Below are 46,755 nucleotides of genomic sequence, written 5' to 3'. Positions count from 1 at the left end.
CCCGCTTTTGACTTTGTGCAGCAACGTCAAGAGCTCTACCCCCTCCCGACCTCCCCCTGCCAGCAGGGGGAGGAGCAGAGCGTGCGGCTTGCGGCCCTCCATCCAACTTCCACCCCAGCTCCCCCACCACCAGCAACAACTGCCGATGCAGCTCGCGCCATTCGCGCATGCGCATGAAGCTGAGGAAATGCCGCGAGCACCAGTCGCGCAGTTTCGACTGGGTCAGTTCCTCGTGCGCGTCGTGATAGGCCCGCCACAGGTTAAGCACGCCGGCGAAGTCGGACTTCGGATCGGCAAACACGGCATGCGCCGTATCGGCCTGCTGTCGTGCATCGCCGGGTCGCTCGCGCGGATCCTGGATGCTGAGGAAGCTGACGATGACGAGCAGCTCGCGCAGGGCGTGCAGTTGCTCGCCCTCGACCAGCATGCGCGCCAGTTGCACGTCGATCGGCAGGCGCGCCAGGGTGCGGCCGATCGCGGTGAGCTTGCGCGCCTCGTCGATCGCGGAAATCTCGGTGAGCCGGCGGAAGCCGTCGGCGATCACGCGCGGGTCGGGTGCTTCCAGGAACGGGAAGTCGTCGACCTCGCCCAGTTTCAGCGCCAGCATGCGCAGGATCACGTTGGCCAGCGACGAGCGCAGCAGTTCGGGATCGGTGAATGCGGCGCGGCTGGCGAAGTCCGCCTCGTCGTACAGGCGGTAGCAGACGCCCGGCCCCACGCGGCCGCAGCGGCCCTTGCGCTGGTCGGCCGCCGCCTGCGAGACCGGCTCCACATGCAGCCGTTCGAGCTGGCTGCGCTGGCTGTAGCGCTTCACCCGCGCGGTGCCGGTGTCGATCACGTAGCGGATGCGCGGCACGGTGAGCGAGGTCTCGGCCACGTTGGTGGCCAGCACCACGCGGCGCTTCACGCCGGGCTTGAACACGCGGTCCTGATCGCCGGCGGAGAGCCGTGCGTACAGCGGCAGGATTTCGGTTTCACGATATTGCCGGCGCGACAGCAGCTGGTGCGCGTCGCGGATCTCGCGCTCGCCGGGCAGGAACACCAGCACGTCGCCGCGCGGATCGTCGTGAGTGATCTCGTCGAGCACCGCGGCGATGTGTTCGGCGCTGCCCTGTTGCATGTCCTGGCGGGAGGCTCGTTGTGGGAGCGGCTTCAGCCGCGATGCTTCGCCGATCGCGGCTGAAGCCGCTCCCACAGGAGCCTCGTCCACCGGCCGCCAGCGCAACTCGACCGGATACGCGCGGCCTTCCACTTCGACCACCGGCGCGCTGCCGAAATGTTCGGCGAACCGTGCGGTGTCGATCGTCGCCGACGTGACGATGATCTTCAGCTCCGGCCGCTTGACCGCCAGCCGCTTCAGGTAGCCCAGCAGGAAGTCGATGTTGAGGCTGCGCTCGTGCGCTTCATCGATGATCAGGGTGTCGTACGCACTGAGCCACGGATCGCCCTGGGTTTCGGCGAGCAGGATGCCGTCGGTCATGAATTTCACCAGGGTGCGCTCGGACACCTGGTCGTTGAAGCGCACCTGGAAACCCACCACCTCGCCCAGCGGCGTGCCCAGTTCCTCGGCCACCCGACGCGCCACCGAGCGCGCGGCCAGCCGGCGTGGCTGGGTGCAGCCGATCATGCCGGCCTCGCCGCGGCCGGCGGCCAGGCATAGTTTCGGCAGCTGGGTGGTCTTGCCCGAACCGGTCTCGCCAGCGATCACCACCACCTGGTGGTCGCGGATCAGCTTGACGATGTCCTCGCCGCGGGCGCTGATCGGCAGCGCATCGTCCAGCCGGATCTCGGGCTTGGCCGCGGCGCGGGCGCGGCGTTTGGCCGCGGAACGCTGGATATCGGCGCGCAGCGCCTCCAGCTTGCCTTCGTCGGGCCGGCGCGACAGCGTGCGCCAACGCCCCAGCAGGCGACCGAAGTCGCGGCTGGACACCCCATCCAGTTGGCGGCGCAGGTCGCGCAGGCCGGGGTCGGCGGCGGAATCGGGCGGTGGTGGCGGATGGTCATTCATCGAACCGCGCATGATACCTGTTGGACGCAGGTCAACCCGATAGCCACCAGCTATCGCAGGCATACGAAGGTTTCATTTCACCGGCGGGCTGGCACCCGCTACTGTGGACCCATTGCATTCACCCACCCGTTTTCTTCCACCATCGAGGAGCAGCACATGGCCATTTCCATCGGCATTGCCAAGAAGGACCGCGAAGCGGTCGCCAAGCATCTGTCCAAGCTGCTGGCCGACACCTATTCGCTGTACCTGAAGACGCACAGCTTCCACTGGAACGTCACCGGCCCGCAGTTCAACAGCCTGCACCTGATGTTCGAGACCCAGTACAACGAGCTGTGGCTGGCCGCCGACGAAGTGGCCGAGCGCATCCGCACGCTGGACGTGTTCGCCCCGGGCTCGTACAGCCAGTTCGGCAAGCTCAGCTCGATCAAGGAAGAATCGGGCGTGCCGGAATGGAAGGAGATGGTGAACCAGCTGGTCGAAGGCCACGAGATCGCCGCCGCCACCGCCCGCGATACGCTCAAGGCCGCCAACGCCGCCGGCGATGACGGCACCGCCGACATGGTCACTGGCCGCCTGCAGGCGCACGAAAAAACCGCGTGGATGCTGCGCTCGCTGCTGCGTTGATCGCCAGCGTCCTGGATATAGACAGAAACCCGGCCTTGCGCCGGGTTTCTTCCATTACAGCTGGCGCGTGGCACAGCACTTGTCCGGCTCCATCGGCTTCAGCACCGTCGCCGCCGGAGCGGGCGCGGGCTGGAGGGATTTCGGCGGCAAGCCGTAACGCTGGTTGAAGTAAGCCCAGCTGGGCCACAACGCATGGGCCAGCGCCAACCTCGACAGCACCGGATCGACCGCCACCGGTGTCAGCTGGTGGTCGGCCACCTCATAGTGGAACTGCGCCGCGGGCTGGCCCGGCTGCAGCACCAGCAACTGGTCACCTTTCAGATAACCGTAGTTGTCGCCGTACTGCATGATGGCGCGGCCCGGGTAATGCACGGTGAGATCGGCACCGAGCATCGGCTGGACGCTGCTGATGCCGATCAGCGACAGCAGGGTGGGCGCCAGGTCGATCTGGCTGACGAGGTGTTCGTCACGCTGGGCTGGCACGCCCGCACCGAGGATCAGCGCGGGAATGTGGAAGTGTCGCACCGGCACCAGGCTGGCGCCGAACACTCGCGAATCGTGGTCGGCCACGACCAGGAACACGGTGTTCTTCCAGTACGGCGACAGCTTCGCCTTCGCAAAGAACCGGCCGATCGCCCAATCGGCGTAGCGCACCGTGTTCTGCACGCTCGCCGCCGGGTCGCTCGCCTCGATCCGTCCGCTCGGGTATTCCCACGGCGTGTGGTTGGAGACGCTGAAGGCCAGCGTGAACTGCGGCTGCCCGCCGCCCTGCATCAGGCGATGGTGCAGCTCGTTGAACATGTCCTCGTCGGACGCGCCCCACGAGCCGACGAAGGCGGGCTTCACCTCGAACTTCGGCTGGTCGATCACTTCGTCGAAGCCGTTGCCCAGGAAGAACGACTTCATGTTGTCGAAGTGCGCCTCGCCGCCGTAGATGAAGCGCGAGTGGTAGCCGAACTCGCCGAGCAGGCCGGCCAGGGTGAAGAAGCCGCGCTGGCTGCGCGGCTGCTTCAGCACGGCTTCCGCCGGCGTGGGCAGGAAACCGGTGGTGATCGCCTCCAGCCCGCGCACCGAGCGCGTGCCGGTGGCGTAGGTCCGCGCCAGCAGCCAGCCGTCCTTCGCCAGCGCGTCGAACTGCGGCGACAGCTGCTCGCCGCCCAGCGCGCCGATGTACTGCGCCCCCAGGCTTTCCTCGACGATGATGACCAGGTTGAGCGGCTCGGCCGGCCGCTTCGAGGCGCGCTGCACATGCCAGCTGGGATGCTGCGGATCGGGCATCGGCCCCTCGAACCCCGACGCCTCGCGCACCAGTTGCTGCATTTCCGCTTCGGGCATCGGCCCGTACAGTGTCGCCGACGAGCGCTCGTTGTGCATGCCGCGGATCGCATTGATCACGCTGTACAGCGAATTCAGCGGCAACGTGTTGACCATCGCGTCATCGCTGAACGCTACCATCGACGCATTCAGCGGGCGATGCTCCAGCGTGCCGCGTCCCGCCAGGAACAGCAGCGGAAACATCACCGCGGTCAGCAACGGCCGCCAGCGCAGGCGAAGGCGCGCATCGACCAGTTGCGTGCGCAACACACGAAAGCCGACCCAGCCGAGCAACAGCAGACCCACCAGGGCGAACAGCAGCACGCCCTTGTAGCCATGCCACAACATCGCCGACACCTCGTGCGGACTATTGAGGTACTCCACGTACAGGCGATTGGGCCGGGTGTCGTATTCCAGGATGAACTGCGGCGTGGACAGCTCCAGCAGCACGAACAGCATCCACCACAGCCGATACCACCACGCGGTGATGCGCGCGGCCCGGGGCCGATGCCCCAGCCACGGCGACAGCAGGGCCGGCAGCGCACAGATCATCGCCAGCAGGCTCAGATCGATGCGCAGCCCGCCAGACATTACCGGCCACAAGCCGCCCGCCGGCCCTACACGCGGCCACAGCCACAACGCAAGGCCGAGCCGGCTCAGCGCCAGAAAAACCAGGGCGAGCAAAAGGAAACGCCAGGTAAGTTGTCGCACGTGATCCCCCGAGACATGCAGCGCCTTGCGCCGCGAACGGACGACCACTGCGAACGCCGCCGAAAAAGCGGCTACAGCGCGGACTCTAACCCAAAACCCATGCCCGGACTTCGCCGTGCCGACTCATTCGCCCCGCAGGCAGGCCGGCGTCAGGTCGGCTCAGGCGCCACGCGCCGCAGCGTCACCATCAAGTTTCCGCACCGCATCGGTGGCCTCGGCCAGGCTGGTTCCGAAATATCGGCGATGGGCAGCCACGGCGCGCCCCTGCTTGCCGGACACGGCCAGCGACCGGATCTCGGCCAGCTTCGCCAGGTCGGCTTCGCTGTCGCCGAGCAGGCGCCTTTCCAGCTTGCGCAGTTGCGAATGCAGTTCGCCCAGCCGCATGCAGACGACATAGAAGCCCACCACGAGGGTGATCATGGCCAGCATTTCAAACGTGTCGGGACTCATGGTTCATTTCCGGAACGCACCTGCCGGCATGAGCCGGCAGGTGCGCCATCATCGGCTGGCGGTGAGCGGCGCATTTGTTCTTCCTTGTCGCATGCACGGGTACCGGATCACACCGGCCATTCAACGGAACGTGGCGGTGGAGAATTTCACCGGATAGCCATTTTTCTTCAGCGCCTTGCCGACTTCGGTCGCGCCGTCATCGCGGCAATACTTCAGGTCCTTCACGCCATACTTTTTCAACGAACGCATCGACGGCACCCAGACCCCGGCGGATGTCGAATACGAGTACTCGCCAGTCACGGCGTCCAGCGTGTAGCTTTCGTCCAGATCGAGGGCGCTGACAGCCTTCTCCGAATCGGCGAGCAAGGCGATATCCACGCCGGCGCGAACATAGAAGTCCGACTCGTCGGCATGAAATGCCTTGAGCCAGGCCGCATACGCAACCACCAGCCCCTCCGGGATGTTCTCGGCGCGCATGGATCGCGCCTCGTCTTCCGGGTTGCCGAGGCCGCCGTGCCACGCGACCACCGAATCGCATTCGATCTTCAGATGCTGTCCGGCGATGGCCAGATAGCTTGCGCACGCGGAAACGCACACCCCTTTCACGTCGACTTCGACATCCGGATGCGCCTGGATGTCCCTGGCAATCTTCAACGCCACGGAGGGGTAACCACCGCTGCTGTTGAGCAGCACTCTGGCAAAGCCACCCCTGGCGACCGCCAGATATTGTTCGTACGAACCTTTTCGATATCCCCCTCGAACCGTATGGTCGAGCCGGAAGACCGGGTCCATCCGGCCCATGCGCACTGACTGAACAGCGCGGTGATGATCAATATCCCAGCCATGAAGCCATGCTTTTTCATGCGTCGTCCCGAGCAGATCCGTTGCCGGAGCCGCACCTCCGTAATGATATCGATGCACCCGCTTGCGAATGCGGCATGTCGCGCCAGACCGCTGCGGTCGCAATCGGGAAACCTTCACTTCCCATGGTGGCGGGACAGGTCGTCCGTTCGATGCCCAACCTGATCACCCTTCCCACCGCGGCGACGTCTGCGGCATGGGCAGGCCATGCCCAGGCCCGTCCTGCGAAGTCAGCAGACTCCCTCCAGGTCGCTCGACACTGACCCACCGCCGAGTAGCGAACCGGTGCGGCATCAGCCGTGGCGAAACCCATAGAACTCTCCCAGAACGACCGCGCGGCGCGGTACTTTGCAGAGCAGCAGAAAGATGATGCACACGTCGCCGCTCGCGGCGGTTCCATTCAATATGGACAACGACGAAAGCATGGGCAGGTATGGGGCGGGCACCATCCAGGCCAGGGAAAATGGCAGCAGCGTCAGCACCAGCATCGGCATGAATGCCACCATCACCGCTTTTGGCCGGCTCAATTCGCCCAGATAGGCCACATAGGGAAGATGCGTTTTCGGATCAAATCCCATGCATGAGCGGTCGCCACGACCGGAACCGGGCAATGCCAGCAGGTGAATGAACTCATGCACGATGACTATGCCGACCAGAGTCCCGATGAAGATGCCGGGAGGTTGGTCAAAGACGCCAAGAGCCCAGCTGTGCGGCCACAGCAGCGACCAGGCGAGGTACAGGCATGGCCCAACCAGGAGCAGTCCGAGCAGTGTGGCCACGACGTGCAGTCGCCCATAATTTTCTATCAGCCGATTCGCATCGGACAGATCGCAGCCAACCTGAGGCGGAAAACCATATTTGAACTTCATGCTTTCGGCCCGCAAGGATTCATGGAAACCGCGACATGAATTGGGTGAATGTGGCGGCAGCGTCGACAAGAACACTGTTGGCCTGCCCGACTTCATTCATGCGCATTTTCAGCATTTTCTGCATGCTTGCTGCCTTCAGGAAGATTGCCTGGCGGATGCCGGCCAGCAGCCCATTCCGCCGAAATGTGATGCGCCTTGCCGCAAGGCGGCTCGACTACCTACACGATCGGGCGAGGGCACTCCATCAGCAGATCAGGCTGCCGAGACATTCCTGGTTTGACCGGCTCGCTCTGGCCTGTTCGATGGAAGGGCGCAGCAACACCTCGCCCGTCCCTGACCAGCGAGCCACGATGAGCCGAACAGGCTGCACCCGGCACGAGAGCCGCGCATTGTTCGGATCATGTCCCTTCGGCGCCATAAGACAGTTTCTTATTGACGAAGCGGTTCCTGCCCGCCGACCGCTGCAGCGCATGCCGGCCCGCCGCCACAACCTTTCCCCGCAACAACGACTTGCAGACAGGCGCCGCCGCGTCACCGGGTCTGCCTCAGGCCTTCAAGAGCCACCGGCACACCCGCATGAACTGTGATCGGCATCAAGACGGGCCACCTGCAGGATGCCGATCGCCCGGGCCCGTGCCGGTCACAATCTCGACCCGATCGCCGCAACCACCGGCCGACAAGCTCCCGCGGAGACGGCCGCGCCCGGCCTCGCGAAGGCCGTCGCTTGCGGACGAAGTTCTCCCCGCCCCGGGATTCATTGGCCGTTGGTCTCAAATTCGCTAAGCTTCTGCGGCTCGGTCGCCAGTCCGGCGAAGCCTCCCTGGGGATCTCTTGAGCATCACCGCAGCAAACCACAACAGCCGATATCCGCTGCTCACTGCGATCCTGCTCGCGCTGGTCGTGGCGGCGATGAACATCGGGCTGTGGTGGTACGGCAACCTGCCGCACGGTCCGGATGACTGGCACGGCAGGATCGGCGGTTTCTCGCTGTCGGTGTTCCAGCGCTACCAGAGCCCGTTCAAGCAGGACTATCCCAGCAGAGACGACATCGCCGCCGACCTGAAGCTGCTGCACAAGTACAGCGACCGGGTGCGCACGTACACCATGCAGCAGAACCCGCAGCTGTACCGGCTGGCGCAGGCCGAAGGCCTGAAGGTGATGGCCGGCGCCGAGATCGACAAGCGGCTGGACAACAACGAACGCGAGATCGAGCTGCTGATCGCCAAGGCGCGCGCCTATCCGGACACGATCACTCGCGTCATCGTGGGCAACGAGGTGCTGTTCCGCAACGACCTCACGCCGGAACAGATGATGGCCTACCTGGACCGGGTGCGCGCGGCCGTGCACCAGCCGGTGTCGATCGCCGAGCCGGACTACATCTGGCTGAAGTATCCCGAGCTGGCCCAGCACGTCGATTTCATCACCATCCATCTGTTCCCGTTCTGGAACGGCATCGCGCGCAAGGATTCGGTGCCGGCCGCGCTGGGTGCCTACGACCAGGTCCGCCAGCACTTTCCGGACAAGCCCGTGGTGGTCGGCGAAATCGGCTGGCCGTCGAACGGTGACCGGCACGAGTACGCCGATCCGTCGGTGTCCAACGAGGCGATCTTCATCCGTGACTGGATGAACGTCGCCAAGCAACAGCACATCGACTACTACCTGCTCGAAGCGTTCGACCAGCCGTGGAAGGAAAACCTGGGCGAAGGCCGCACCGGCGCGTACTGGGGCATGTTCAACGCCGACCGCCAGATGAAATTCCCGCTGACCGGCCCGGTCACCGAGGACACCGGTTGGCCGTGGAAGGCACTGGCCGCCAGCCTGCTGGCGCTGCTGCCGATGATCCTGTTCGCCCGCCGCTTCAGCCGCTTCCGGCTGATGGGCAAGCTGTTCTTCTGCGCGCTGATCCAGCTGGCCTGCGGCCTGCTGACCTGGTCGGCCACGCTGCCGTTCAACTTCTACCTGAGCTGGGTCGACTGGACCATGCTCACCCTGCTGTTCCCCGCGCAGATCGCGATCCTCGCGATCCTGCTGATCAATGGCTTCGAGTTCACCGAAGTGTTGTGGCGACCGCAGTGGATGCGCCACGCCGGCATGCTCACGCCCGATCCGCCGGAAAAGCAGCCGTTCGTGTCGATCCACCTGGCCTGCTACAACGAGCCGCCGGAGATGGTGATCATCACGCTCGACTCGCTGGCCGCGCTGGATTACGCCAACTTCGAAGTGCTGGTGATCGATAACAACACCAAGGACCCGGCGGTATGGCAGCCGGTGAAGGATTACTGCGAGAAACTCGGCAAGCGTTTCCGCTTCTTCCACCTGGAGCCATGGCCCGGCTACAAGGCCGGCGCACTGAATTTCGGCCTGAAGGAAACCGATCCGGCCGCCGACGTGGTGGCGGTGATCGACGCCGATTACGAGGTGCGCGCCGACTGGCTGGCCACCCTCACCGGCTATTTCCACGACCCCAAGGTGGCCGTGGTGCAGTGCCCGCAGGCGCATCGCGAGTTCGAACACAACGCGTTCCGGCGGATGACCGCATGGGAATACGACGGCTTCTTCCGCATCGGCATGCACCATCGCAACGAGCGCAACGCGATCATCCAGCACGGCACCATGACGATGGTCCGGCGCACCGCGCTGGAAGGCACCGGCGGATGGTCGGAGTGGACCATCTGCGAGGACGCGGAACTCGGCCTGCGCCTGATGCACGCGGGCTACGAGCTGGTCTACGTCGACGAGCTGATGGGCAAGGGCCTGACCCCGGCCGACTTCAAGGCGTACAAGAGCCAGCGCTACCGCTGGGCATTCGGCGCGATGCAGATCCTCAAGGGGCGCTGGGACTGGATGACGCAGCGAGGGCCGCTGTCGGCTGGCCAGCGCTTCCACTTCCTCACCGGCTGGTTCAGCTGGTTCGCCGACGCGCTGCACCTGATCTTCACCCTGATGGCGCTGTTCTGGACCGCGGGCATGATTGCGTATCCGCAATACTTCAGCCTGCCGATGCAGCTGTTCCTGATCCCGGTGATCGGCTTCTTCTTCGCCAAGGCGATCTTCGGCATCGTGCTGTATCGCGCCCGCGTCCCGTGCAGCTGGTACGACACACTGATGGCTTCGCTGGCCAGCATGGGCCTGTCCCACGCGATCGCCCGCGGCATCCTGCACGGCCTCACCCGCGAGAAGACCTCGTTCGTGGTGACCGCCAAGAGCCGGCGCCTGGGCGGCAGCAACTTCGCCGCGTTCGCCCCGGTGCGCGAGGAGCTGCTGATGGCGATCGCGCTGGCGCTGTGCGTGATCGGCATGGCGCTGGGCTACGGCACGCGCTACATCGAAGGCACCTTGTGGATGTTCATCCTCGCCGCGCAATCCATTCCGTACGTGTCGGCGGTGACCGGCGCGTGGATCGCGCACAAGGCCGGCGACAAGGCCGGTTGATGCGCCATCAGGCGCGACGCGCTTGTCCTGATGTCGCGCTGATCGGGCCATTCATACGAAGCGAACACCAACTTCGGTAAGCTGCCCGCACCCCGCGAACACGCCATCGAGGACGGAACCCCACGCATGCGCCGATCCCCACGACGCCTGAGCCCGCTGCTGCCGCTGCTGCTGTGGGCTACCGCAGCCCACGCCGGCGTGCAGTTGACGGTGGATGGCGTGGCGGACCCGCTGAAGGCCGCGGCGATTTCCGGTGTCGAGCTGTCGCAATACGCGAAACGCGAGGTGAGCGACGCCCAGGTCCGGCGCCTGGTCGAACGCGCCCCCGACCAGGTCAGGGCGGCGTTGCAACCCTACGGCTATTACGATGCCACCGTCACCGACGAGCTGCAGCAGGTCGGCCAGGACTGGCACGTGATCCTGCACGTGAAGCCGGGCGAACCGGTGAAGGTCACCGACGTCGAGCTGCAACTGGACGAATCCGCGTCGAAGCTCGCCCCGCTGCGCCGGGCCCGGCGCGCGATCGAACGGCTCAAGGGCCAGACCCTCGACCACGGCGCCTACGAACGCGCGCGCGACGCGCTGAGCGCGCAGCTCACCGCCAACGGCTTCCTCGACGCGCGCCTGGTCACCCATCGCGTCGAGGTAACCCGCGCCAACCACAGCGCGGCGATCAAGCTGGCATGGGATGCGGGACCGCGCTTCCGCTACGGCCGGGTGCACTTCGAGGGTTCGCAGTTCAACGACGGTTTCCTCGACCGCTACGTACCGTTCAAGTCCGGCGACTACTTCGCCCAGGACCAGTTGCTGGCCTTGCAGCAGGCGCTGAACGGCGCTGACTACTTCGCGGTGGTCAACGTGCTGCCGGACATCGACGAGGCGAAGGACGGCGTGGTCGACGTCACCGTGCAGCTGGCGCCGGCGAAGCGCTCGATCTACACCGGCGGCCCGTTCATCGGCACCGACACCGGCTTCGGCGTGCGCGGCGGCCTCGAGCGGCGCTGGGTCAACCGGCGCGGCCACAAGTGGAAGAACGAGCTGGTGCTGGCGCAGAAGCTGAAGACGCTGTCCACGCTGTACTCGATCCCGATGCCCGGCGACAACCAGCGCAGCTACAACGTTGGCGCCAACTTCCGCGACGCCAACACCGCCACCTCGCAGTCGCGCACGCTGGAGCTGGTCGGCAACGAGACCCGCCAGTGGCATGGCTGGACCCGCACCCTGGGCGTGCATGCGCTGGCCGGCACCTTCACCGTGGGCAAGCGCGGCAGCGAGCCGGACAACACGCCCGGCATCGAGCACGGCCGCAGCACCCTGGTATTCGGCGAGGCCTCGCTGACCCGCAAGCAGGCCGACAACCCCGATTTCGTGCGACGCGGCTGGCTGCTCGGCATGGCCGTGCGCAGCACCGCCGGCGACCTGCTGTCCGACGCCAGCTTCAGCCAGTTCACCGCCGACGCGAAGTGGATCCGCGCGTTCGGCGCGAAATCGCGCAACCGGCTGATCCTGCGGGGCAGCTTCGGCATCACCCACACCGACGACTTTTCCGCGCTGCCGCCGCAGTTGCGCTTCTTCGCCGGCGGCGACCGTTCGGTGCGCGGTTACGGCTACCAGTCGATCGGCCCGCGCAACAGCGACGACCGCGTCATCGGCGGCACCAGCCTGCTGGTCGCCAGCACCGAGGTCGAGCATTACTTCACCCGCAACTGGGGCATGGCCGCCTTCGTCGACGCCGGCAACGCGTTCCGCGGCACCGACTACCGCCCGAAGATCGGCGCCGGCCTGGGCCTGCGCTGGCGCTCGCCGGTGGGCATGATCCGCGTCGATCTGGGCACGCCGATCCACGACGACCGCGCCCACGGCATCCAGCTGCATCTGGTGATCGGACCGGATTTGTGAGTGGCTGGCACAGGCGGCCGCTCACAGGCGATCCAGGGATGGATCGCACGCGCATCGACCACGCCGTGGTCGATGCGGCGGAGCCGGGTTCGTGCAACGGACCCGGCGAGTTGCAAAAGGGCAGGACTGCCCTTTTGCAACTTTGGGTAGAAGGTGGCATCGCAAGAAGTAAAAAACGCAATAACCGAAGGAAACGGAAGGCATCGTATTCATGAAGTGGTTCAAGCGCATCGCCATCGCCTTCGCCGCGCTGATGCTGGTCGCGGCGGCAGCGCTGTGGTGGCTGCTCGGCACCGGCGCGGGCCTGCGCTTCGCGCTGGCGCGGGCACAAGGCGCCACCGACGGCGCGCTGCAGGTGCGCCAGGCCACGGGTCGGCTGATCGGCCCGCTCGATCTCGCCGGCGTGCGTTATGACGACGGCAAGGGCACCGTGGTTTCGCTGGCGAAGGCGCATCTGGATCTGCGCCTGTGGCCGCTGCTGGCCAAGCGCGTCCACGTGCTGGCGCTGGACGCCGATGGCGTCGAGGTGAGCCTGCCCGCGCCTGCCGCCGACAAGGCCAAGAGCAGCGGCAGCTTTTCGCTGCAGCCGCCGCTGGAGATCATCTTCGATCGCGCGCACGTGGGCAGCGTCAAGGTGAGCCAGGCCGGCAAGCCGGTGTTCGCCTCGGACCGGCTCGATCTTGCTGGCCGCTGGAGCAACCAGGGCATCGAGGTGCGTCAGCTGGCGCTGCAGGCGCCCGATGGGCACGTCGACCTGGATGGCCTGCTGGTGCTGGGAACGCCCTACCACGGCAACGGCAAGGCGGCCTTCGCCTGGAAGGTCGGCACCACCGAATACGCCGGCAGCCTCGACGTGCACAGCGACGGCAAACAGGCCACGCTGGATTTCAGGCTCACCGCGCCCACGCCGCTGCGGTTGCAACTGGCGCTGACCCAGGGTGGCGACTACGCCTGGACGGGCAAGCTCGACGCGCCGCGCTTCGATCCGAAACCCGTGCTGGGCGAAAGCTCGCTGAAGACCGTGGCGCTCGCGCTGCAAGGCCATGGCGATCGCTACAGCGGCACGCTCGATGGCCGGCTGGAGCTCAACGACTACCAGCTCCTGCTGCAGCCGCTGCGGGCGTCGCTCAGCCGCGATTTCCAGGTGCTCACCCTGCAGCAGCTCACGCTGGGCTCGCCGCAGATCAAGGGCAAGCTGGAAGCCAGCGGCAACGTGCAGCTGGCCGCCAAGCCGCTCAGCGCCGAGCTGGACATCCGCTGGAGCGAGCTGCAACTGCCCGCCGACCTGGTCGGCCAGGAGCTGGCCAGCCAGGGCGAACTCAAGGCCAGCGGCAGCCTCGACAGCTACCGCGCCAGCGGCGACGTGCGCGTCGGCCCGCCCGGCAAGCTGGCGGCGCTCACGCTCGACCTCGACGGCACACCACAACGGATCAACCTGCACACGCTGGCGTTGAAGCAGGCCCGGGGCGGCCTGCAGGCGAGCGGCATGCTCACCCTGCAGCCGGTGCTGGCATGGCAGGCCGAAGCCAGCGCCGACCAGCTCGACCCGGGCCAACTGTTTGCCGGCTGGAACGGCGCGCTGGATTTCGACATCGCCAGCCACGGCAGCCTGCCGCCGAACGGCCCGGACGCCACGCTGGAGATCCGCCAACTGGGCGGCAGGCTGCGCGAGCGCAGCGTCAACGGCAGCGGCCAGCTGCACCTGTCCCCGGACGAGGTGGTGGACGGCCAGCTGGAGCTGGCCTCGGGCCGCAGCAACATCCACCTGGTCGGCAAGCCCGGCAACAGCAACGACGTCGCGCTGGATCTGGCAGTCGCCTCGCTGGGCGACTGGCTGCCGGATGCCGGCGGACGTCTGGACGGCCATTTCTCCATTGCCGGCAGGCCACCAGGCTTGAGCATCAACGGCCAGCTGCACGGGCAGGCCTTGTCATGGCAGCAACAGAAGGCCGACAGCTTGCAGCTGATCGTGGGCGTGCCGGACATCAGCCATCCCGCGGGCAAGATCGACCTGCAGACCCGCAACGTCTACCTGCAGGGCCTGCTGTTCCAGCAGGTGCACCTGCTGGCCGAGGGCAGCCAGCCCGATCATCGCCTGCAACTGGACGCCCGCGGCAGCCAGCTGTCGGGCCGGCTCGACCTGCGCGGTTCGCTGAAAGGCCCGCAATGGAAGGGCACCTTGTCCACGCTGGACCTGGAACCGCAGGGCATGCCGCCATGGCGGCTGCTGCAGCCGTCGCAGCTGGCCTACAACGACGGTGCGATGAGCCTGTCCGAACTGTGCCTCAGCGCGGGCGATCCGCAGCTGTGCCTGACCGCGAAGCAGGACAAGCCTGGCAACCTCGACGCCAGCTACCGGCTGCAAGCGCTGCCGCTGGCCCTGCTGCTGAATGCCACCGGCAATGCCGACCTGCCGATGCGCGCCGATGGCGTCCTGGAGGGCAGTGGCAAGCTGCGGCGCAGCGCGGCGGGCGCGCTCAGCGGCAACGCGTCGATCCATTCCGCGCAGGGCACCATCAGCTACACCGACCGCACCGACGAGCCGCTGCTGCATTACAGCCAATTGCGGCTGGACGCGGAGCTCGCGCCGGGCGGACAACGGATCGAGGCACACGCGGGACTCGATGACGGTGGCCGTCTGGACGGCCAGCTCACCATCAGTGGCACGCAGCAGGTGCTGGGTGGCCAGCTCGACCTGCGTCTGAACAACCTCGCCTTCATCGAGTTGTTCAGCAGCGAGGTGGCCGGGGTCAAGGGCGGCGCCAGCGGGAACTTCCGCTTCGGCGGCACGCTGAAGCAGCCGGCCGTCATTGGCCAGGCCAGCGTGGCGGATCTTGCCGCGGAGTTGCCGTCGGCGGGACTCAAGCTGAGCGATGGCCAGCTCGTGGTCAGCACCAGCGACGCCCGCCAGTTCCTGATCCGGGGCAGCGTGAAGTCGGGCAAGGGCAGCGTGGCGATCAACGGCAGCGCCGGACTTGGCGAAGGGGCGCAAACCTCGTTGAGCCTCAAGGGCAGCCAGTTCACCGCGGTCGACATCCCCGCGGCCAAAGCCGTGATTTCGCCCGACCTCACCCTGAAGCAGGACGCCAGCGGCATCGAGCTCGGTGGTTCGCTGGCCATCGACAGCGCCGACATCAATGCGGAGAAATTGCCCGGCGCCGGCGCGACCCAGGCATCGCCCGACGTGGTCGTGGTCGACGAGAAGCAACAGCAGGAGGCCGCCAGCAAACTGCCGCTCAGCGCGGTGGTCAAGGTCGACCTCGGCCGCAGGACCCACGTGGTGGGCATGGGGCTGAACGGCACCGTGACCGGCGTGCTCACCGTGATCGATCGCCCCGGCCGGGCCACCACCGGCCAGGGCCAGATCGCGGTGAACGGCACCTATCGCGCCTACGGCCAGGATCTCGCCATCCAGCACGGCCAGCTGCTGTTCGCCAGCACGCCGATCGACAACCCGGGCCTGAACATCCGTGCGGTGCGCAAGCTCAATCCGAACGCCACCATCGACGAAGGCCAGGAAGTCGGCCTGCTGGTCTCCGGCACCGCGCAGCGGCCGGTCCTCACCGTGTTCTCCAACCCGGTGATGGAGCAGTCCGACGCGCTGTCCTACCTGGTCACCGGCAAGCCGCTGTCGCAGGTCAAGGGCGGCGAAGGCGACATGGTCGGCGCCGCCGCCCAGGCGCTGGGCTCGGCCGCCGGCGACCTGCTGGCCAAGAGCATCGGCTCGAAGCTGGGCGTCGACGACATCGGCGTGTCCAGCAACGAGGCGCTCGGCGGCAGCTCCGCGTTCACCGTGGGCAAGTACCTGTCGCCGCGGCTGTATCTCAGCTACGGCGTGGGCCTGTTCGAACCCGGCGAAGTGATCACCCTGCGTTACCGGCTCAGCCGGCGCTGGAACTTCGAGGCCCAGCAGGCCACCGAATTCAGCCGCGCCAGCCTCAACTACCGCATCGAGAGATGATCAGCCGGCGCTGCCGAGATACAGCGACGGAGTCGCGCCGAAGCCGGCCTTGACGTAGCGCGCGGTGTCATCCGCCAGCACTTCCGAGGCACCGGCCTCGACGCTGGCCAGCACCGCCTGCGCGACGTCGGCGGGCTTCGACTTCGGCGCCTCGACGGTCTTCACCATGTCGGTGTCGATGTAGCCCGCATGCACCGCGACGACCTGGGTGCCCTGCCCGCGCAACTCGTTGCGCAAGCCGTTGGTGAGCGCCCACGCGGCGGCCTTGGAGACGGAGTAGTCGCCGGTGCCCGGCAGGCTGGCCCAGCTCAGGGCGGACAGCATGTTGACCAGCGCGCCACCGCCGTTGCGGCCCAGCACCGGCGCGAACGCGCGGCTCACCGCAAGCACGCCGTAGAGGTTGGTTTCCATCACGGCGCGCAGCGCGTCCACGCCGTTGTCGCCGAGGAGGCTGTCGCCGCCGATGACGCCGGCGTTGTTGATCACCAGGTCGACGTCGCCACACTGCGCGGCGGCCGCGGCGATGTCGGCGGCGTTGTTGACGTCGAGTCGCACCGGCACCAGGCCGTCCAACGATGGCACGGTCGAGGGATCGCGCGCGCCGGCGTAGACCTTGCGCGCGCCGGCGGCCAGCAAGGCCTGCGCGTAGGCGAGCCCGAGCCCGCGATTGGCGCCCGTGACGAAAGCGACACTGTTCTGGATTTTCATGAGTCGGAACCTCGGAGAAGTGGGAGTGGGACTTTGCTGGCCGCGACCCGCGCGGCCTATCCGTTTCTTGCGGGTGATGACGGTGTTGCGCCTGTTCAGCGCGCCGCCTGCATGGAGGGCGATCCGCCCAGCTTCACGCTGACGGTGCTGGACAGGCCCGGCCGCAGCCGCGCCAGCGCGGCCTGGCCCGGATCGAAGCGGATGCGTACCGGCACCCGCTGCACGATCTTGGTGAAGTTGCCGGTGCCCGGCTCGAACGGCAGCAACGAGAACTGCGAACCGGAGCCCGGCGCGAAACTCTCGACGTGGCCGTGCAGGGTCTGACCGGGCAGCGCATCGACCTCCACGCTGGCGTCCTGGCCGACCATCATGCGCGCGGTCTGGGTTTCCTTGAAGTTCGCGATCACGTACAACGCGTCCAGCGGCACCACGGTGAGCAGGCGCGAGCCCGGCTGCACGTAATCGCCCGGTTCGACCTGGCGGTCGCCGACCACGCCGTCGATCGGTGCGCGGATCAAGGTGTTGGCCTGATCCTGCCGGGCCAGCTCGAGCGCGGCCTTCGCGGTGGCGACGCCGGCCTCGGCCTGGGCAAGCCCGGCCTGCAGGGCGAGCCGGCTCGCATGCGTCACCGACGCCGCATCGCGGCTGACGGCAAACTGGGCGCGGCTGTGTTCCGCATTGGCCTGGGCGGTGATCGCCGCCGTGCGGAACTGTTCGGCCGCGCTGCGCGACACCGCACCACTGGCGATCAGCGCGTCGTAGCGTTGACGGTCGGCCTCGGCCTGCTTCTGCTGCGCATCGGACGAGCGGATGGAAGTCTGCGCCGCACGCATGTTCGAGCCCGCGAGGCGTTCCTGCGCGTCGAGCGCGATCAGTGCGGCCTTCGCCGCAGCGACCGAGGCCCGCGCGCTCTGCAGGTTCGCCGTGGCCGATGCCACGCGAGCGTCGAATTCCTCCGCGTCGATGCGCAGCAGCGGATCGCCGCGATGCACGCGCTGGTCGTGTTGCACCAGCACCGCGGCAACCAGCCCGCGCACCTTGGGCGCGACCACCGAGCTGTCGGCCTGCAGGTAGGCGTTGTCGGTGGAGACGCTGCGCTTGGGCGCGGCGATCCACCAGGCGCCGGCGAGCGCGACCACCAGGGCCACGGCCCCGACCAGCAGCGGCTTGCGCGACCATGGTGTGCGCGGGCGCGCCGCGGCGGCGGTCGCGGGTGTGCCCGAAGTACCGTCGGCGCTCATCGCTGCGACGCCTTCATGCCGAAGCGCTGCTTGAGCTGCGCACGCGAGGCGGCGAGGATCGCGTCGGAGCGTTTCGCATCTGGCTCGATGCGCGCCAGCGACAGTGCGCCGATCAGCTCGGCGATCATCGAACGCGCCCCGGCTTCGGGTTCGGCATGACCCAGCAGCGCCAGCTTGCCGGCCAGTCCCGCGGTGGAGTGCTGCACGCCGAGCGCGAACTGCTCGCGCGCCGGTCCGGACAGCCGCGGCACGTCCGAGGCCAGCGCGGCCATCGGGCAGCCGAAGCCGCGCGCGTCGCGATGCTTCTTCGACAGGTAGAAGTCGACGTAGGCCGCCAGCCCTTCGGCCGGGTCGCGATCGGCGGTTTCGTGTTCCAGCCGCGCACGTGCCTGCTCGAACATCTGTCCGATCGCCGCGGCGACCAGCTCGTCCTTGGACTTGAAATGGGCGTAGAAGCCGCCGTGGGTCAGTCCGGCCTCGGCCATCACGCCGGCCACGCCGACGCGATCCGGGCCGTCGCTGCGGATCGCGCGCGCCGCGGCCTGCAGCACCAGCTCGCGGGTCTTCTGCTTGTGTTCGGTGTCGTAGCGCATGACGGCCTCGCTTTTTAATATGATGATCATCATACTACGATTTCCCACCGATGCAAGAGCTGCCCGTGAACGCCCTCGCCACCACCTCCCAAGCCACCCCGGTCGCCCCCGCCGACCTGCCGCTGCCGCGCAAATTCCTGATCTTCGGCGTGATGGCGTTCGGCATGTTCATGGCGCTGATCGACATCCAGATCGTGGCCGCCTCGCTCAACGAGATCCAGGCCGGACTCTCGGCCGGACCGGACGAGATCAGCTGGGTGCAGACCGGCTACCTGATGGCGGAACTGGTGATGATCCCGTTCTCCGCCTTCCTGGCGCAGGCGTTGTCGACGCGCTGGCTGTTCGCGCTGTCGGCCGCGCTGTTCACGCTCGCCAGCGCGCTGTGCGGAATGGCCTGGGACATCCAGTCGATGACCGTGTTCCGGGTGATCCAGGGCTTCGTCGGCGGCGCGATGGTGCCGACCGTGTTCGCCACCGGTTTTGCGCTGTTCACCGGGAAGCAGCGCGCGCTGATCCCGGCGATCCTCGGCATGGTCTCGGTGCTGGCGCCGACGCTGGGGCCGACCGTGGGCGGATGGCTCACCGAGGTGGTCGGCTGGCGCTCGATCTTCTACGTCAACATCGTGCCGGGCGTGGCCGTCGCCGTGCTGTCGATGCTGCTGGTGAGGGTGGACCGGCCGAACCTGGCGATGCTGAAGCAGATCGACTACGTGCACCTGGTTGCGATGGCGGTGTTCCTTGGCGGGCTCGAATACGTGCTGGAGGAAGGCCCGCGCCACGAGTGGCTGGGCGACCCGGCGATCGCCACTGCGGCATGGTTTTCGCTGGTGGGGTTCGCGCTGTTCCTCGAGCGCTCGCTGCGTTCGTCCGGGCCGATCGTGCGGCTGTCGCCGTTCCGCCAGTCCACCTTCGTGCTGGCCTGCGTGCTCAGCCTGGTGATCGGTTTCGGGCTGTACGCGGCGACCTATCTGGTGCCGGTGTTCCTGGGCCGCGTGCGCGGCTACAACAGCCTGCAGATCGGCACCACGGTATTCGTCACCGGCCTGGCGCAGATCCTCAGCACGGTGGTGGCGGCGCGGCTGTCGCAGCGCATCGACGCGCGCTGGACGATCAGCGCCGGCCTGCTGCTGTTCGCCGCCAGCCTGTGGATGTTTTCCGCGATGACGCCCGAATGGGGCTTCGCCGCGCTGTTCTGGCCGCAGGTGCTGCGCGGCTTCGCGATCATGCTGTGCATCGTGCCCAGCGTGAACATGGCCTTGAACGGTTTTGCCGCGGCCGAGCTGCGCTACGCCTCGGGCCTGTTCAACCTGATGCGCAACCTCGGCGGCGCGATCGGCATCGCGGTGGTCAACACCTGGCTGCAGGACCAGAGCCGCATCCACGTCGCGCGCTTCGGCGAGAGCCTGGGCGAAAGCGGCCGCCATGCCGGCGAGGTAGTCGCGCAACTGGCCGGGCGGATCGGCCAGCTCACCGCCGATTCCTCCCACGCCCTGCTGATGGCGCAGGGCGAGCTGGGCCGACTGGTGTCGCGCACGGCGTTGACGCTCGCCTTCGACGACGTGTTCCGGCTGATGGCGTGGATGTTCGTCGCCGCGCTGCTGCTGGTGCCGTTCTGCCGCACCCCGCCGCATGCCGCCCAGGGTGCTGTCGTGGAAGCGCATTGAGGGAGACGCCCCGCCCGCCCCCGATTTCCGGCCGACAGGGCGTCGACGCGCGCGTCCGGACAGTGCAAGCTGTGCGGCACCGACCTGCCGCCTCATGGAGACCCATCGCATGCTCAAGAAGACCCTGCTGACCGCCTTGCTGCTCGGCGCCGCGGCCGGCGCGTTCGCACAGTCGCCGGCGCCGGCAACCCCGGCCAAAACCCAGGCGGCCAGCACGCTGACGCCACAGCAGAAGGCCCTGCTGGAGAAGCAGAACGTGCAGATGGCACAGGCCGCGTTGCGCATCGCGCAGATGGTCGACCAGAACCAGCTTGGCGATATCTGGGACCAGTCCTCCAGCGTGGCGAAGCAGTCCACCAGCAAGAGCGATTTCGTGAGCGGCGTGAGTTCCGATCGCAGCAAGCTCGGCGCAGCGGGCGAACGCAGGCTGCAGGCGATCACCCGCACCGCCTCGAAGGGCGGCAAGGTGCCGGCCGGCGTGTACGTCAACGTCAGCTACGCCACCCACTTCGCCAAGGCGCCGCGGCCGGTGCGCGAACTGATCTCGTTCCACCTGGACAGCGACAAGGTCTGGCGCGTGGCCGGCTACACCCTGCGCTGACGCCACCCGCCAACGGGCCGGCGTGGCGCCGCGCCGGCCCGCCGGGCCATAGCCCACAGGTCATGCACACAACGTGTCGATGGCGCACTATCGTGGGACTTTCCCCGGTGGAGGCGTGATCATGCAACACATGCGATGGATACTCGGTGCCGCGATCCTGTGCAGCGCACCGGCGTGGGCAGCCGCGCCGCCCGCCCGCCCGATCGGGATCGACCTGAAGGGTATCGACCACGGCGTGAAGCCGGGTGACGACTTCTTCCGTTACGCCAATGGCGACTGGCTGAAGACCGCGAAGATTCCCGCCGACCGCTCCAGCACCGGCAGCTTCCTCAAGGTGTTCGAGCAATCCGAGAAGGACACCGCCGAACTGATCCGCAACGCGGGCGCCAGCCACCCCGCCGCCGGCAGCGATGCGCGCAGGATCGCCGACTACTACGCCGCCTGGATGGACACCGCGACGATCGAGAAGCACGGCTTGTCCGCGATCAAGCCCGAGCTGGCCGAGGTCGACGCGATCGCCTCGCGTGCGGACCTGGCCCGCGTGCTGGGCAGCCGCCTGCGCGCCGACGTCGACCCGCTCAACGCCACCCACTACCACACGCAGAACCTGTTCGGCCTGTTCGTCACCCAGGGGCTGGAGGATCCGTCGCACAACGTCGCCTACCTGTTGCAGGGCGGCACCGCCCTGCCCAGCCGCGACTATTACCTGTCCGATGATCCGCACATGGTCGCCGCCCGCGGCAAGTACCTGAGCTATGTCGGCGCCCTGCTGCAGCAGGCCGGCTTCACCGATGCGCAGGCCCGGGCAAAAGCCATCGTCGCGCTGGAAACGAAGATCGCCAAGGCACAGGCCAGCCTGCTCGACAGCGAGAACGTGCACAAGGCCAACAACCTGTGGCGCAGGGACGACTTCGCCAGCAAGGCGCCGGGGCTGGACTGGAACGCCTACTTCAAGGCCGCCGGCCTCGAGAACCAGTCGCAGATCGACGCCTGGCAGTCCGGCGCGATCACCGGCCTGTCCGCGCTCACCGCCAGCGAGCCGCTGCAGGCGTGGAAGGACCTGCTGAGCTTCCACACCATCAACCACGCCGCCGGGCTGCTGCCCAAGGCGTATGCCGACCTCAACTTCGACTTCTTCGTGCGTACCCTGCAGGGCACGCCGGTGCAGCAGCCGCGCTGGAAGCGCGCCGTCGGCGCCACCAGCAACGAGCTGGGCGATGCCGTGGGCCAGTTGTACGTGAAGCACTACTTCCCGGCCTCGTCGAAGGCGGAAATCGAACAGCTGGTGAAGAACCTGATCGCCGCGTTCCATGACCGCATCGACACGCTGAGCTGGATGACACCCGCCACGCGGGCGAAAGCCCAGGCGAAACTCGCCACCTTGCGGGTGGGCGTGGGCTACCCGGAAACCTGGCGGGACTACGGCACGCTCGAGATCCGCGCCGATGATGCGCTGGGCAACCAGCTTCGCGCGGAGAAGTTCGAGTACGAGCACCAGCGCGCCAAGCTCGGCCAGAGTGTCGACAAGGCCGAATGGTGGATGACCCCGCAGACGGTCAACGCGGTGAACCTGCCGCTGCAGAACGCGCTGAACTTCCCCGCCGCGATCCTGCAGCCGCCGTTCTTCGACCCGAAGGCCGATGCTGCCGCAAATTACGGCGCGATCGGCTCGATCATCGGCCATGAGATCAGCCACAGCTTCGACAACCTCGGCGCCGAATTCGACGCCCAGGGCAAACTGGCCAACTGGTGGACGCCGGAAGACCTGGCCCACTTCAAGGCGGCCGGCCAGCAGCTGGTCGAGCAGTTCAACCAGTACGAGCCGCTGCCCGGCCTGCACGTCGATGGCGAGCAGACCCTGGGGGAAAACATCGCCGACGTTTCCGGCCTGACCATTGCCTACCTCGCCTACCAGAAGTCGCTCGGTGGCAAGCCGGCACCGGTGATCGACGGCCTCACCGGCGACCAGCGCTTCTTCCTCGCCTTCGGCCAGGCCTGGCGCGGCAAGATCCGCGACGCGGCCCAGCGCCAGCGCCTGGCCACCGACGTGCACGCGCCCGGCGACTTCCGTGCCGAAACCGTGCGCAACCTCGACCCGTGGTACCCCGCCTTCGAGGTGAAGCCGGGCGAGAAGCTGTACCTGGCGCCGAAGGATCGGGTCAAGATCTGGTAAGCAGCGCTTCCGGCCTGTCCCTCGCGCGGGCTGCACGCCGGTGCAGCCCGCTTTCCGGAACGGAACATCGGCGTTGCGCGCGGCCAGGCATGTGCCTGCCTTCGCACCGGACCACATGCGCGCAGGGCATCTGCCCTGCCCGGCAAATCATCAATGTTATTGTGCGAAAGAGCCGCCGAGGGGCGGCTTTCTTGTCGCGGGCAGGTCTGGAAAGAAATTGATGGAGATTCGATCGGGGTGGCTCGTACGCCTGGCCATGGCGGCGGCGGTGGCGTTCGCGCCGGCGGCGCCGCTGGCCGCAACGGCCCCGACGGCCGCGCCCACCCAGCCACTCGACCTGTTCGATCTCGGCGCACCGTCGTTCACGACCTTCACCACGCGCGACGGCCTGCCCGATCCCGTCGCGGTGACCCTGGCGACCGATCGGCAAGGCATGGTCTGGGTCGGCACCCCGCATGGCCTGGCCTGGTACGACGGCAACCGCTGGCATCCACTGGATGACCCCGCCCTGCACGGTTACATCAGTCAGTTGTTCGTCGACGACGCGGGCACGCTGTGGGCCTGCGGCAGCGCGTTCGGCCTGGCCCGGTACGACGGCAGGCACTGGCACGTCGAGGGCGCCGCCGACGGCCTGACCACCAGCCACGTGCGGCGGCTGGTCGAAACGGATCACCCGGGCGGCAAGCGGCTATGGGCGGTGAGCCCGAGTGACGGCCTGTTCTATCGCGATCACGGCCGCTGGCGGGCCGATCCGGGCAATGCCCAGCTGCCCCACGCGGGCTTCCTGGTGCTGGCGCAGACCCGCGACCTTTTCGGACACCCTCGGCTATGGGCCGGCTCGGGCAGCAGCGGCCTGTGGTATCGCGAGGACGAAGGACCCTGGCAACGCTTCAGCGCGGCCGATTTCCGGGCCGGCAACGGCCTGGCCTACCTGCTGGCCACCCGCCACGAGGGGCAGGACGCATTGTGGGTCTCCGTCTACAACTCGGGCCTGTGGCGACTGGACGAACATGGCGTGCGCCACTGGAGCGTGGATTCCGGCGAGCTGCCGACCGACGTGCTCTACAACATGGTCGAGACGCCTGTCGCCCATGGCGAGCACGCGCTGTGGGCGTCCTCGCGCAATGGCCTGATCCGCATCTATCACGACAAGGTGCAGGTGTTCGACCGCCGCCACGGCCTGCCGTCGAATGCCCTGCGTGGCGTCAGCACCTGGCGCAGTCCCAACGGCACCGACGTGCTGTGGGCCGCCACCGAGGACGGCGTGGCGCGCGCCACCGTGGACGAGGGCAAATGGAAGACCGTTTCGCTGCTGGGCGCCCACCAGACCGGCGTACTGGCCGTGCTGGTGGACCACGACCCGCAAGGCAACGAACGCCTGTGGGCCGGCTCGGACGGTGATGGCCTGGGCCTGTACGAGCGGGGTCACTGGCGCTACTTCAACAAGGCCGGCGGGCAACTTGCCGATGCCGACGTGAACATGATCGCGCGGGCCGACGACACGGAAGGCCATGCTTCCGTCTGGCTGGGCACGGGCGCGGGTCGCCTGCTGCGCGTGCGCGACGACGCCACCTTCGAACCGGTGGCCACGCCCTGGCCACGCCAGCCCGGGCAACGCCTGAACGACATGCTCAGCCGCCGCATCGACGGCGCGGTCGAACAATGGTTCGCCACCGACGCCTCCGGCGTGCATCGGCTGCGCGACGGCGTCTGGACGTCTTTCCGTCCGGACGGTGTCGTCGGTACCTGGTCGGTGGTGAAGCTGCTGGCGCAGACCACCGCCTACGGCCACGCCTGGTTGTGGGCCACCAGCAACCAGGGGCTGGCCCGATTCGACGGAAAGCAATGGACGTTGCTGGGCCGCGACATCGGCCTGCCCGGCACCGACCTGCTCGGCGTGCAGCTGATTCCCGATGCCCGCGGGCGCCCGATCCTGTGGCTGGGCAGCACCCGTCACGGGGTGATCCGTGTCGACATCAGCGATCCACTGAAGCCGCGCACCCTGCCCGCCGACCTGCCGCCATCGCCCGACCTGACCACCGATGGCGCGCTGGCCGATGCCGGCGGCCGCATCTATGTCTGCACCGATTCGGGCGTGCAGGTGCTCAGCCCGGAGGCGGGTCGCTACCGTTCGCAGGTGTTCACCGTCCGCGATGGCATGGTCAACAACGAATGCAATCCCAACGCCCAATTCATCGACACGCATGGGCGCTTCTGGACCGGCACGCTGGGCGGATTGATGGTGCACGACCCGGACGAGCAGAAGCCGGACCACGACGCCAAGCCGCTCAAGCTGATCCAGGTGAAGCTGGACGACCAGGCCATGAGCGGCGACCGCTACACCATCCCACCAGGTCACCACGAGCTGCACGTGGATTTCGCCCTGCTGACCTGGCAGCACGAGGACGAATCACGCTTCCGCACCTGGATCGAAGGCTTCAGCAAGGCGCCGGGGGCGTGGACTGCCGACAACTTCCGCGAGATCGGCGCGCTGCCGGCCGGCGACTATGTCCTGCATGTCGAGGGCCGGGATCATGCCGGCAACCTCAGCCAGCCTTTGCTGTTGCCGCTCACCGTCGAGCCGTACTGGTGGCAGCACTTGTGGGCTCGGCTGCTGTTCGCTGGCGCGGGCATCATCGCGATCTGCGCCTTGTGGGCCTGGCGCACACTGGCGTTGCGCCGACGGCAGCATGCGCTGGAGCGCCGCATCGATGCCCGCACCACGGCCTTGAACGACGCCAACCGGCAACTGCTGGAGCTGTCCCGCCGCGATGCGCTGACCGGCGTGTTCAACCGTCGCTGGCTGATGGAATCCCTGCAGGCCATCCATGACCAGCGGCGCGGCGCGGTGGCATCGATGATCTTCATCGACGTGGACCACTTCAAGCACTTCAACGACAGCTTCGGGCATCTGGTCGGCGACCAGGCGCTGCGCAGCGTGGCCGAAACCATCGGCCGATGCCTGCCGGCGGATGCCGTGCTGGCCCGCTACGGCGGCGAGGAGTTCGCCTGTCTGTTGCCAGACACGGAATTGCCGGCCGCACACGAATTGGCCGAGAAAATCCGTACCGAGGTGGCGCGGCACGCGGCGCACGACGCAGCCAGGACCACGCGCCAGATCACCATCAGCGTCGGCGTGGCCTGTCGGCGCCTGGAATCGGAGGCCGACGTGGAAATCCTGCTGCGCAAGGCCGATGAGGCGCAATACGAAGCCAAGCGCGCAGGCCGCAATTGCGTGCGCGACGCCTCGCCGGGGGCCTGATCGCAAACCTCGCCGGAGCGAGCCCGTCAGGCATCACCTGCCTCGGCGCGGATCCTGCTTCCGCTTTGTCGCACGCTCCGCCTGCGCGGCCACGTTGAGCGCCACCGCGGCCCGTATCAGCTGCCTGAAGGCGGCGGCGGGAATGCTGGCGTTCTCGTGCAGGTCGATGGCCCGCCGGGTGCCGCCCTCGAGGCTGGCATTGAAGAGCTTCTTCGGATCGCTGACCGATGCGCCGCGGGCGAAGGTGAGCTTCACCTTGTCCTTGTATGACTCGCCGGTACAGACGATGCCCGCGTGCGACCACACCGGCGTTCCGCCCGAGGTGGGCTTGGCCCACTTCCACTCTTCGGTGATCTCCGGATCGGCCTCGCGGATCAGCTGGCGCACCTGCGCGAGCATCTCGCCGCGCCAGTCATCCAGCGCCTCGATCCGCTTGGTGATCTTGGCGGAAGCGTCATCTGCCGCGGCTTTCGCTGTCATGCCGGCTCCTGTCTGCTGACGGCCTGGCGGCCAGGGAAAGCGGAGCATAACCGGCCTTCGGACCCGCATTGCATGAGCCACCCCAGGAGGTATAACATGCGTTATAACAGTCAGTGGAGCCCACCATGAAGCTCAAGATCACCACCATCGGCAACTCCGCCGGCGTCATCCTGCCGCGCGAACTGCTGGCCCGTCTGCGCCTGGAAAAAGGCGACGAGCTGTTCGCCCTGGAAACCCCCGACGGCATCCGCCTCACCACCTACGATCCGAACCTGGCCAGGCAGATGGAAGTGGCCGAGGAAGTGATGCGCAAGCGGCGCACCTTGCTGCACAAGCTGGCGCAATAGGCGGATGAACATGATCATCTGGATCGAACGACCGCTCGCCATCGCGATTCACGAACGCCAGTTGGCCGAACATGGCGGCGGCATCGGCGTACGCGACGACCACCTGCTGGACTCGGCGCTGGCCCGCCCGCAACAAGCGCACGCCTACGGCGATCCACCGCCCGATCTTGCCGACCTGGCCGCCAGCCTTGCCTTCGGCCTGGCGCGCAATCACCCCTTCGTCGACGGCAACAAGCGCACGGCGGCCGTGGCTTGCGAAACCTTCATCATGCTCAACGGAGGCGTCCTCGCTGCCGATGACCTTGAGCTGTATCCGCAGTATCTCGCCCTCGCCGAAGGCAGCCTGCCTGAAGCCGAGTTCGCCGCATGGTTGCGCCAGCACATCAGGCTCGACACCGGTTCAAGCCTCAACGAGGCGCCGGCACGCTACGCGCGCTGAATCCGCCTGCACCCATACTCGGGCCGGGCATCTGCGTCCCCCCATGCTCAGTCCTGCACCATGCCGATCGTGTGCAGCCACGCCTCGGCCAGTTTCGACCAGCCGGTGATCGGGTTCGCGGTAGGACGCAAGCCGAAGGCATGGCCACCATGCGCATACAGGTGCATTTCCGCCGGCACCTTCGCCTGCGCCAGCGCGGTGTAGTAGACCAGCGCCTGATCCACCCCATCCACGTAATCGTCTTCCGCCTGCAGCAGGAACGTCGGCGGCGTCGTGGCTGAAACCGGAATATTCGGGTTCAACTTGCCGTCACCCCGGGTCAGATGCCCGGGATAGATCGGCATGGCGAAATCCGGTCGCGCGCTTTCCCGGTCGGCCGCATCCACCGGCGCATACAGGTGGCGATCGAAGTTCGTGCTGATTTCCGCCACCAGGAAACCGCCAGCCGAGTAGCCCAGCACGCCGATCCTGTGCGGATCGACGTGCAGTGCGGAGGCTTGCGAACGCACCAGCCGCATCGTCCGCTGCACGTCCTGCAACGAGGACACCGACAAGGCGAAATTGTGCGGACGGCAATCGCACTTCCAGTCGTAAGGCAGGCTCGGCACGCGATACTTCAGCAGCACGCAGGTGATGCCTCGCGAAGTCAGCCAGTCGCAGGTCTCGGTGCCCTCCAAGTCGATGGCGAGGATCTGGAAGCCGCCGCCGGGAATCACGATCACCGCCGCGCCCGTGTTCTTCCCCGTAGGCGCATACACCGTCATGGTGGGCTGCGTGACATTGGTGACCGCCGTCGCCGGCTTGCCCGCCAGCAGCTTCTCGCTGACCTTCGCCGTCTCCGGCCCGGGCACCGGCTGCAGGTCCGGCGCCGCGCCCGGCCATATCGGAACCTCCGTGTGTCCGGCAGCAGGCTGCCACACCGGTGTCTTCGCCTGCACGCTGGCGCAAAGCGCCAGCAACCCAAGCGCGGCGATGAAAGTTTTCATGGCGATTCTTCCTTGCTGGCGCATGGCCAGGCGGCATCAACGGGACGGGAGCGCAGCGTGCTTATCCTGCGTGAGCTATCGGCCCGGCGGCGGCAGGTTTCATGACTTTCCCGGGACGCGTCGCGACACAATCCGCGCAGGGATTCAGCCGCCCTGCATTCCCTCGATACCCAGCCCGTCGATGCTGGCGATTCCGGCCGAATCGAAACCGGCCAACGCGCTGAACCGCCGCCCACGCTCCGCATAATCCTTGAACTGATCGAAGCTGGGCGCACCCGGCGAAAGCAGAATCACGCCCGCGGCGGGAGTGCAGGCCCTCGCCTCGGCGACCGCCGCGGCCAGGTTGTCGACCAGGGTCAGCGGGCAGGCGACGCCTGCCGCGCGCAAGGCTTCGGCGATGCGCGCGCCGTTGCTGCCCATGCAGACGATCGCGTGCGCCGGCGCGCTGCGCATCGCCTCGACGAACGGCGTCCAGTCCAGGCCGCGGTCGTGCCCACCGACCAACACGGTCACCGTGCGGTCGTGCAGACTTTCCAGCGCAGCCAGGGTGGCCAGCGGCGTGGTGCTGATCGAGTCGTTGACCCAGTGCCAGCCATCGTGTTCGCCCAGCGGCTGCAGGCGATGCGGCAGCGGTCGGAAGCTTGCCAGTGACGGCGCGGCGGCCAGCGCGTCCAGGCCGATCGCCTCCAGCGCGGCCAGCGCGGCGCAGGCGTTCAAGGCGTTGTGGAGGCCGGGCGCGGCCAGCTGCGCCACCGGGAAAACCTGCTGCGTACCGCGGCAGATGACCTCGCCTGCAACATGCCAGCCGTCGGCCTGGCCGAACAGCAGGCGCTGCGGATACGTGCTGGTGAGCGCCAGCAGGTTCGGCTGCAAGGCATTCACCAGCAGCTGGCGCGACACGTCCGCCAGCCGCAATTTGTCCGCCACGTAGCGCTCGCGCGAACCGTGCCAGTCCAGGTGTTCCTCGTACAGGCTGGTGAGCACGCCCAGCTCCACCGGCCCGGCTTCGCCGGTCTGGAAGCTGGACAACTCGATCACCCACAGCTCCGCGCGCTGGTCGAGCAGTTCCAGCAGCGGCAGGCCGATATTGCCGGCCAGCGCGGTGCGCGCGCTCAAGCTCCGCGCCAGGTGCGCGATCATCGCGCTGGTGGTGCTCTTGCCCTTGGTGCCGGTGACGGCGATCACGCGGGCGTCGGGATTCTCGCCGAACCACAGCGCCGTGCCCGAGGTGACCGCCGTGCCCTGCGCCTGCGCCGCGAGCAGCGCGGGCTTGTACGCCGACACGCCGGGCGACTTCACCACCACGTCGAACGGCGCGAGTGCCGCGGCATCCGGTTCACCGGCAACCACCTCGAGCGCGCCATCGAAAGCGCGCGCCGCGTCGACTTCGCCGGCGCTGCAAAACAGCACCAGCGACAACTGCGGACAACGCAGGCGCAGGGCGTGGATCGCGGCACGGCCTTCGCGGCCGAAACCCCATACCGCCACACGGCGACCTTGCAGATCGGCGAAACGCATCAGCCGATCGTCTTCAGCGCCGGCCGCAGGCGTGCCGGCACGCGGTGCTCCGACGACGGTTCCAGCCACGGCTCCAGCGCCAGCTGCGAGCCATCCAGCTGCGGCAGGATCTCGCTGCGGAAGCGCATCACCAGCGCATCTTCCTGCCACTCCGGCCGCTGGCTCAGCGCGAACATCGCGGCGCGCGCCTCGGCGCCCTCGCCCACGCATTCGAACGGCTTGTGGTCCTGGTATTCCAGCAGCGCGTCGAACCCGGCGGCCTGGTTTTCATCGTCCAGCAGGTTGCGGCCGAAGATGGAAAGCAGCCGCGGCTTGGGCAGGAACGGCGCCAGCGCCAGGAACACGAAATGGCACTTCGGGCACTGTCCGCACCAGCGGTCGACGGGCTTGGGGCCAAGCAACCTGAAGTTGCGATTGCAGCTGGAGAACGCGTCGAAGTACGGCGTCAGTTTCGCGAACGCGCGGGTGATCGCGAGCTCCGAATACGGCCGCAGCAGCGAGCAGTAATCGAGATCGCTGGCCACGTGCGTGTGCAGCCAGCTGCCCAGCAGCTGCTCGAAGGCGTAGCCCTTGCTCCACTGGTGGTTCACCTGCTGGCCGTCGTATTCCAGCGTGGCGGCCGAAGCGGAACGTTCGTTGGCGAAGGCGATGGAGTCGTAGCCGTACAGGATCGCGGCGACGGCGAGGATCGCCGAGTTCACCGCAGTCACCGGGATATGTCCGTTCCACGCGCCCAACCGGTTCATCTCGAACAGCCCTGGCGCCAGTTCGCGCTGGATGTTCAGGGTGGGCAGGCCGGTGCGCTCGGCGCAGGCCGCGATCAATGCCGAATTGCCGACCCACACGGCGGTCGCCTCGCCGCCGATGGATTTGATCGCCTCCACCGCGACCAGCGAATCCTTGCCGCCGCCGATCGGCACCAGGGTGCGCCGAGGCAGGTTCAGTGCGTCGGCCACAGTCACCGTGCCCGCCGCTCCGTTTGCTCCAAGGCGCGGAAACGCGATGCGCCCGCGCAGGTCCAGCCCGTTGCGATAGGCGAACTCGGCCAGGCCGTGCAGGTACAGCGCGTCGAGCAGGTCGGCGGTGGCGTCATCCAGCGGACCATCGGCCAGTTCGATCTTCGGCGGCACGCCGGCCTTGTAATAGCTGACCCCGGCCACCAGGTGCAGCAGCTTCAGCGCTGCATCGAACGCCGCGCGCCGCTCCGCCGGCAGCGCAGGCGCCTGCGGAAAGCGGACCGTCTCGACCAGTTCCTGACCATCATCGAACGCATAGCCCAGCTCGGCCACGCCATCGGCGTAGCTGGCACGGGTGAACCGGAACACCTGGGTCAGGCGGGGCTGCATGGTTGGTTGCACATCGTTCTCCAAGCGGTCGCCCATTATCGCCGCAGTTTCATCCGCGCAGGCAGAAGCATCATTCGAGGATGATTTCCTCGGCCTCGTCGCGCATGTTGTACGGGCTGGACATCACCTTGCCGTAGGCGCCGGCCTGGGCGATCAGCATCACGTCGCCCTCGGCCGCTTCGGGCAGGCGACGGTCGCTGCCCAGCACGTCGCCGCTTTCGCAAATCGGGCCGACGATCTGGTACAGCGCGGTGGCCGGTTCGTGCAGGCGGGTCAGGTTGACGATCTCGTGCCAGGCGTCGTACAGCGCAGGGCGAATCAGGCTGTTCATGCCGGTGTCGAGGCCGAGGTAACGCAGCGCGCCCTTGCCCTTCTGCTGGGTGACCTTCGCCAGCAGCACGCCGGCGTCGGCCACCAGGTAACGGCCCGGCTCCATCCACAGCTGGTAATGCGGATACGCGGCCTTGACCGCGCGCAGCACGCGATCGAGCGCGGGGATGTCCAGCCGCGCCTCGCCCGGATGCGAGGGCACGCCGAGGCCACCGCCGATGTCGATGAAGCTGACGCTGCCGATGCGCTCGGCCAGGCTGGCCAGTTGGGCGTAGACCTCGCCCCAGTGCGCGTCATCGAGGATGCCCGAGCCCAGGTGTGCATGCAGGCCGCGCACCGTGACGCCGTGCGCGTCGGCCAGATGCAGGAAGTCGTCCAGCTGATCGACCGGCAGGCCGAACTTGCTGCCGCTGCCACCGGTGCGCACCTTTTCGTGGTGGCCCAGGCCGCGACCCAGATCCACCCGCAGCACGATCTCGCGGCCGCGGAACAGTTCGCCCCAGTGCTCCAGCGGATACAGCGCGTCGAGCGACACCGTGGCGCGCGTGGTCAGCGCCCAGGCGTAGTCGTCGCGCGGCGCGAAGTTCGGCGTGAACAGCAGCGGCGCGGATTCGGGCACGTGTGCCAGCACGAACTTCAGCTCGCCGGGCGACACGCACTCAAAACCGAAACCTTCCCCGGCCAGCGCAGCGAGAATCGCCGGATGGGTGTTCGCCTTCACCGCATAATGCAGGCGATCGACCGCGGCCAGCGACTTCAGCTCGCGCGCCTGGTGGCGCACGGTGGGCAGGTGGTAGACGTAACGGGGCGTGGCTTCGGCGGCGATCTGCAGCAGGCGATCGCGTTCGGCCTCGTGCCACCACGCGGCGGCCACGTCCGGCGTTTCGCCGCTGCCGTACAGCGCCTGCCAGCTGGGGCCGAACAAGGCGCTGTCGTCGGTGCGCAAGGCGCCGGCGCCGATCAACAGGTCGTGCAGGTGCGGCAGCAACAGATCCACCACCTCCTCGTCCACCACGAAGGTGAGATTCAGGTTGTTCGACGACTGCGAAATCATGTGCACGCGCAACTGGCCGAACTCGGCCAGCACGCCGGACAGGGTATGCAGCAGCGAGCGCATGCCGCGACCGACCAGGGTGATCGCGGCACACGGCGCAATCACCTTGACCCGGCACACCTTGGCCAGATCCGAGGCCAGCGCCGCGATCGCGTCGGAATCGAGCAGGTTCTCGGTGGGGTCCAGCGACACGGTGACATTGGTCTCGGCCGAACCGATCAGGTCCACCGACAGTCCGTGCTGCTTGAAGTGGGCGAACACGTCGGCGAGGAAACCGACCTGCTGCCACATCCCGACCGATTCCATCGACACCAGGGTGATGCCCTTGCGCGCGCTGATCGCCTTGACGCTGGGTGCGTGCGCGCGCACCTCGGGACCGATCACCGTGCCCTCGAGCTCAGGCCGGTTGGTGTCCTTGATCAGCAGCGGCACGCGCGGCTCGCGCAGTGGCGAAAGGCAGCGCGGGTGCAGCACCTTGGCGCCGGTCGAGGCGATTTCCTGCGCCTCCTCGTAATCCAGCCGCTGCAGCAGGCGGGCCCCGGGCACCTGGCGCGGGTTGGCAGTGAACATGCCGGCCACGTCGGTCCAGATCTCCACCCGCTGCGCCTTCAGCAACGCGCCGAAATAGGCGGCCGAAGTATCCGAGCCACCGCGACCGAGCAGCACCGTGCGGCCCTGGCTTTCGCGGGCGATGAATCCCTGGGTGATGAACACCTCGCCCAGCGCGGCCAGCCGCGCGTTCAGCGCGGGATCGGGTTTCGCCTCAACCATGGCCGACAGCAGCCGGGTGCGCTCGTTCTGGTTCGGCAGCGCCACGGCCGACAGGCATTCGCGCGCATCCAGCCATTGCGTGGACACGCCGCTGTGACTGAGGAAGGCGGCACCCAAGGCGCTGGACATCAGTTCGCCGTGCGCCTGCACCTGTGCCTGCCAGGCCAGTTCGCCCAAGCTGCCGCTGTCGTCGGCCAGCCGCACCAGGTCGCCCAGGCGCTCGTTGAGTGTCGCCGGCAGGGCCAGCTGCATGTGTTCGAGCAGTTCGTAATGACGCTGCACGATGGCCTTCGCCGCCTCGTTGCGCTCGCCGCGATCGGCGTGCCGGCACAACTGCTTCAGCGCATCGGTGATGCCGGACAGCGCGGAAACCACCACCAGCACCCGGGCGCCCTCGGCGCGGCGACTGGCCACCAGCTCGCGGATGTTCTGCCAGCGCGGCAAGCTCGCCACGCTGGTGCCGCCGAACTTCATCACGATCCAGGGGGCGTTGGCAGGCAGGGGCGCGGAAGTTGGCGAGGTCACGGGTATTCGCTATGGGCGGTGGGACATCCAGCCAGTGTTGCGCTGCCGCATCGGAATTGCAAATGGTTTTTCGATGATGTCATTTGGACGTTTGGACGTCTGAATGATGGTGGCTTGTCGGGGTTGGCGTGTGCGAGGCAGGCGGCCCGGATGGCGGCTGCCGGGTGAAGAATGGGTGGTTCGGGGAGCTTTTGCGAGGCGGGGTTGGGGCTTTTTGGGGGCTGTTGCCGGGAGCGTGAGCATTTGCTCCCTCCCCTGCTCGCAGGGGAGGGCTGGGGTGGGGTGCTTTTCGCACCCTGGTGCCCCTGAGCTACCCCACCTCAATCCTCCCCTGGGAGGGGAGGAGGCGATGGTGTGCGCTTCGCGCACTTATTTATTGAACAAAGACGGGGATCTTTCCAATCCTTGCCTGCCACTCGCGCGGACCGGTCTGGTGCACCGAGGTGCCGCCGGAATCGACGGCCACGGTCACCGGCATGTCCTCCACGGTGAACTCGTAGATCGCCTCCATGCCCAGATCGGCGAAGCCGACCACGCGCGAAGCCTTGATCGCCTTGGACACCAGGTACGCGGCGCCGCCGACGGCCATCAGATACACCGACTGGTGCTTCTTGATCGCCTCGATCGCGGCCGGGCCGCGCTCGGCCTTGCCGACCATACCGAGCAAACCCGTCTGCGCCAGCACCTGTTCGGTGAACTTGTCCATCCGCGTGGCGGTGGTGGGGCCGGCGGGCCCGACGACTTCTTCGCGCACGGGATCGACCGGGCCCACGTAGTAGATGAAGCGGCCCTTGAAATCGACCGGCAGCGGCTCGCCCTTGTTCAACATCTCGACCATGCGCTTGTGCGCGGCATCGCGGCCGGTCAGCAGCTTGCCGTTGAGCAGCAGGGTTTCGCCCGGTTTCCAGCTGGCCACTTCCTCGCGGGTGACGGTGTCGAGGTTCACCCGGCGGCCCTTCGAGGTGTCGTAGGTGAGCTTGGGCCAGTCTTCCAGCGACGGCGGATCGAGCATCACCGGGCCACTGCCGTCCAGCACGAAGTGCGCGTGGCGGGTGGCGGCGCAGTTCGGGATCATCGCCACCGGCAGGTTCGCCGCGTGGGTCGGGAAATCCTTCACCTTGACGTCGAGCACGGTGGTGAGGCCGCCCAGGCCCTGGGCGCCGATGCCCAGCGCGTTGACCTTCTCGTACAGCTCGATGCGCAGCTCTTCCGCACGATTGGCCGGGCCGCGCGCGATCAGCTCCTGGATATCGATCGACTCCATCAGCGACTCCTTCGCCATCAGCATCGCCTTCTCGGCGGTGCCGCCGATGCCGATGCCGAGCATGCCCGGCGGGCACCAGCCGGCGCCCATCGTGGGCACGGTCTTGAGCACCCAGTCGACGATCGAGTCGGAAGGGTTGAGCATGGCGAACTTCGACTTCGCTTCCGAGCCGCCGCCCTTGGCCGCCACGATCACCTCGACCGTGTCGCCCGGCACGATCGACATGTTGACCACCGACGGCGTGTTGTCCTTCGTGTTGATGCGCTTGCCCGCCGGATCCGCGAGCACGCTGGCGCGCAGCTTGTTGTCCGGGTCCAGGTAGGCGCGGCGCACGCCTTCGTTGGCCATGTCCTCCAGCGACATGCTGGCGTCGTCCCAGCGCACGTTCATGCCGACTTTCAGGAACACGGTGACGATGCCGGTGTCCTGGCACAGCGGGCGATGACCTTCGGCGGCCATCCGCGAGTTGATCAGGATCTGCGCCATCGCATCCTTCGCGGCGGGCGATTCCTCGCGCTCGTAGGCAGCGGCGAGGCTCTTGATGTAGTCGACCGGGTGGTAGTAGCTGATGTACTGCAACGCGTCGGCGACGGACTGGATCAGGTCTTCTTGCTTGATGGAGGTCATGGCGGCAGCTTTGATGTCAAGGGGACGAGGCGCCGCAGACCGCTGTCCGGAGCGCACAACCCTCTTATTGTGCCGCAAATCGGTGCGGCGCCCGCAGTCCGCCGTAGCGGGAGGGTGGCTTTCCGGCTTGACGCTATCATCGAACCCCTCCCCATCACCCGCCGCCACCGACCATGCCCGACACCTTCCGCTTCCTGCAGCTGGACGTCTTCGCCAGCCGCCTGTTCGATGGCAACCCGCTGGCCGTGGTGATCGGGGCGGAAGGACTGGATGGCCAGGCCATGCAGCGCATCGCGCGCTGGACCAATCTTTCGGAAACCACCTTCCTGCTGCCGCCGAGCACGCCGCAGGCGGATTACCGCGTGCGCATCTTCACCCCGCGGCAGGAGCTGCCGTTTGCCGGCCACCCCAGCGTGGGCAGCGCGTATGCGGCGATCGAGGCCGGCCTGGTCGACGCCGGCAAGACGGCGCTGATCCAGGAGTGCGCCGCCGGCCTGCTGCCGGTGCAGGTGATCGGCCAGGGGCCGACGCGGGTCATCCACGTGCAGGCGCCGCCGGCGCGGATGCACGCGGTGGACGATGCACGGCGCGCGCAACTGGCATCCGCGCTGCAAGTGGAACTTGCCGGGGATGAGGTGGTGCTCGTGGACAACGGTCCGCACTGGCTGCTGTGCCAGTTGGGCGAGGCGGCAACCGTCCGGGCACTGAGGCCGGACATGGGCGCCCTGGCGGAAATCTGCACGCGGCAGCAAGCCGTCGGCGTCGGCGTGTTCGGCCGCGAGCGTTCCGGCGATGCGGCGATGGCCGTGCGCGCGTTCTGCCCGGCCGACGGCATTCCGGAAGACCCGGTCACCGGCAGCGCCAACGCGGCGATCATGGCCTGGCTGGCCGCGCGCGGCGATCGCGACGGCTACGGCCTGGACTATCGCGCCAGCCAGGGCCGTGAAGTGGGTCGCGACGGCATCGTCGAGGTCGCCCGTGACGCGGCCAGCGGCGCGGTCACCATCGGTGGCGCCTGCATGATCGGCGTACGCGGTGAACTGACGCTCGATTGAACCTCAGACTCGGCCTTTCACTGAAAGTCCCGTTCGCCCCGGATCAAGTCGGGCAAGCTCGGGGCGCTGCAAGAAGCAAGGCAGGAAAGTGGAAGGGCTGTCGCGAGACCGTCTTTCAACAGCTGAATCAGCGGGTGCCAAAAAAAGGAACGGCCGTATGTGCCAGCCGTTCCTTTGTCGACTGCAGCTGCTCTCAGAACCGATATTCCGCAAAGATCGAATACATGTTCACGCCTTCGTCCGCATCGACTCCGTTGATTCGTGCACGCGCTTCGTAGTGATCAGCGCTCACACCGATACTAAACTGAGGATCGAAGTCATAGCCGAACGTCGCCCCCGAGTAGGTGCCATTGCGGCTGGAATTGCTCATGCCGCCGAAGGTGTATTGGTAGTCAAAATCCATCTTCGAGCGGAACCAGCCACCACGTGCGGCAAGGAACATCCTGTTTTCGAATTTGTATTTGAAACTCGCGCCCAGCAGCGGCCCTGTCGCCTTCAACGAGATGTGCTGTTCGATATCTCCAGTCCACAGGTTCGCACTTGCCTTGCCAAGATCGACGTAACCGGCCTCCAGTCCGAAGTCGAATACATCGTTCCGCCATGCATAGCCAGCGCGCACGGCTGCTGCTGCGTCGCTGCGGTCATGGAAGAATGAATCATCATAATGCGACTGGCCCAGATTTCCGTTGATAAAAAAGCCGGACGGGTCGCTTGCGAATGCGGTGGTCGATACCGACGCGAACAGCAATGCTACCGCCGTTACCACTGATGTCTTGCTCATGCGCTTTCCCTGCCGTTGAATGATTCGGATCCGCCTGGTGTTCCGGCGAAGCGTGCATGTTACATGACTCGAAAAGGCCGACAGTGCTCCGCTGCACGGTCATCGTGCGACGCGACCAGCCTGGTTTTTGCGGGGAGGCGAAGGTGTCACGCGATAAGCTGTCATGCGATCGAGAATCGTGGCGGAACGACGCTCGATTCGGTGACCATTCGACTTCGCTGTGCTCGGGGCTTGCCTCGGACTTGATCCGGAGGCCAACGGGAGTTCAGCTGATTTGAATGCCTGCATCAACCATCGTGGAGTGTGACGGCCTGAGGTCGCCGTTGACAGGAGGCGACCGGTTTTGATGGCCATCGCGCGCAGATCTGCGCCCACGCCGTCGTTCCGCTGGACAGCATCAAACGCCACCGGCACAGATGCCACTTGCCTGCGATACGCCAGTACAGCGACCATGACGGCTTCACCTCGCGCCAGCATCTCTTCCATGGACAGTTCCGATCCCGGCTATCAGCGCAGCCTGCGCCCCTGGGACGCCGCCCTGATCGTGGTCGGCGGCGTCATCGGCGGCGGCATCTTCCTTACCCCCGGCGTGGTGGCGCAGCGCACCGAGTCCGGCTTGTGGCTGTTGCTGATGTGGGTGGCCGCGGGCTTGCTCACCCTGCTGGGCGCGCTGTGCTACGCCGAACTGGGCGCCCGCCGGCCGCATGCCGGCGGCACCTATGTCTACCTGCGCGAGGCGTTCGGGTCGCTGGCCGGTTTCCTGTTCGGCTGGACCATGCTGCTGGTGATCTACTCCGGCTCCTCCGCCGCGGTGGCGACGATCTTCGCCAGCTATGCCGCACCGCTGTTCGGCCTGTCGGCGGCCTGGTCGCTGCCGTTGACGATCGGCGCCCTGGTCTTCGTCACCGGCATCAACCTGTTCGGCATCCGCCTTGGCGCGCAGATCCAGAACCTGTTCGCCCTGCTCAAGCTGCTGGCGGTGGCGGTGCTGGTGGCTTGCGGGCTGTTCTTCGCCGGCGCCGGCCACCAGCAGGTGCTGGCCGCGGACCCTGCGCGTCACGGCGTGGGCTTCATCGGTGCGGCGCTGCCGGTGCTGTTCGCGTACTCGGGCTTCACCTATCTCAACAACCTCGCCGGCGAAGTGCGCGAGCCGCAGCGCACCTTGCCGCGTGCGCTGGCACTGGGCATGGGCCTGGTCATCGTCGCCTACGTGCTGGTCAACGTGGCCTACCTCGCCGTGCTCGGCCACGCCGGCCTGGCCGCCAGCAACGCGCCCGCCGCCGACGTGATGCAGCAGGTGGCCGGGCCGATCGGCGCCAGGCTGATCGCGCTGGGCGTGGCCATCTCCACCCTCGGCTTCTGCAACATCACCCTGGTCGCCGGCGCGCGCGTGCTGCAGGTGATGGGTGAGGACGGCCTGTTCTTCCGCGCCGTGGCCCGCCTGCATCCACGCTGGCGCACGCCGAACACCGCGTTGCTGCTGCTGTCGGGCTGGGCGGTCTTGCTGGCGCTGGCTTTCAGCTACGGCCAGCTGCTCGACTACGCCACCTTCGGCGACTGGCTGGCCTGCGCGCTGGGCGTGGCCACCCTGTTCTGGTATCGCCGCCACGACGACGCGGCAGACGGCTTCCGCGTGCCAGGCTATCCGTGGCTGCCGCTGCTGTTCGTCGCCGCGGTGGTGGCGGTGGTCGTCGCCACCCTGCTCGACAACCCGCGCAGCTCGGCCATCGTGCTGCTGGTCATGCTGATGGGCGTGCCGGTCTACTTCGTCTGGCGGCGTCTGTTCAGCCATCCACTGCCCTAAGCGGACGGCGGCAATGCCACAATGTGCGAATCGACCTCAAGGAGATGATGGATGGCGCCCGTGCAAGCCCAGGTCCTGCCGCCCCCTCCGGAAAGCGGCATCGTTCCGGAAAAGATTCGCGACGGCATCGACCTGCTGATCAATGGCGAGCACTACCGGCATACCGGTGATCCGCAGATGCCGCTGCTGTGGTACTTGCGCGACGTGTTGCGGCTGACCGGCACCAAGTACGCCGGCGAGCACGGTGGCAGTGGCGCCGACCTGGTGCTGCTGGACGGCAAGGCCGTCTCCGCGATCGCCCAGCCGCTGGCCAGGCTGGCCGGCAAGGCGGTGGTCACCGTGGAAGGGCTGGCCGCCAACGATGGCAGCCTGCATCCGCTGCAACAGGCCTTCATCGACGAGGACGCGATCGGCTGCGGCTACTGCACGCCGGGCTGGCTGATCGCCGGCGTCGACCTGCTGCGCCGCAAGCCGCACCCGGGCGACGACGACATCGACCAGTTGCCCAACCTGTGCCGCTGCGGCTGCCAGACCCGCGTGCGCCGCGCGATCAAGCGCGCCGCCGCCGGCAAGGCGGGCCAGCGATGAGCCAGGGCATCCGACTTTCGCGCCGCCGCTTCCTGCAGGTGCTCGCCGGCACCGCGGGCTCGCTGCTGGTCGGCATCCGCTTCGCCGAAGCGACCGACGCACCGCTGCCACCGGCACTGCTGGGCGACAACGTCCACGGGCTCGGACCGTACGTGCGCATCGACGAGGACGGCAGCGTGCTGATCGGTGCGCGCGATCCGGACACCGGCACCGGCGTGGCCACCTCGCTGCCGCGCATCATCGCCGACGAACTCGACGTCGACTGGAACAACGTGCGGGTGGTCGCGCTCGGCCTCGGCGTCGACAGCCGGAACGGCAAGCCGGTGTGGAGCTACGGCCACCAGGTGGGCGGCACCGGCACCTCGATCCCCGCCGCCTGGCGCGACCTGCGCCAGGCCGGTGCGGTGGCGCGCTGGCTGCTGCTGCAGGCCGCCGCGCGCCGGCTGGGCCTGGCCGCCAGCCGCCTGCGCAGCGAGAACGGCATGGTCATCGCGCCGGACGGTCGCCGCTTCAGCTACGGCAGCCTGGCTGCCGACGCCAGCAAGATCGCCCTGCCCACCACCTTGCCACCGCTGAAGAACCCCGCCGATTACCGGCTGATCGGCCACGGCGTCGGCGACGTCGACGCGCGCGCCATCGTCACCGGCCAGACCCGCTACGCGATCGACCACTTCTACGGCGACGCCGTGGTCGCCGTGCTCTCGCATTGCCCCTGGCCCGACGGCAAGCTGGCACGAATCGACACCACCGACGCGCTGGCCGTCGACGGCGTGCTGAAAGTGGTGCAGCTGCGACCCGAGCCCGGACAACCGGCGGGCAGCACCGTGATCGCCCCCGCCGTGGCCGTGCTCGCCGAAAACACCTGGGCCGCGCTGCAAGGCCAGGCCCGGCTCAAGCTCGAATGGAAGCCCGGTGCCAGCGGCGACGCCAGCAGCAATGCGCTGGAACAGCAGGCACTCGCCCTGGTCGGCGGCAAGAGCGCGCCCACCACCCGCGTGCGCAACATCGGTGACGTCGACGCCGCCGGCAAGAAGGCCGCGCGCCGACTGGAGGCGACCTACTTCCAGCCGTGGCTGGCGCACGCCACCGCCGAGACGACGAACTGCCTGGTGCGGCTGGACAAGGATCGCGCCAGCCTGGTGGTGCCCACCCAGGCGCCGCAGGCAGCCTCGGCCGTGGTGCAGCGCCTGACCGGCCTGGCCGCGGACAAGATCGACATCCGCGTGCCGCGCGTGGGCGGCGGCTATGGCCGCCGGCTCGATCACGACTACGTGGCCGAAGCGGTGATGCTGGCCAAGGCGATCAACAAGCCGGTGCGCCTGCTGTGGTCGCGCGAACAGGACCTGCGCAACGACTACTACCGCAGCGGCAGCGTGCACCAGCTGGGCGCCATCATCGATCGCAAGCGCCAGCTGCTGGCCTGGAACCAGCGCATGGCCAGCGCCTCCGCACTGACCGGACGCGGCGTGCCGCAGGATCATCTGTGGACGTCCGAATTGCAGGCCGACCAGTTCCCCGCCCCGCTGGTGCCGAACTATCGCAGCGACTGGTACGCGCTGGAATCGGCCACTCCCCGCGGCCCGATGCGCGGCATGCCGCACCTGAGCAATGCGTTCGCGGTGGAAAGCTTCATCGACGAAATCGCCCACCAGATGCGCGAGGACCCGCTGAAGACGCGCCTGCGCATCCTCGGCGAAGCGCGCCAGCTGCCGCTGGACAACGGCCGCACGCTGGACGTCGGCCGCCTGGCCAACGTGCTGCGCCTGGTCGCCGACCGCATCGAGTGGAAGAACTGGCTGCGCACCGTCAACGGCCTGGGCATCGCCTGCTGGCACGTCGACGGCGCCTACGTCGCGCACGCGATCGAGGCGGCGATGCAGGGCGACAAGCTCACCATCCAGCGCGTGGTCTGCGCCGTCGACGTGGGCCGCGTGATCAACCCCACCGGCCTGCACGGCCAGGTCGCCGGCGCCACGCTGGATGCGCTGTCCATCGCCATGAATGCCGCCATCACCGTCAAGGGCGGCCAGGTGCAGCAGCACGACCTCAGGGATTACCCGCTGGCCAGCATGGCGCAGCTGCCCAACGACGTGGAAGTGATCACCGTCGACGACGACCGTGACCCCGCCGGCGCCAGCTTCCTGGCCATGCCCACGGTCGCCCCCGCGCTCGCCAATGCGGTGTTCCGCGCCAGCGCGGTACGCGTGCGGCGGTTGCCGTTGATGAAGGAGCTGCTGCGGCTGCTCTAGTGGTGCGTGTCCCGATCAGCCGACGCTGGCGCAGCCATCCGGCCTGGTCACCCGCTCCGTCGACGGCGGGTACTTCGCCAGCAGCGCCGCAGCCCGCGTCGGCCGCGGGCTGAAGCCGCCGCCGCAGTTCGGGCAGGTTCCGTGCAATACCTGCTCCACGCAGTGCGCGCAGAACGTGCACTCGAACGAACAGATCATCGCGCCATCGGCCTCGGCCGGCAGGTCGCGGTCGCAGCACTCGCAATTCGGTCGCATCTGCAGCATCGGAATCTCCCCTGCCGCGCATCGCCTGCGCGGCCATCATCGTCACCTGGCGAGGCCAGCCCCTCCCTTCTGCCAACGCCCTGCATCGTCGCCGGCTCGAGCGGAGGCATGGCGTCGTCCCGGGCCTTGGACGGAGGCCGTCAACGGTACAGCAGCCATGCCAGAACGTGATACTCCGCGCCGATGCAGGCCAGCGACAACAGCACGAACAGCACTAGCCTCGACGCCGCGTACAAGCCATCCACATCCCGATCCGGCGGCGGCCGCTGCGCTGGCCGATACCACAGGCGAAGGCTGCGATCGACGATGACGACACCGCGCACGCAGTCGACAAGGTCCTGCCAGCTTCCGAAGAAGAGACGGCCCAGGAAGATGTACACGGGGATATTGCCGACGAGCAGCGCCAGCGCCAGCAGCGGGTGCTGGAAATCCGCGGGGCGCTCATGCATGAGCAACTCCCGGCAATGCCGAACCTGTCTCGACCCGGCGACTCATGCGATCGGCCCAGTCCCTTGAGTGCTCAGAACCAGCTCATCTCGCCCAGCACCACCTTGCGGTAGTAAAGAAGATCGGCGCGCACGGCGTAGACGGCCGCAAAACCGTAACCGATTCCGTGCGAGAGCTTGCCCTTGCTGAGTATCTCCAGCAGCACGCCCAGCGCAATCGCCAGGATGGAATACATCAGTGCCGGCCGCCACAAACCCTTGGCCAGGAAATAGAACGGCCCAAAGAAGAACGCGAGGAAATTGAAACCGATGGCCCGCCGCTCACCGGACTGCAATTTCCGCGCAGCGGACAAGTCTGGCCCACCCGCCTTCTCGATCAGCCTGAACTTGCGCTTCCACGCATCGGACACGTCCAGCCGTGAGACAAGGTCCACCGGCTTCGCCGCCGGAGCGGCCACCGCCGCCACCGGACGCGCCGGCTGCACGTGGTCAACGTAGGTATTGTATGGATCGCTCATGAAACCCCCTTCCCTGGATGCCGAAACCGGAATGGCAAACCGCGTCGTAGCGGGCTCGCCAGGACAAGCAACGGCCGAAAGACTACACGATCGGGCGCGCCCGCCCCATGGGAAAAAACCCTATGCGGACCTGACCGGTATTTCGGACGAAACTCGTACCGCTCCCGGACCGTCGATGAATGAATGAAGTCTTTGGGTGCGGTCTATACCGAGGTCCGAGCCAGCGACATCGACTCAACAAGACCGGTTACGGAAATGCAGCCTGACACTCGTTGTCCGCGCAGCACCGACACGCAGCACGCACCATCAGAACAACACAACGACCAGAAGTGCCCCGAAAACTCAGGGCAAAAGCTTCATGCGGCTGGGATTGACGGGAAGTATCTTACGGAGTGGTTAGGTGCGGTCCGCTTACGGCACATAGACTAGATGGATCTGGATGAGGAAGCCCGGCTTGGCCTCGATTACTCGTACGTGCAACACCAAATCGCTATGACCCACTTCTTGTGTCCGGAGGTCTACCAGAGCGTCCCAGTGGTCCCCGTACCAAATACAGACGGAAGGGCCCCAGGTTGCGTCTGGCAATGCCACGAGTGTCGCGCCGTAGTCATGAAAATATTCACGGATGTGCGAAGCGGTCTCGGCGGATACCGGCGCGACGTTAGCCACCCCTCTCTCCAGCCTGTAGTCACCAGCGACGAAGCCCTCAACTATGGCACTGAGCGTTTCCCGCCACGCCGTCGGGATCGGTCCCTCGGCCTCATTCTTGAGCGCGAGAACTTCGTTGCTGTGAGCCATGTTCTTCATGCTGCGAGGCATTCCATTGCGGCATCTAACACTGGAATTGAGCGGCGGCTGAGCCGTCCGCCTTGAACGAGCAGTTATACCGCAACTTGTTAGAGCACCACGGGGTCTAGAGCTGTTTTTGAACCCTCGACGAATCCATAGGCGGCAATGCCGAACGCAACATTCGGATCCAGCACTGGAACGCACTTTTGGATAAGCAATGCGGTAGCAACGGTCGCTGACTCGGCTGCAGCAACATACGAGAGCCCAAGGGCATCCTTGGTACGAGAGAACAATGGTTCCAACAGCCTTGGAGTAACAAGGAACTCAAGGTGTGGCTGATGTTCTGGGGTTTGCTTTTCGCCGAGTTTGGACTGGTCTAGGTTGACACCAAGATAGGCCAGTACGCCGCCCAAAATTTGGACAAGCTTCGGGCCTTGCTCGTTTGCCGCATCGGAGAATACGGCTTGCCCTGGAGCAGCTGAAGATAGTGGAAACGCGAACGAACGGAAGAGAAATGTGCCGGCCATGCGAGCGGTTGCCGCAATCGTGGTTTCGGCATGCACGCCCCGATCGTTTTTGAGCGCCGCAATGACCTGGTCAACAAACTGCTGCGCAGCTTGGTGTTGCTCCTTGGTTGGCGCGGCCATGACCATCCTTTGCGATATAACGCCTAAGCCAAGCGGCCTGCGCGGCCGGGATGTGTGATCGCGTGAGCAGCTTACTCCACGTAGGAACTGTCCCGTCCGCCTCGAGCGAGTTGTTAGGACTCAGCTGGCTCATACCGGAGCAACTCGAACCCAGCAAAGTAGTTGCCATAGTACTCGCTGACCCGCGACCCGGGATGAGCAGCGAAGTCGATGTAAGGGGCACTGCAATAGGGACAGCGGAATGGATTTAGGTAAGCAAAGCGTGAGCCGTCTGGCGCCTCTGGCAGGCGTGCCTCAAGTGCGGCTAGCCCAGCAGGCTCCGGCTCAGCGAGGGCTGCCGGCGCTCCCGCCACATACGAAGACACGGTGAGGGTGTACTTGCCAGACCCCGAATAGAAGTAGCCAGAATTGCTAAAGCCGGCGTGATACGACCTTATAACAAAGCTACGGTGACAGCAGTCACACTCGCACGAGAGAAGAATGTTGCCGGGAGTAACCCTGCCATTAAAGTGCAAGCCGCGTGCGAAAAGACCCTTACCCCTAAGCTCCGAATTTGTAACGTTGCCGCCAGGCAGAAAGAAGGGCTGAAAGCGGACTCCAAGAGCCTCACCTCGGCTGAAAGCGTCTGCGTCGAACTGCGGCGAGTTAGTGACGACGCAGTCTGACTGGCACGCCAGGTTTCTGTGCACGCGTACAGAAAAGTGGGCCCAGCCTTGGGCTCCGCCAAGTGAGTGTTTGTGCTCGGTGCCATCGGCTGCGAGGAATAAAACCTCGGAATCAGGTCGAACAGCCGCAGCTGGCGCCAGCTCGCAAGGCAGGCTGTCACTTGTGACTATGCAAAGTGGAGCGCCATCCACGAAGACCTTCAGGAGAGCGGGAGGCTCTTTCTTAAAGAAGCTGAGAAGCGTCATCTGAGTCCTAACGATCGAGTTGAGGGGCGCGGTGGATTGGCGCCCAGTTTGCCATCGCAAACTGGGTGACAGGCCGCCGCGTCCCTTCGAATGAGTGGTTAGGCGTCATTCCGGGAGGCCAAGGGCTTTGCCTTTCCAACTGCGGCTGACTCCTTCGCGACCCTCGGCTGTGACAGTAACCGAGAAGCACGATTTGGCATCGGCGTCAGACGGAACTCGAACTCCGATGACGCCGCTCCATTCCGTCAACGAGACCGCTGCAGCCCCGAGTCGAGGCCGAGCCTCCAGTATGTTCTGCGTTGGCATGTCGTATCCCATCTCGATGTCGTAAAGCTCCGGCACGCCTTGTAGCGACGCAATCCAGCTGCAGTTAACCGTGACGTTGAGTCTGTCGATCTGCCCTAGCGCCTCGACGTCGGACCTTGGGAAGGTCAAGAAGTGCACTTGCGATTGCGCAACTGCTAGACACGGGGCAGTTGCGAGCGAGATGAAGGCGATGATTCGAAGTACGGAGCTCATGACGCCTAACGCTGAGTTGAGCGGCGCGCGGTCCGCGCGTCCGCTTGAATAAGTAAAAAGAGGCTTCCTCCCCTTTCGGCCTCGAGGGCCATGATGGTGTTGCGACACAACCGTCAGCAGAAGAGG

At 66.8% G+C, this 46,755-nt stretch carries 36 protein-coding genes; 15 read left to right on the top strand and 21 right to left on the bottom strand.

The window, feature by feature from the left end:
- Nucleotides 1–2,008: ATP-dependent RNA helicase HrpA (gene hrpA / locus ASD82_RS04735; RefSeq protein ID WP_082585241.1), on the bottom strand; the 2,008-nt coding region annotated here is incomplete at its 3' end.
- Nucleotides 2,009–2,164: 156 nt separating this feature from the next.
- Between hrpA and ASD82_RS04730 the strand changes: the two genes are divergently transcribed.
- On the top strand, nucleotides 2,165–2,632 hold the full coding sequence (locus ASD82_RS04730; RefSeq protein ID WP_056716181.1) for a Dps family protein: 468 nt from the start codon (nucleotides 2,165–2,167) through the stop codon (nucleotides 2,630–2,632).
- Nucleotides 2,633–2,686: 54 nt separating this feature from the next.
- On the opposite strand, the gene ASD82_RS04725 is transcribed toward ASD82_RS04730, so the two are convergent.
- The 4 genes from ASD82_RS04725 to ASD82_RS04710 all read right to left on the bottom strand — a co-directional run bounded on the left by ASD82_RS04725 (nucleotide 2,687) and on the right by ASD82_RS04710 (nucleotide 6,837).
- Complete coding sequence (locus ASD82_RS04725; RefSeq protein WP_056716189.1) at nucleotides 2,687–4,657, bottom strand: LTA synthase family protein; 1,971 nt, start codon at nucleotides 4,655–4,657, stop codon at nucleotides 2,687–2,689.
- Nucleotides 4,658–4,816: 159 nt separating this feature from the next.
- Nucleotides 4,817–5,107 carry a hypothetical protein gene (locus tag ASD82_RS04720; protein WP_056716178.1) on the bottom strand — a complete coding sequence of 97 codons (291 nt, stop codon included), beginning with the start codon at nucleotides 5,105–5,107 and terminating at the stop codon, nucleotides 4,817–4,819.
- 120 nt (nucleotides 5,108–5,227) lie between these two features.
- On the bottom strand, nucleotides 5,228–6,088 hold the full coding sequence (locus ASD82_RS04715; RefSeq protein ID WP_157599184.1) for a hypothetical protein: 861 nt from the start codon (nucleotides 6,086–6,088) through the stop codon (nucleotides 5,228–5,230).
- Nucleotides 6,089–6,261: 173 nt separating this feature from the next.
- Nucleotides 6,262–6,837, bottom strand: a complete 576-nt coding sequence (locus tag ASD82_RS04710; RefSeq protein ID WP_056716173.1) for a DUF3267 domain-containing protein — start codon at nucleotides 6,835–6,837, stop codon at nucleotides 6,262–6,264.
- Between ASD82_RS04710 and ASD82_RS17865 the strand changes: the two genes are divergently transcribed.
- The 4 genes from ASD82_RS17865 (at nucleotide 6,827) to ASD82_RS04695 (ending at nucleotide 16,129) form a co-directional block, all read left to right on the top strand.
- Nucleotides 6,827–7,117 carry a hypothetical protein gene (locus tag ASD82_RS17865; RefSeq protein ID WP_162253808.1) on the top strand — a complete coding sequence of 97 codons (291 nt, stop codon included), beginning with the start codon at nucleotides 6,827–6,829 and terminating at the stop codon, nucleotides 7,115–7,117. The two genes, ASD82_RS04710 and ASD82_RS17865, sit on opposite strands and share 11 nt — an antisense overlap.
- Nucleotides 7,118–7,668: 551 nt before the next feature.
- Nucleotides 7,669–10,269, top strand: coding sequence for a glycosyltransferase family 2 protein (locus ASD82_RS04705; RefSeq protein WP_056716168.1), 2,601 nt, complete (start codon nucleotides 7,669–7,671; stop codon nucleotides 10,267–10,269).
- Between the two features lie 126 nt (nucleotides 10,270–10,395).
- The gene (locus tag ASD82_RS04700) at nucleotides 10,396–12,168 is read left to right on the top strand and encodes an autotransporter assembly complex family protein (RefSeq protein ID WP_056716166.1); all 1,773 of its coding nucleotides are present in this window, start codon (nucleotides 10,396–10,398) and stop codon (nucleotides 12,166–12,168) included.
- A 211-nt stretch (nucleotides 12,169–12,379) separates the two neighbouring features.
- Complete coding sequence (locus ASD82_RS04695; protein ID WP_056716164.1) at nucleotides 12,380–16,129, top strand: translocation/assembly module TamB domain-containing protein; 3,750 nt, start codon at nucleotides 12,380–12,382, stop codon at nucleotides 16,127–16,129.
- Here ASD82_RS04695 and ASD82_RS04690 read toward each other — a convergent pair whose 3' ends face one another.
- The 3 genes from ASD82_RS04690 to ASD82_RS04680 form a co-directional block, all read right to left on the bottom strand.
- Nucleotides 16,130–16,837, bottom strand: coding sequence for an SDR family oxidoreductase (locus ASD82_RS04690; protein ID WP_056716161.1), 708 nt, complete (start codon nucleotides 16,835–16,837; stop codon nucleotides 16,130–16,132).
- Nucleotides 16,838–16,932: 95 nt separating this feature from the next.
- Nucleotides 16,933–18,078 (bottom strand): HlyD family secretion protein, encoded by a 1,146-nt coding sequence (locus tag ASD82_RS04685; protein ID WP_056716158.1) that lies wholly within the window; start codon nucleotides 18,076–18,078, stop codon nucleotides 16,933–16,935.
- Nucleotides 18,075–18,671, bottom strand: a complete 597-nt coding sequence (locus ASD82_RS04680; RefSeq protein ID WP_056716155.1) for a TetR/AcrR family transcriptional regulator — start codon at nucleotides 18,669–18,671, stop codon at nucleotides 18,075–18,077. The genes ASD82_RS04685 and ASD82_RS04680 overlap by 4 nt, the downstream gene beginning before the upstream one ends.
- 50 nt (nucleotides 18,672–18,721) lie before the next feature.
- Between ASD82_RS04680 and ASD82_RS04675 the strand changes: the two genes are divergently transcribed.
- From ASD82_RS04675 to ASD82_RS04660, 4 genes are all read left to right on the top strand, one after another.
- The gene (locus tag ASD82_RS04675; protein WP_056716152.1) at nucleotides 18,722–20,335 is read left to right on the top strand and encodes a DHA2 family efflux MFS transporter permease subunit; all 1,614 of its coding nucleotides are present in this window, start codon (nucleotides 18,722–18,724) and stop codon (nucleotides 20,333–20,335) included.
- Nucleotides 20,336–20,444: 109 nt separating this feature from the next.
- Nucleotides 20,445–20,936, top strand: a complete 492-nt coding sequence (locus ASD82_RS04670) for a DUF4019 domain-containing protein (RefSeq protein ID WP_056716148.1) — start codon at nucleotides 20,445–20,447, stop codon at nucleotides 20,934–20,936.
- Between the two features lie 121 nt (nucleotides 20,937–21,057).
- On the top strand, nucleotides 21,058–23,109 hold the full coding sequence (locus tag ASD82_RS04665; RefSeq protein ID WP_056716142.1) for a M13 family metallopeptidase: 2,052 nt from the start codon (nucleotides 21,058–21,060) through the stop codon (nucleotides 23,107–23,109).
- Between the two features lie 220 nt (nucleotides 23,110–23,329).
- Nucleotides 23,330–26,371 carry a diguanylate cyclase gene (locus tag ASD82_RS04660; protein WP_056716141.1) on the top strand — a complete coding sequence of 1,014 codons (3,042 nt, stop codon included), beginning with the start codon at nucleotides 23,330–23,332 and terminating at the stop codon, nucleotides 26,369–26,371.
- 33 nt (nucleotides 26,372–26,404) lie between these two features.
- Here the strand turns inward: ASD82_RS04660 and ASD82_RS04655 are convergent, their stop codons facing one another.
- Entirely contained in the window at nucleotides 26,405–26,851 is a 447-nt protein-coding gene (locus ASD82_RS04655; RefSeq protein WP_056716138.1) for a DUF1801 domain-containing protein, read from the bottom strand.
- A 125-nt stretch (nucleotides 26,852–26,976) separates the two neighbouring features.
- Between ASD82_RS04655 and ASD82_RS04650 the strand changes: the two genes are divergently transcribed.
- Complete coding sequence (locus ASD82_RS04650; RefSeq protein WP_056716134.1) at nucleotides 26,977–27,198, top strand: AbrB/MazE/SpoVT family DNA-binding domain-containing protein; 222 nt, start codon at nucleotides 26,977–26,979, stop codon at nucleotides 27,196–27,198.
- 10 nt (nucleotides 27,199–27,208) lie between these two features.
- The gene (locus tag ASD82_RS04645) at nucleotides 27,209–27,637 is read left to right on the top strand and encodes a type II toxin-antitoxin system death-on-curing family toxin (RefSeq protein WP_056716185.1); all 429 of its coding nucleotides are present in this window, start codon (nucleotides 27,209–27,211) and stop codon (nucleotides 27,635–27,637) included.
- A 47-nt stretch (nucleotides 27,638–27,684) separates the two neighbouring features.
- Here the strand turns inward: ASD82_RS04645 and ASD82_RS04640 are convergent, their stop codons facing one another.
- The 5 genes from ASD82_RS04640 to ASD82_RS04620 form a co-directional block, all read right to left on the bottom strand.
- Nucleotides 27,685–28,623 carry an alpha/beta hydrolase gene (locus ASD82_RS04640; protein ID WP_056716130.1) on the bottom strand — a complete coding sequence of 313 codons (939 nt, stop codon included), beginning with the start codon at nucleotides 28,621–28,623 and terminating at the stop codon, nucleotides 27,685–27,687.
- Between the two features lie 144 nt (nucleotides 28,624–28,767).
- Nucleotides 28,768–30,141: a UDP-N-acetylmuramoyl-L-alanine--D-glutamate ligase gene (gene murD, locus ASD82_RS04635; protein ID WP_056716129.1), complete on the bottom strand. Its 1,374-nt coding sequence runs from the start codon at nucleotides 30,139–30,141 to the stop codon at nucleotides 28,768–28,770.
- Nucleotides 30,141–31,487 (bottom strand): UDP-N-acetyl-alpha-D-muramoyl-L-alanyl-L-glutamate epimerase, encoded by a 1,347-nt coding sequence (gene murL, locus ASD82_RS04630; protein ID WP_235580637.1) that lies wholly within the window; start codon nucleotides 31,485–31,487, stop codon nucleotides 30,141–30,143. Before murL ends, murD begins: the two co-directional genes overlap by 1 nt.
- Before the next feature lie 70 nt (nucleotides 31,488–31,557).
- Entirely contained in the window at nucleotides 31,558–34,167 is a 2,610-nt protein-coding gene (locus tag ASD82_RS04625) for a bifunctional aspartate kinase/diaminopimelate decarboxylase (RefSeq protein ID WP_255357988.1), read from the bottom strand.
- A gap of 373 nt (nucleotides 34,168–34,540) precedes the next feature.
- The gene (locus ASD82_RS04620) at nucleotides 34,541–36,058 is read right to left on the bottom strand and encodes a fumarate hydratase (protein WP_056716118.1); all 1,518 of its coding nucleotides are present in this window, start codon (nucleotides 36,056–36,058) and stop codon (nucleotides 34,541–34,543) included.
- 173 nt (nucleotides 36,059–36,231) lie between these two features.
- On the opposite strand from ASD82_RS04620, the gene ASD82_RS04615 reads away from it, so the two are divergent.
- Entirely contained in the window at nucleotides 36,232–37,113 is an 882-nt protein-coding gene (locus ASD82_RS04615; RefSeq protein ID WP_056716115.1) for a PhzF family phenazine biosynthesis protein, read from the top strand.
- Nucleotides 37,114–37,306: 193 nt separating this feature from the next.
- On the opposite strand, the gene ASD82_RS04610 is transcribed toward ASD82_RS04615, so the two are convergent.
- Nucleotides 37,307–37,894: an outer membrane beta-barrel protein gene (locus ASD82_RS04610; protein ID WP_056716111.1), complete on the bottom strand. Its 588-nt coding sequence runs from the start codon at nucleotides 37,892–37,894 to the stop codon at nucleotides 37,307–37,309.
- Between the two features lie 99 nt (nucleotides 37,895–37,993).
- Entirely contained in the window at nucleotides 37,994–38,380 is a 387-nt protein-coding gene (locus ASD82_RS17640; RefSeq protein WP_157599182.1) for a hypothetical protein, read from the bottom strand.
- On the opposite strand from ASD82_RS17640, the gene ASD82_RS04605 reads away from it, so the two are divergent.
- The 3 genes from ASD82_RS04605 to ASD82_RS04595 are packed head-to-tail and all read left to right on the top strand — an operon-like array spanning nucleotide 38,379 to nucleotide 42,535.
- Nucleotides 38,379–39,698, top strand: coding sequence for an amino acid permease (locus tag ASD82_RS04605; RefSeq protein WP_056716108.1), 1,320 nt, complete (start codon nucleotides 38,379–38,381; stop codon nucleotides 39,696–39,698). The genes ASD82_RS17640 and ASD82_RS04605 overlap by 2 nt on opposite strands.
- Nucleotides 39,699–39,749: 51 nt before the next feature.
- Nucleotides 39,750–40,286 carry a (2Fe-2S)-binding protein gene (locus tag ASD82_RS04600; protein ID WP_056716107.1) on the top strand — a complete coding sequence of 179 codons (537 nt, stop codon included), beginning with the start codon at nucleotides 39,750–39,752 and terminating at the stop codon, nucleotides 40,284–40,286.
- Nucleotides 40,283–42,535, top strand: a complete 2,253-nt coding sequence (locus ASD82_RS04595) for a molybdopterin cofactor-binding domain-containing protein (protein ID WP_056716104.1) — start codon at nucleotides 40,283–40,285, stop codon at nucleotides 42,533–42,535. The genes ASD82_RS04600 and ASD82_RS04595 overlap by 4 nt, the downstream gene beginning before the upstream one ends.
- A 15-nt stretch (nucleotides 42,536–42,550) precedes the next feature.
- On the opposite strand, the gene ASD82_RS04590 is transcribed toward ASD82_RS04595, so the two are convergent.
- From ASD82_RS04590 to ASD82_RS17635, 5 genes are all read right to left on the bottom strand, one after another.
- Nucleotides 42,551–42,799, bottom strand: a complete 249-nt coding sequence (locus ASD82_RS04590) for a DUF1272 domain-containing protein (protein ID WP_056716101.1) — start codon at nucleotides 42,797–42,799, stop codon at nucleotides 42,551–42,553.
- A gap of 140 nt (nucleotides 42,800–42,939) precedes the next feature.
- A complete protein-coding gene (locus ASD82_RS04585; protein WP_056716098.1) occupies nucleotides 42,940–43,248 on the bottom strand; it encodes a hypothetical protein in 309 nt (102 codons plus the stop codon).
- Between the two features lie 71 nt (nucleotides 43,249–43,319).
- Nucleotides 43,320–43,763 carry a DUF2628 domain-containing protein gene (locus ASD82_RS04580; RefSeq protein WP_056716096.1) on the bottom strand — a complete coding sequence of 148 codons (444 nt, stop codon included), beginning with the start codon at nucleotides 43,761–43,763 and terminating at the stop codon, nucleotides 43,320–43,322.
- A gap of 411 nt (nucleotides 43,764–44,174) precedes the next feature.
- Nucleotides 44,175–44,570: a hypothetical protein gene (locus ASD82_RS04575; RefSeq protein ID WP_200950214.1), complete on the bottom strand. Its 396-nt coding sequence runs from the start codon at nucleotides 44,568–44,570 to the stop codon at nucleotides 44,175–44,177.
- Nucleotides 44,571–44,659: 89 nt separating this feature from the next.
- On the bottom strand, nucleotides 44,660–45,199 hold the full coding sequence (locus ASD82_RS17635) for a hypothetical protein (protein ID WP_157598864.1): 540 nt from the start codon (nucleotides 45,197–45,199) through the stop codon (nucleotides 44,660–44,662).
- Nucleotides 45,200–46,755: the final 1,556 nt, after the last annotated feature.

The organism is Rhodanobacter sp. Root179, from assembly GCF_001428465.1.
Lineage (GTDB): Bacteria > Pseudomonadota > Gammaproteobacteria > Xanthomonadales > Rhodanobacteraceae > Rhodanobacter.
This window is presented reverse-complemented; position numbering and strand designations above follow the sequence as displayed.

Bases quoted from the DNA above. Each gene is read 5' to 3' on its own strand.
- ASD82_RS04730 (WP_056716181.1), top strand. From the start codon at position 2,165: ATGGCCATTTCCATCGGCATTGCCAAGAAGGACCGCGAAGCGGTCGCC.
- ASD82_RS04720 (WP_056716178.1), bottom strand. From the start codon at position 5,107: ATGAGTCCCGACACGTTTGAAATGCTGGCCATGATCACCCTCGTGGTG.
- ASD82_RS04710 (WP_056716173.1), bottom strand. From the start codon at position 6,837: ATGAAGTTCAAATATGGTTTTCCGCCTCAGGTTGGCTGCGATCTGTCC.
- ASD82_RS04700 (WP_056716166.1), top strand. From the start codon at position 10,396: ATGCGCCGATCCCCACGACGCCTGAGCCCGCTGCTGCCGCTGCTGCTG.
- ASD82_RS04695 (WP_056716164.1), top strand. From the start codon at position 12,380: ATGAAGTGGTTCAAGCGCATCGCCATCGCCTTCGCCGCGCTGATGCTG.
- ASD82_RS04690 (WP_056716161.1), bottom strand. From the start codon at position 16,837: ATGAAAATCCAGAACAGTGTCGCTTTCGTCACGGGCGCCAATCGCGGG.
- ASD82_RS04685 (WP_056716158.1), bottom strand. From the start codon at position 18,078: ATGAGCGCCGACGGTACTTCGGGCACACCCGCGACCGCCGCCGCGGCG.
- ASD82_RS04680 (WP_056716155.1), bottom strand. From the start codon at position 18,671: ATGCGCTACGACACCGAACACAAGCAGAAGACCCGCGAGCTGGTGCTG.
- ASD82_RS04675 (WP_056716152.1), top strand. From the start codon at position 18,722: ATGCAAGAGCTGCCCGTGAACGCCCTCGCCACCACCTCCCAAGCCACC.
- ASD82_RS04670 (WP_056716148.1), top strand. From the start codon at position 20,445: ATGCTCAAGAAGACCCTGCTGACCGCCTTGCTGCTCGGCGCCGCGGCC.
- ASD82_RS04665 (WP_056716142.1), top strand. From the start codon at position 21,058: ATGCAACACATGCGATGGATACTCGGTGCCGCGATCCTGTGCAGCGCA.
- ASD82_RS04660 (WP_056716141.1), top strand. From the start codon at position 23,330: ATGGAGATTCGATCGGGGTGGCTCGTACGCCTGGCCATGGCGGCGGCG.
- ASD82_RS04655 (WP_056716138.1), bottom strand. From the start codon at position 26,851: ATGACAGCGAAAGCCGCGGCAGATGACGCTTCCGCCAAGATCACCAAG.
- ASD82_RS04650 (WP_056716134.1), top strand. From the start codon at position 26,977: ATGAAGCTCAAGATCACCACCATCGGCAACTCCGCCGGCGTCATCCTG.
- ASD82_RS04645 (WP_056716185.1), top strand. From the start codon at position 27,209: ATGATCATCTGGATCGAACGACCGCTCGCCATCGCGATTCACGAACGC.
- ASD82_RS04640 (WP_056716130.1), bottom strand. From the start codon at position 28,623: ATGAAAACTTTCATCGCCGCGCTTGGGTTGCTGGCGCTTTGCGCCAGC.
- murD (WP_056716129.1), bottom strand. From the start codon at position 30,141: ATGCGTTTCGCCGATCTGCAAGGTCGCCGTGTGGCGGTATGGGGTTTC.
- murL (WP_235580637.1), bottom strand. From the start codon at position 31,487: ATGCAGCCCCGCCTGACCCAGGTGTTCCGGTTCACCCGTGCCAGCTAC.
- ASD82_RS04620 (WP_056716118.1), bottom strand. From the start codon at position 36,058: ATGACCTCCATCAAGCAAGAAGACCTGATCCAGTCCGTCGCCGACGCG.
- ASD82_RS04615 (WP_056716115.1), top strand. From the start codon at position 36,232: ATGCCCGACACCTTCCGCTTCCTGCAGCTGGACGTCTTCGCCAGCCGC.
- ASD82_RS04610 (WP_056716111.1), bottom strand. From the start codon at position 37,894: ATGAGCAAGACATCAGTGGTAACGGCGGTAGCATTGCTGTTCGCGTCG.
- ASD82_RS04605 (WP_056716108.1), top strand. From the start codon at position 38,379: ATGGACAGTTCCGATCCCGGCTATCAGCGCAGCCTGCGCCCCTGGGAC.
- ASD82_RS17640 (WP_157599182.1), bottom strand. From the start codon at position 38,380: ATGGAAGAGATGCTGGCGCGAGGTGAAGCCGTCATGGTCGCTGTACTG.
- ASD82_RS04600 (WP_056716107.1), top strand. From the start codon at position 39,750: ATGGCGCCCGTGCAAGCCCAGGTCCTGCCGCCCCCTCCGGAAAGCGGC.
- ASD82_RS04595 (WP_056716104.1), top strand. From the start codon at position 40,283: ATGAGCCAGGGCATCCGACTTTCGCGCCGCCGCTTCCTGCAGGTGCTC.
- ASD82_RS04590 (WP_056716101.1), bottom strand. From the start codon at position 42,799: ATGCTGCAGATGCGACCGAATTGCGAGTGCTGCGACCGCGACCTGCCG.
- ASD82_RS04585 (WP_056716098.1), bottom strand. From the start codon at position 43,248: ATGCATGAGCGCCCCGCGGATTTCCAGCACCCGCTGCTGGCGCTGGCG.
- ASD82_RS04580 (WP_056716096.1), bottom strand. From the start codon at position 43,763: ATGAGCGATCCATACAATACCTACGTTGACCACGTGCAGCCGGCGCGT.
- ASD82_RS04575 (WP_200950214.1), bottom strand. From the start codon at position 44,570: ATGAAGAACATGGCTCACAGCAACGAAGTTCTCGCGCTCAAGAATGAG.
- ASD82_RS17635 (WP_157598864.1), bottom strand. From the start codon at position 45,199: ATGGCCGCGCCAACCAAGGAGCAACACCAAGCTGCGCAGCAGTTTGTT.